This window comes from Nonomuraea sp. B1E8 (assembly GCF_039871515.1).
GTDB lineage: Bacteria > Actinomycetota > Actinomycetes > Streptosporangiales > Streptosporangiaceae > Nonomuraea.
Map to the genome: position 1 here is coordinate 342391 of NZ_JBDPLS010000006.1, position 57671 is coordinate 400061.

Annotated in this window: 51 protein-coding genes; 25 read left to right on the forward strand and 26 right to left on the reverse strand. The window is 69.2% G+C overall.

All coding sequences use genetic code 11. The annotated features are described in order from the left end of the window. The first annotated feature begins 23 nt into the window (after nt 1-23). The 3 genes from ABGA98_RS22235 (at nt 24) to ABGA98_RS22245 (ending at nt 3465) form a co-directional block, all read left to right on the forward strand. The gene (locus tag ABGA98_RS22235; protein ID WP_347620281.1) at nt 24-1280 is read left to right on the forward strand and encodes a glucarate dehydratase family protein; all 1257 of its coding nucleotides are present in this window, start codon (nt 24-26) and stop codon (nt 1278-1280) included. Next, complete coding sequence (locus tag ABGA98_RS22240; protein WP_347620282.1) at nt 1274-2446, forward strand: hypothetical protein; 1173 nt, start codon at nt 1274-1276, stop codon at nt 2444-2446. The genes ABGA98_RS22235 and ABGA98_RS22240 overlap by 7 nt, the downstream gene beginning before the upstream one ends. A 524-nt stretch (nt 2447-2970) precedes the next feature. Continuing rightward, on the forward strand, nt 2971-3465 hold the full coding sequence (locus ABGA98_RS22245; RefSeq protein ID WP_347620283.1) for a DUF402 domain-containing protein: 495 nt from the start codon (nt 2971-2973) through the stop codon (nt 3463-3465). A gap of 369 nt (nt 3466-3834) precedes the next feature. Here the strand turns inward: ABGA98_RS22245 and ABGA98_RS22250 are convergent, their stop codons facing one another. Further along, nucleotides 3835-4158, reverse strand: a complete 324-nt coding sequence (locus ABGA98_RS22250) for a winged helix-turn-helix transcriptional regulator (RefSeq protein WP_347620284.1) — start codon at nt 4156-4158, stop codon at nt 3835-3837. Between the two features lie 173 nt (nt 4159-4331). Here ABGA98_RS22250 and ABGA98_RS22255 point away from each other — a divergent pair, with 173 nt between their 5' ends. Then, complete coding sequence (locus ABGA98_RS22255; RefSeq protein ID WP_347620285.1) at nt 4332-5207, forward strand: NAD(P)-binding domain-containing protein; 876 nt, start codon at nt 4332-4334, stop codon at nt 5205-5207. Nucleotides 5208-5310: 103 nt separating this feature from the next. Here the strand turns inward: ABGA98_RS22255 and ABGA98_RS22260 are convergent, their stop codons facing one another. Beyond that, nucleotides 5311-5952, reverse strand: a complete 642-nt coding sequence (locus tag ABGA98_RS22260; RefSeq protein WP_347620286.1) for a response regulator transcription factor — start codon at nt 5950-5952, stop codon at nt 5311-5313. Beyond that, on the reverse strand, nt 5949-7157 hold the full coding sequence (locus ABGA98_RS22265) for a sensor histidine kinase (RefSeq protein WP_347620287.1): 1209 nt from the start codon (nt 7155-7157) through the stop codon (nt 5949-5951). Before ABGA98_RS22265 ends, ABGA98_RS22260 begins: the two co-directional genes overlap by 4 nt. Before the next feature lie 113 nt (nt 7158-7270). Between ABGA98_RS22265 and ABGA98_RS22270 the strand changes: the two genes are divergently transcribed. After that, nucleotides 7271-7990: an ATP-binding cassette domain-containing protein gene (locus ABGA98_RS22270; protein WP_347620288.1), complete on the forward strand. Its 720-nt coding sequence runs from the start codon at nt 7271-7273 to the stop codon at nt 7988-7990. A 92-nt stretch (nt 7991-8082) separates the two neighbouring features. Further along, nucleotides 8083-8859 (forward strand): ABC transporter permease, encoded by a 777-nt coding sequence (locus ABGA98_RS22275; RefSeq protein ID WP_347620289.1) that lies wholly within the window; start codon nt 8083-8085, stop codon nt 8857-8859. Nucleotides 8860-9097: 238 nt separating this feature from the next. On the opposite strand, the gene ABGA98_RS22280 is transcribed toward ABGA98_RS22275, so the two are convergent. Next, entirely contained in the window at nt 9098-10783 is a 1686-nt protein-coding gene (locus ABGA98_RS22280) for a ribonuclease J (RefSeq protein ID WP_347620290.1), read from the reverse strand. A gap of 54 nt (nt 10784-10837) precedes the next feature. Next, on the reverse strand, nt 10838-11755 hold the full coding sequence (gene dapA, locus ABGA98_RS22285; RefSeq protein WP_347620291.1) for a 4-hydroxy-tetrahydrodipicolinate synthase: 918 nt from the start codon (nt 11753-11755) through the stop codon (nt 10838-10840). A gap of 1094 nt (nt 11756-12849) precedes the next feature. Here dapA and ABGA98_RS22290 point away from each other — a divergent pair. Both ABGA98_RS22290 and radC read left to right on the forward strand, forming a co-directional pair. Further along, the gene (locus tag ABGA98_RS22290; protein WP_347620292.1) at nt 12850-13566 is read left to right on the forward strand and encodes a GntR family transcriptional regulator; all 717 of its coding nucleotides are present in this window, start codon (nt 12850-12852) and stop codon (nt 13564-13566) included. 548 nt (nt 13567-14114) lie between these two features. Next, nucleotides 14115-14771 carry a DNA repair protein RadC gene (radC, locus tag ABGA98_RS22295; protein WP_347620293.1) on the forward strand — a complete coding sequence of 219 codons (657 nt, stop codon included), beginning with the start codon at nt 14115-14117 and terminating at the stop codon, nt 14769-14771. Between the two features lie 601 nt (nt 14772-15372). Here the strand turns inward: radC and ABGA98_RS22300 are convergent. Next, entirely contained in the window at nt 15373-15726 is a 354-nt protein-coding gene (locus tag ABGA98_RS22300; protein WP_347620294.1) for a hypothetical protein, read from the reverse strand. Nucleotides 15727-15936: 210 nt separating this feature from the next. On the opposite strand from ABGA98_RS22300, the gene ABGA98_RS22305 reads away from it, so the two are divergent. After that, the gene (locus ABGA98_RS22305) at nt 15937-16452 is read left to right on the forward strand and encodes a GntR family transcriptional regulator (protein ID WP_347620295.1); all 516 of its coding nucleotides are present in this window, start codon (nt 15937-15939) and stop codon (nt 16450-16452) included. 46 nt (nt 16453-16498) lie between these two features. Here the strand turns inward: ABGA98_RS22305 and ABGA98_RS22310 are convergent, their stop codons facing one another. Genes ABGA98_RS22310 through ABGA98_RS22320 form a run of 3 tightly spaced genes read right to left on the reverse strand, consistent with a single transcriptional unit; the run spans nt 16499 to nt 18904 of the window. Then, nucleotides 16499-16900, reverse strand: a complete 402-nt coding sequence (locus ABGA98_RS22310; RefSeq protein WP_347620296.1) for an ASCH domain-containing protein — start codon at nt 16898-16900, stop codon at nt 16499-16501. Between the two features lie 10 nt (nt 16901-16910). After that, nucleotides 16911-17933 (reverse strand): hypothetical protein, encoded by a 1023-nt coding sequence (locus ABGA98_RS22315; RefSeq protein ID WP_347620297.1) that lies wholly within the window; start codon nt 17931-17933, stop codon nt 16911-16913. A 44-nt stretch (nt 17934-17977) separates the two neighbouring features. Further along, the gene (locus ABGA98_RS22320) at nt 17978-18904 is read right to left on the reverse strand and encodes a DMT family transporter (RefSeq protein WP_347620298.1); all 927 of its coding nucleotides are present in this window, start codon (nt 18902-18904) and stop codon (nt 17978-17980) included. Between ABGA98_RS22320 and ABGA98_RS22325 the strand changes: the two genes are divergently transcribed. The 10 genes from ABGA98_RS22325 (at nt 18903) to ABGA98_RS22370 (ending at nt 31033) form a co-directional block, all read left to right on the forward strand. Then, nucleotides 18903-20312: a PLP-dependent aminotransferase family protein gene (locus ABGA98_RS22325; protein ID WP_347620299.1), complete on the forward strand. Its 1410-nt coding sequence runs from the start codon at nt 18903-18905 to the stop codon at nt 20310-20312. The genes ABGA98_RS22320 and ABGA98_RS22325 overlap by 2 nt on opposite strands. Before the next feature lie 30 nt (nt 20313-20342). Beyond that, nucleotides 20343-20858, forward strand: coding sequence for a CGNR zinc finger domain-containing protein (locus ABGA98_RS22330; RefSeq protein WP_347620300.1), 516 nt, complete (start codon nt 20343-20345; stop codon nt 20856-20858). 44 nt (nt 20859-20902) lie between these two features. Continuing rightward, a complete protein-coding gene (locus tag ABGA98_RS22335) occupies nt 20903-21511 on the forward strand; it encodes a GNAT family N-acetyltransferase (protein WP_165977211.1) in 609 nt (202 codons plus the stop codon). 12 nt (nt 21512-21523) lie between these two features. Then, nucleotides 21524-22399 (forward strand): 1,4-dihydroxy-2-naphthoate polyprenyltransferase, encoded by an 876-nt coding sequence (locus tag ABGA98_RS22340; RefSeq protein ID WP_347620301.1) that lies wholly within the window; start codon nt 21524-21526, stop codon nt 22397-22399. Nucleotides 22400-22428: 29 nt separating this feature from the next. Further along, nucleotides 22429-23433 (forward strand): adenosine deaminase, encoded by a 1005-nt coding sequence (locus ABGA98_RS22345; RefSeq protein WP_347620302.1) that lies wholly within the window; start codon nt 22429-22431, stop codon nt 23431-23433. Between the two features lie 92 nt (nt 23434-23525). Further along, nucleotides 23526-24761, forward strand: a complete 1236-nt coding sequence (locus ABGA98_RS22350) for a P-loop NTPase fold protein (RefSeq protein ID WP_347620464.1) — start codon at nt 23526-23528, stop codon at nt 24759-24761. Between the two features lies 1 nt (nt 24762). Next, nucleotides 24763-25746, forward strand: coding sequence for a hypothetical protein (locus tag ABGA98_RS22355; protein WP_347620303.1), 984 nt, complete (start codon nt 24763-24765; stop codon nt 25744-25746). After that, entirely contained in the window at nt 25739-28423 is a 2685-nt protein-coding gene (locus tag ABGA98_RS22360) for a hypothetical protein (RefSeq protein WP_347620304.1), read from the forward strand. Before ABGA98_RS22355 ends, ABGA98_RS22360 begins: the two co-directional genes overlap by 8 nt. 97 nt (nt 28424-28520) lie before the next feature. Continuing rightward, complete coding sequence (locus ABGA98_RS22365) at nt 28521-29753, forward strand: FxsB family cyclophane-forming radical SAM/SPASM peptide maturase (protein WP_347620305.1); 1233 nt, start codon at nt 28521-28523, stop codon at nt 29751-29753. Continuing rightward, nucleotides 29750-31033 carry an HEXXH motif domain-containing protein gene (locus ABGA98_RS22370; protein WP_347620306.1) on the forward strand — a complete coding sequence of 428 codons (1284 nt, stop codon included), beginning with the start codon at nt 29750-29752 and terminating at the stop codon, nt 31031-31033. Before ABGA98_RS22365 ends, ABGA98_RS22370 begins: the two co-directional genes overlap by 4 nt. Nucleotides 31034-31045: 12 nt before the next feature. On the opposite strand, the gene fxsT is transcribed toward ABGA98_RS22370, so the two are convergent. Beyond that, nucleotides 31046-33562, reverse strand: coding sequence for an FxSxx-COOH system tetratricopeptide repeat protein (gene fxsT / locus ABGA98_RS22375; protein WP_347620307.1), 2517 nt, complete (start codon nt 33560-33562; stop codon nt 31046-31048). A gap of 191 nt (nt 33563-33753) precedes the next feature. Here fxsT and ABGA98_RS22380 point away from each other — a divergent pair, with 191 nt between their 5' ends. Both ABGA98_RS22380 and ABGA98_RS22385 read left to right on the forward strand, forming a co-directional pair. Continuing rightward, entirely contained in the window at nt 33754-33912 is a 159-nt protein-coding gene (locus ABGA98_RS22380) for a hypothetical protein (protein ID WP_347620308.1), read from the forward strand. Nucleotides 33913-34081: 169 nt separating this feature from the next. Beyond that, nucleotides 34082-36097, forward strand: a complete 2016-nt coding sequence (locus ABGA98_RS22385) for a hypothetical protein (protein WP_347620309.1) — start codon at nt 34082-34084, stop codon at nt 36095-36097. A gap of 9 nt (nt 36098-36106) precedes the next feature. Here the strand turns inward: ABGA98_RS22385 and ABGA98_RS22390 are convergent, their stop codons facing one another. After that, nucleotides 36107-37351: an MFS transporter gene (locus ABGA98_RS22390; protein ID WP_347620310.1), complete on the reverse strand. Its 1245-nt coding sequence runs from the start codon at nt 37349-37351 to the stop codon at nt 36107-36109. Nucleotides 37352-37629: 278 nt separating this feature from the next. On the opposite strand from ABGA98_RS22390, the gene ABGA98_RS22395 reads away from it, so the two are divergent. Further along, complete coding sequence (locus ABGA98_RS22395) at nt 37630-38445, forward strand: AAC(3) family N-acetyltransferase (RefSeq protein ID WP_347620311.1); 816 nt, start codon at nt 37630-37632, stop codon at nt 38443-38445. Here the strand turns inward: ABGA98_RS22395 and ABGA98_RS22400 are convergent. The 6 genes from ABGA98_RS22400 to ABGA98_RS22425 form a co-directional block, all read right to left on the reverse strand. Next, nucleotides 38442-38924: a GNAT family N-acetyltransferase gene (locus ABGA98_RS22400; RefSeq protein WP_347620312.1), complete on the reverse strand. Its 483-nt coding sequence runs from the start codon at nt 38922-38924 to the stop codon at nt 38442-38444. The genes ABGA98_RS22395 and ABGA98_RS22400 overlap by 4 nt on opposite strands. Nucleotides 38925-39288: 364 nt before the next feature. Continuing rightward, nucleotides 39289-40026, reverse strand: coding sequence for a 4-hydroxy-tetrahydrodipicolinate reductase (gene dapB, locus ABGA98_RS22405; RefSeq protein WP_347620313.1), 738 nt, complete (start codon nt 40024-40026; stop codon nt 39289-39291). 121 nt (nt 40027-40147) lie between these two features. Beyond that, on the reverse strand, nt 40148-41458 hold the full coding sequence (locus ABGA98_RS22410; protein ID WP_347620314.1) for a pitrilysin family protein: 1311 nt from the start codon (nt 41456-41458) through the stop codon (nt 40148-40150). Between the two features lie 55 nt (nt 41459-41513). Next, the gene (locus tag ABGA98_RS22415; RefSeq protein WP_347620315.1) at nt 41514-43847 is read right to left on the reverse strand and encodes a polyribonucleotide nucleotidyltransferase; all 2334 of its coding nucleotides are present in this window, start codon (nt 43845-43847) and stop codon (nt 41514-41516) included. Nucleotides 43848-44132: 285 nt separating this feature from the next. Further along, nucleotides 44133-44402 (reverse strand): 30S ribosomal protein S15, encoded by a 270-nt coding sequence (gene rpsO, locus ABGA98_RS22420; RefSeq protein ID WP_111180641.1) that lies wholly within the window; start codon nt 44400-44402, stop codon nt 44133-44135. A gap of 193 nt (nt 44403-44595) precedes the next feature. Continuing rightward, nucleotides 44596-45522 (reverse strand): bifunctional riboflavin kinase/FAD synthetase, encoded by a 927-nt coding sequence (locus tag ABGA98_RS22425; RefSeq protein ID WP_347620465.1) that lies wholly within the window; start codon nt 45520-45522, stop codon nt 44596-44598. 129 nt (nt 45523-45651) lie between these two features. Between ABGA98_RS22425 and ABGA98_RS22430 the strand changes: the two genes are divergently transcribed. Then, on the forward strand, nt 45652-46671 hold the full coding sequence (locus ABGA98_RS22430) for an SAM-dependent methyltransferase (RefSeq protein ID WP_347620316.1): 1020 nt from the start codon (nt 45652-45654) through the stop codon (nt 46669-46671). 41 nt (nt 46672-46712) lie between these two features. Here the strand turns inward: ABGA98_RS22430 and truB are convergent, their stop codons facing one another. The 8 genes from truB to rimP form a co-directional block, all read right to left on the reverse strand. Further along, nucleotides 46713-47585: a tRNA pseudouridine(55) synthase TruB gene (truB, locus tag ABGA98_RS22435; protein ID WP_347620317.1), complete on the reverse strand. Its 873-nt coding sequence runs from the start codon at nt 47583-47585 to the stop codon at nt 46713-46715. Next, complete coding sequence (locus ABGA98_RS22440; protein WP_347620318.1) at nt 47585-48622, reverse strand: bifunctional oligoribonuclease/PAP phosphatase NrnA; 1038 nt, start codon at nt 48620-48622, stop codon at nt 47585-47587. Before ABGA98_RS22440 ends, truB begins: the two co-directional genes overlap by 1 nt. After that, the gene (gene rbfA / locus ABGA98_RS22445) at nt 48619-49080 is read right to left on the reverse strand and encodes a 30S ribosome-binding factor RbfA (protein ID WP_347620319.1); all 462 of its coding nucleotides are present in this window, start codon (nt 49078-49080) and stop codon (nt 48619-48621) included. Before rbfA ends, ABGA98_RS22440 begins: the two co-directional genes overlap by 4 nt. 40 nt (nt 49081-49120) lie before the next feature. After that, nucleotides 49121-49417, reverse strand: coding sequence for a DUF503 domain-containing protein (locus ABGA98_RS22450; protein ID WP_347620320.1), 297 nt, complete (start codon nt 49415-49417; stop codon nt 49121-49123). Nucleotides 49418-49537: 120 nt separating this feature from the next. Then, nucleotides 49538-52600, reverse strand: coding sequence for a translation initiation factor IF-2 (gene infB / locus ABGA98_RS22455; protein ID WP_347620321.1), 3063 nt, complete (start codon nt 52598-52600; stop codon nt 49538-49540). Nucleotides 52601-52725: 125 nt separating this feature from the next. Continuing rightward, a complete protein-coding gene (locus ABGA98_RS22460) occupies nt 52726-53025 on the reverse strand; it encodes a YlxR family protein (RefSeq protein ID WP_347620322.1) in 300 nt (99 codons plus the stop codon). Beyond that, nucleotides 53009-54001 carry a transcription termination factor NusA gene (gene nusA, locus ABGA98_RS22465; RefSeq protein ID WP_347620466.1) on the reverse strand — a complete coding sequence of 331 codons (993 nt, stop codon included), beginning with the start codon at nt 53999-54001 and terminating at the stop codon, nt 53009-53011. The genes ABGA98_RS22460 and nusA overlap by 17 nt, the downstream gene beginning before the upstream one ends. Before the next feature lie 25 nt (nt 54002-54026). After that, nucleotides 54027-54512 carry a ribosome maturation factor RimP gene (gene rimP, locus ABGA98_RS22470; RefSeq protein WP_347620323.1) on the reverse strand — a complete coding sequence of 162 codons (486 nt, stop codon included), beginning with the start codon at nt 54510-54512 and terminating at the stop codon, nt 54027-54029. Nucleotides 54513-54822: 310 nt separating this feature from the next. On the opposite strand from rimP, the gene ABGA98_RS22475 reads away from it, so the two are divergent. Then, nucleotides 54823-55314 (forward strand): hypothetical protein, encoded by a 492-nt coding sequence (locus tag ABGA98_RS22475; RefSeq protein WP_347620324.1) that lies wholly within the window; start codon nt 54823-54825, stop codon nt 55312-55314. Next, nucleotides 55311-55781, forward strand: a complete 471-nt coding sequence (locus ABGA98_RS22480) for a ferritin-like domain-containing protein (RefSeq protein ID WP_347620325.1) — start codon at nt 55311-55313, stop codon at nt 55779-55781. The genes ABGA98_RS22475 and ABGA98_RS22480 overlap by 4 nt, the downstream gene beginning before the upstream one ends. Nucleotides 55782-55883: 102 nt before the next feature. Here the strand turns inward: ABGA98_RS22480 and ABGA98_RS22485 are convergent, their stop codons facing one another. Continuing rightward, on the reverse strand, nt 55884-57626 hold the full coding sequence (locus tag ABGA98_RS22485) for a proline--tRNA ligase (protein WP_347620326.1): 1743 nt from the start codon (nt 57624-57626) through the stop codon (nt 55884-55886). Nucleotides 57627-57671 lie beyond the last annotated feature (45 nt).

Consider the following 57671-nt stretch of genomic DNA (forward strand, 5'->3'; position numbering starts at 1 on the left):
CACATACATGGACGGCGGTATCAATGATCATCAGTCAGATCCGCATAACGCCTGTCGCTTTCCGGGATCCGCCCCTTCTGAACGCCGCTGGAGTCCACGAGCCGTGGGCCCTCCGTACCATTGTCGAGGTCGTCACCGACGAAGGTCTGACCGGGTTGGGAGAGACCTATGGGGACTCCGGCCACCTCGGCAAGGTGCGCGAGTGCGCGCAGGCCCTGGTCGGCCTCGACGTGCACGACACCAACACGATGTACGCCCGGATCAGCGCGATCACCGGCGACGTCGTCAGCGACATGCACGGACTGACCGGTGCCGCCACGAAGGAGAAGAGCATCGACCGGGTCTTCTCCCCCTTCGAGGTGGCCTGCCTGGACATCCGCGGCAAGGCCGCCGGCGTGCCGGTCGCGGATCTGCTGGGCGGCAGGGTCAGAGACGCCGTCCCCTACAGCGCGTACCTCTTCTACAAGTGGGCGGGGCACCCGGACGAGGAGCCGGACCGCTTCGGGGCGGCCCTGGACGAAGCGGGTGTCGTCGAGCAGGCCAGGCTGCTCATCAAGGAGTATGGATTCGCGTCCATCAAGCTCAAAGGGGGTGTCTACCCTCCGGACCAGGAGATCGCCGCCGTCCGCGCCCTGCATGAGGCGTTCCCCGGGGTGCCGTTGCGTCTGGACCCCAACGCCGCCTGGACGGTGGAGACCTCGATCCGCGTGGGCCGGGAACTCGAAGGCACCCTCCAGTACCTCGAAGACCCCACTCCCGGCATTCCCGGCATGGCCGAGGTGGCCGCCGCCGTTCCCATGCCGCTCGCCACGAACATGTGCGTGGTGACCCCCGAACACCTCCCGCCCGCCATCGCCTCCCGCGCGATCGGCGTGCTCCTGCTCGACCACCACTACTGGGGCGGCCTGGTCCGTTCCTCGCACATCGCCTCCCTCTGCGACACGTTCGGACTGGAACTGTCCATGCACTCCAACTCCCACCTCGGGATCAGCCTGGCCGCCATGACCCATCTGGCCGCCGCCACCCCGAACCTCACCTTCGCCTGCGACACCCACACCCCCTGGCAGAACGGCCAGGACGTGGTCGCACCAGGCGCCCTGCGCTTCACCGCCGGAGCCGTCCCCGTGCCCGCAGGCCCGGGCCTGGGTGTCGAACTGGACCGCGATGCCCTGGCCCTCATGAGCGAGCAGTACGAGAAATGCGGGATCCGCGCCCGCGACGACACGACATACATGCGGCGCTTCGAGCCCGCCTTCAACGCCAGGAGGCCCCGATGGTGAACGTGGCCTACGTCTACCCGTGGGACGTCGTCGGCGACCCCTCCGCCCCCGAACGCCTCGCCGGCCTGGGCGTGGAGGCGGTCGCGCTGGCGGCCAGCTATCACTCCACCAGGGCCGCCACGCCGTACCACCCCGCACACCGCGTCCTTGACGTGCCCTACCCCGCCTTCTATCTCCCGATCCGCCCGTCATCGTGGTCCCGTCTCGTCCCCGCCTCTCCCACCTGGACTCCCGAGGACGCCTACCTACGGGCCCGGGACACCCTGAAGGCAGCCGGCCTGCAGGTGCACGCCTGGACCGTGCTGACTCACAACTCCCACCTGGGAACCGCCCATCCGGACCTGACCGTCCGTAACGCCTTCGGCGACCCCTACCCGTACGCCCTGTGCCCCGCGCACGAGGACGTCATCGAATACTGCGAGCGCCTGGTCCAGGAGATCCTCACCGTGGGCGAACCCGACGGGCTGATCCTGGAAGCCTGCGGCCCGATGGGCTTCGGCCACCAGAGCGTCCACGAGAAGACGTCCGGCGCCGACTGGACCTCCGCGGACATCGATCTGCTGTCACTCTGCTTCTGCACCGCCTGCGCCGACCGCTATCCCCCGAACACCCGGGACCAGGTCCGCGCCGCCATCGACCGCACCCTTCCCACGGAGACCTCGCCCACGACCATCGACCACGCCCTTCCTGCCGAGACCTCGCACAGGACTATCGACGAGGCTCTCGGCCGGCTTGCCGACGAGGTGCGGGCCGTCCGGGCCGGGCTGTCCACCTCCCTGCGCGAACGCCTCATCACCGTCGCGCGGAGCGCCTCCCCCACCGTCCCCATCACCCTGCACGTCAACCCGGACCCCTGGGCCGCCGGCGCCTTCGCCCCCCTTCCCTCAGGCGAGCCGGGAGCCGACGTGCTGGTGGCCAACTGCTGGGGCGACCCTGCCACGGACGCCGCCCGGCTCACCCGCCTCACGGAGCTGTCCGGCCCAGGCCAGCGAGTGGGCGCCTACGTCCTCGCCCTCCCACCCCGCCCTGCCGACGCGGAAACACTGGCCGACCAGCTCGGGACGTACGCCAAGGCAGGAGCGTCGGAGTTTCACCTCTACCACGCCGGCCTGGCCTCTCCGCAACGCCTGAAAGCCATGAGAGAAGCCTTGCGTCTCCATCGCTAGTCCGCTCGCTCACGGGTGGCGTCCCGCAGAGCGAGATGGCTTCCACCTGCCCGGCCATGCCCCGCGGGTAGGTGACGCCATGCAGCTTTCTCCCCTGCCCAGCTATGTCCGGCAGGTAGGTGACGCACTCCGTGATCGTTGATCCACCACCCGTCAGGGACATCACCAGGTGTCCCTGACCGCCGGACACGGCCTTCCGCAACGCGCGCACACGGCTCCCGCAACCCTCTGCACACGGCCTTCTGCGACGCCCCTCCGTGTCAGGCTCAAGTGGGACACACGGCTCCCGAACCCCGCAACCCTCTGCGCACGGCCTTCGCAGCTCACTGGACATCACGGCCTTTCGCGCGCTGCCCGGCCTGCTCGCCCTCCCCGACCACGCCGCCTGCACCCCGGACGCCACAGCGTTCCGGCGGAGGGTTGGCGCCTGCGCCACAACCCCCTGCCGGGCCGCCACAGCGTACGAGCCAGACCAGGGAGTGTCCAAGCCGACAGCCGCCCCGGCGGCAGATAGGTTTTCCTCTATGACTGATGTTCGAGTCGTGTTTCGGAAGTACGGCGGAGCATTGCACTGGAACCACCCGGGCCGCGTGCTCGGGGAGGACGAGCACGGAGTCTGGGTGGAGGTGCCCGGTGGCACGGTCGCCCGCAAGGGCGAGGGGCCACCCGTCACGTGGGAGTCCACCGCGATCATGCTGTTTCCCCGAAACGCCTGGTGGACGGCCTCGTTCAACACCCCTCCCCACAAGAGCGAAATCTATGTTGACGTCACCACCATCCCGGAGTGGAGGGACGGTGAGGTGACCATGCTGGACCTTGACCTGGACGTGATCCGTCTGCGTGACGGCCGGCTCATCCTCGATGACGAGGACGAGTTCGCCGAGCACCAGGTGCTACTGAACTATCCACCCGAGTTGATCTCGCAAGCGGAGGCAACAGCGCGCTGGCTCCTCGATGCGGTACGCGGGAGAAAGGGCCCGTTCGGCGGCGCACACATGCAATGGCTGACAATAAGCTGATTTCAGCGAAATGAGAAAAGACCGACGTCGGCGAATATCGTCGCTTGACCGTGAATCCCTGTAGTTCTCCGCTGCTCACTTCGCGAACGGGCACGCCCAGTATATGGGGCTCGCCGCCTCTCGACCACTTCCCGACCGACCTGAGATCAGCTTTCACCGAACGACAGCAAGCCATGGTGAAAAGTCAGCCTCGGTGAGAGATTCGTCTCGTGGTCCAAGCGTACCGCAGACTTTGAGGTCCGGCGGCGGCAAGGGCAAGCAGGCGCGACTGCCATGAGCCGCCGGCACATCGTCATGCCCGGGCAGGATGGGGCAGGTCGTGGCGCTGCTGCGACTGCCCGGCCTACGAGCCGGGCCATGCACTTTCTATCACCGCTTTGTCCCGGCATCAGCGACAACGACCTTTTCAGCACCGATCCGCCGCATGCGTTCGGTGCCCCATTCTCCCAATGAGGCCAGAGCCGCATTGAGCGAAACGCCGTGCTCCGTCAGGGAGTACTCGACCTTCGGTGGCACTTCTCGGTAAACCTCACGATGCACGAGCCCGTCTTCTTCCATCTCCCGCAGATGTTGAATCAACATTTTCTCGCTGACGCCCGGCAGACCACGCCGAAGTTCGGCGAACCTGCGGGTCCCGTAGTGGTGCAACTCCCAGAGGATCAACGACTTCCACTTGCCGGCGACGACGTCCATAGCCGCGTCGATGCCGCAGAAGTAGGGACCACGTCGTGCTGATGTTGCCACTCGCCCCCTCCAATACGTACTTACCCGCGAGTGAGTACCTGACTGAATAGTTCGTACTGGTCAAACCTACCGGCAGCCGCGAGGATTCAGCCGAACGATGAACACGAGGGGGAGCACCAGTAATGACAACGAACAGCAGCGTCCAGGTAAGTGTTCTCGGTCTGGGAGCGATGGGCAGCGCTCTCGCGGGCGCCCTGGTGAAGGCCGGATACGCCACAACCGTCTGGAACCGCTCACCGGAGAAGGCGGACGACCTCGTCGCGCAGGGCGCGGAGGCCGCCTCCACGGTCCGCGACGCTGTCCGGGCCAGCCGGTTGGTGATCATATGCCTGCTCGACCACGCGTCGGTCCATGAGGTGCTCGATCCCCTCTCCCAGGACTTGGCCGGACGTACGTTGATCAACGTGACCACGACGTCACCGGCTCAGTCTCGGGAACTGGCCGCCTGGGCAGCCCATGCCGGAGCCACGTATCTGGACGGCGGCATCATGGCCGTACCGCACATGATCGGCCAGCCTGGGTCATCCATCCTCTACAGCGGATCGGCCGATGCCTTCCATCAGTACAGGCCGCTGCTCGACCTGTGGGGAACCAGCACCTACCTCGGCGCGGATGCTGGGCTGGCGTCCCTGTACGACCTCGCCCTACTCGCGGGGATGTATGTCATGTTCGCCGGATTCATGCACGGCGCCGCCATGGTCGCGCCGGCCGGCGTGACGGCGGCCGAGTTCGCTGCTCTGGCCACACCTTGGCTGACCGCCATGACCGGCGCCCTCCAAGGGTTCGCCGCCGTCATCGACGGCGGAGACTACACCGTCGAAGGGCAACAGAGCCTCCAGTTCTCCGACCTCAGTGACCTCCTGGCCGCCAGTTCCGACCAGGGCATCAGCACCGATGTCGTCGCCATGGTCCAGCGGCTCATCCAACGGCAGATCGACGCCGGCCATGGGGAGGAAGGCTTCGCCCGCATCATCGAAAGCATCAAGCAACCGGGCTGAAAGCTCGCGCGGACGGGCGTGGGGTCTCGACACTCGACTGTTCACGTGTCATCGACGGCAGAGCAGGTGGCATCCGTTATGGCATCTTTGATGATGACGTGAATCAGCCCGCCGCGGAAACCAGCCCGCTCTCATATGCGGCGATGACGAGCTGCGCCCGGTCACGCGCCTCCAACTTGGCCAGCAGCCGCGTGATGTGGGTCTTCACCGTGGCCAGACTCACCTGAAGATGCTCCGCGATTTCGCCGTTGGACAGCCCACGGGCAATCAGCGTGAGCACATCCCTCTCCCGCTCGGTAACCCCGTCCAGCCCTCTCACCCGTGGCGTCACCGGCGTGCGGGTGAACTCTTCGATCAACCTTCGCGTCACCGTCGGCGCCAGCAATGCCTCCCCGCTGGCGACCACTCTGATGGCGGCGAGCAGGTCCGCGGGGGGCGTGTCCTTGAGGAGGAACCCACTCGCTCCAGCCCGAAGCGCGTCGTAAACGTATGCGTCAAGATCGAACATCGTCACGACAAGCACCCGGGAAACGTCCTTGATCCTGCGGGTGGCCTCGATGCCGTCCATCTCCGGCATCCGGACGTCCATCAACACCACATCGGGCCGCTGCTCCATGGCCACGGTGACCGCTTCGGCTCCCGTCGCAGCCTCCCCGACCACACCCAGGTCCGGCTCAGAGTCGACCAGCACCCTGAAACTTCCCCTGAGCAACGCCTGATCGTCGGCCACGACCACCCGGATCACGGCGCCTCCTGATAGGGCAGCTGGGCGAACACCCGAAACCCGCTTCCAGGCCTGCTCCCCGCCTCGAACGTGCCGCCATACATCATGACCCGCTCCCGCATCCCGATCAGGCCGTGCCCGGTGCCGGCGGAAAGCGACGTGCGTCTCCCAGGTCCGTCATCCATCACTTCAATCCTTACGTCCTTGCCGTCGGCCACGACGGAGACCCGGCACCGGGCGGGAGCCGCGTGCTTGGCAACGTTGGTCAGCGCCTCCTGCACGATTCGGTAGACCGACAACCCCGCCCCCTCAGGCAGCCGGTCCCGTGGGTCGTGAGCATCAGCACCAGACACCGGCCCAGCACAGCCGTCACCACCGATGCGAACCTGCAAGTCCACGTCAACCCCGGCCAACCGCGCCTGCTCCGCGAGATCCTCGAGCCCATCGATGCCCGGGGCAGGCACGAGGTCAGGCACGTTGGTGGACCTCAGCATGCCGAGCAGGTGCCGCATCTCGACCAGTGCGCTGCGGCTGGCTGTCTCGATCACCCGCAGAGCGTCGTGCGCCTCCTCCGGCCTGGTCGACATCACATGATTGGCCACGCCCGCCTTGACGGCGATCAGCCCCACGCTGTGCGTGACCACGTCATGCAGCTCGCGAGCGATGCGCAGCCGTTCATCGGTCACCGCCTGCGAGGCCAGCCGCTCGGCCTCGCGCGCCGCATAATGCCTGCGCTCGTGCACGGCACGGCCGATCGTCCATGAGCCGCCCAGGGCCGCGATCCCCATGAGCGGCTTGTCGAAGTGGACCAGCCAGTCGGGAGCACTCTCCTTTGGCGCACCCGCCAGGGTCAATCCGAACAACGTGACCAGGCTTAAGCCTCCGATGGCGGACGAAGGGATCAAGGGGCCGACCCTGTCGGACAGCGCGACAATATAGAGGGCGTACGCGGGTGCGAGGTAGGCGAACCCGATGGCATCGGTCATGACGGCGAAGACGGCCAGCGCCAACGTCAGGCAGAACACAGGCAGCGGCCACAGTCTGCGCACCGACAGCAGCAGGCCGAGCCCGAAGGGCAGAGCGAACCTCAGCCATGGTGGCAACGCCGTGGCGTTGACCGCCATCGTGAAGGCCACGGACCCGAAGCACAGCCCCACCGCCAGATCGAGCATGATCAGCTGGATGCGGCTCAAGCGCCGGGCGAAGAAGGGATGCCTGTCGTCCACGCGTTGAACCGTAGCGGCTGAAGCGGGGGGCGCACGTCAGCCCAGGGTTTGACCTTCAGATTCGAACCGTGGTCCGACGCGCCGCCGACCCTCCGCACCGCATTCTTTACGGCGTGATCGAACTCCACCGCCTCACGAAACGCTACGGCGACACACTCGCGGTAGACGACCTGTCCTTCAAGATCGCCCCCGGCCACGTGACCGGATTTCTGGGCCCCAACGGCGCCGGCAAGTCCACCACCCTGCGCCTGATCCTCGGCCTCGATGCGTCCACTTCCGGGCACGCGCTCATCAACGGCCGACCTTACACATCGTTCAGCAGGCCGATGCACGAAGTGGGCGCGCTCTTGGATGCGAGTGCCGTCCACGGCGGACGCAGCGCCTACAACCACCTGCTCTGCCTCGCTCGCACCAACGACATCGGCCCAGCCCGAGTGACGGAGGTGCTGGAGCAGGTTGGCCTGGCGGATGTCAGCCGCAAAAGGGTAGGCGGCTTCTCGCTCGGCATGAAACAGCGGCTCGGCATCGCGGCCGCCCTGCTCGGCGACCCCGACGTGTTGATGTTCGACGAGCCTGTCAACGGCCTCGATCCCGATGGTGTGCGGTGGATCCGCGGCCTCATGCGCTCGCTGGCCGCTGAAGGCAGGACGGTCCTCCTGTCCAGCCATCTCATGAGCGAGATGGCCCTCACCGCCGAACGCATCGTCATCATCGGCCGCGGCAAGCTGGTCGCCGAGGCGACGGTCGCGGAGCTGACGGCGGCCTACCCATCGCTCGAAGACGCCTACATGGCGCTGACCACCTCCAGCGTGCAATTCGGAGCCGCCCGATGATCAGCCAGCGCAGGCCACCAGCCGAGGCCCGTCGAGCGCCGAGCACCCCACGTGTCCGCCACCAGCGCTCCCGCCCAGGAACGCACGCGTTCGTGGGGGTTCTGGCGTCGGAATGGATCAAGCTCCGCTCTGTTCGCTCGACCCATCTCATTCTCGTCCTCGGCATCAGCGCCGTTCTGCTGAGCTACGCGCTGGCCACGATGGCGGCCGGCATGTACGACGACGCCCCACCCCAACAACGCCTGAGCGCTCGCATCGCGGACCTCGAGGAGGTGGTCGTGATCGTGCCCCAGCTCTGCATGGGCATCCTGGGCACGCTGGCCATCACCTCCGAATACGGGACCGGCATGATCAGAACAAGCCTGACCATCGTCCCGCGCCGGTGGCCGATGCTCGCTGCCAAGTCCACGGTCGTGGGAGCGCTGGGCCTGATCACCGGTGCGACAGCGGTCTTCGGCACCTATGCCGTCACCCGATCGGTGCTCGGTGACCGGTTCTCGGGTGCATACACCGGCGCGTTCGCGGACCGGCTTCCGCTCCTGATCGCCATCAGCGTCTCGGTGCCGGTGTTCGCACTACTCGGCCTCGGCCTCGGCGCGCTCCTGCGCTCAAGCGCCGGTGCGATCGCCATCATCGTCGGTCTCGTCTACGTCATCCCCATGATCATCGGCAACATCCCCGAGCCTTGGAGCGAGCGCCTCGGGTCCGTGATGATCGGAGCGCTTCCCCGCGAGATCACCGGCGACACGATCACAACCTCGGTCTACGGCTCGCTTCTGCCTCCCGCGGTGGCCGCCGCCGTGCTGGTCGCCTATGCGGCTCTCCCCCTGCTAGCCGCAGCCTGGCTGATGCGCAGGAGGAACGCCTGAGATGTGGGCGGCAATACTCAGGAAGCACTCTGGCATGTCGACGCCGACCCACACGGAGGCCTCCGCCTTGGCGATGCTGATCCGCATGGAGGCCTCTGCCGTGGTGTCCGCGACCTCCGCGAAAGCCCCTGACATGCGGATCAAGAGACGGCAGCGGGCATGTGGCCGTCCGGCGGTGCGCAAGACCGGAACGCCTGCCGCACTATCAGGCGTTCCGGCTACCATGCCGTCAGCGGGCTCAGACCTCGAGCACCACGGGGATGATCATCGGACGGCGGCGGTAGGTGTCGCTCACCCAGCGGCCCACCGTGCGGCGGACCACCCGGCGAATCTCCTGCATGTCGACCACCCCCTCCGCTGCCTTCTCCTCGAGGGCCCGTTCGATCTGCGGAATGAACTCGTCGAACTGCAGAGGGTCGATGCCCGAGCCTCGGGCGTGAATCTCGGGGCCCGCGGTGAGCTTGCCGGTGTTGGAGTCGACAACGACGACCACGGAGATGAATCCCTCGTCTCCGAGGATCCTGCGGTCCTTCAGCGAGGTGTCGGTGATCTCACCGACCGACGAACCGTCAACGTAGACATACCCGGCGTGCACCGCACCGGCGATCTTGGCGCGGCCGTCGATCAGGTCGACCACGACGCCGTCTTCGGCGATCACGATGTGATCGTCCGGCACGCCCGTGAGGGCGGCCAGCTTGGCGTGGGCGCGCAGGTGCCGCCATTCGCCGTGCACGGGCATGAAGTTCGACGGGCGTGTCAGGTTGAGCACGTAGAGGAGCTCGCCGGCGGCCGCGTGACCGGAGACGTGCACCTTGGCGTTGCCCTTGTGCACGACCCGTGCGCCCCACCGGGTGAGACCGTTGATCACCTTGTTGACCGCGGTCTCGTTACCCGGCACCAGCGAGGAGGCCAGGAGCACGGTGTCGCCCTCGGCGATGCGGATCGGATGGTCACGGTTGGCCATCCTCGACAACGCCGCCATCGGCTCGCCCTGGGAGCCGGTGCAGACCAGCACCACATCCTGTGGCGGCCACTCCTCGATGTCGCGCGAGTCGACGATCAGCTCCGGCGGCACCTTGAGATAGCCCAGGTCTCGGGCCACTCCCATGTTGCGCACCATCGAGCGTCCGACCAGGGCGACCTTGCGGCCGTGCCGGGCGGCGGCGTCCATGACCTGCTGGATGCGGTGAACGTGCGAGGCGAAGCTCGCCACGATGACCCGCTGCTCGGAGGTGCGGATCACCTCGTCGATGACCGGCGCGATCTCCCGCTCGCTGGTGACGAACCCGGGCACCTCGGCGTTGGTCGAGTCGGACATCAGCAGGTCGACGCCCTCGGTGCCAAGCCTGGCGAAGCCTCCGAGATCGGTGAGGCGGCCGTCGCTCGGCAGCTGGTCCATCCGGAAGTCGCCGGTGTGCAGCACGATGCCGGCGGGCGTCCTGATAGCCACGGCCAGCGCGTCGGGGATCGAGTGGTTGACCGCGAGAAACTCACAGTCGAAGGGGCCGAAGACGTGCCGTTCGCCTTCGACGACCTCGCGTTTGGTCGGCTGGATCCGGTGCTCGGTGAGCTTGGCCTCGATCAGGGCAAGCGTGAGCTTGGATCCGATGAGCGGAATATCGCGCCGCTCGCGCAGCAGATAGGGCACAGCTCCGATGTGGTCTTCGTGAGCGTGCGTCAGTACGACGGCTTCGACATCGTCGAGCCGGTCCCTGATGTATTCGAAGTCGGGCAGGATGAGGTCGACACCCGGCTGGTCAGGCTCGGGGAACAACACCCCGCAGTCGACGATCAGCAGACGGCCGTCGTATTCGAAGACGGCCATGTTTCTGCCGATCTCGCCCAGCCCGCCGAGCGCGACGATGCGCAAGCCGCCGTGAGGCAGCGCCGGTGGGGGGCCAAGCTCAGGATGCGGATGGCTCATGCCCGGCCCCCACGGTCAGATCGTGTTCTCAAAACTCCCGGTTCCTCCCCGTTCCTATGCGTCTGTCAACTTCACCCCGCCGGCTACCAGGCAAGCACGCAGCTCGGCGATTTGCTTCTCTGTCGCGTCCACGAGCGGCAGCCGTACCGGCCCTACCGGCACGCCCACCATGCTCAGTGCCGCCTTTGCCATGATCGCGCCGCCCGCACGCAACATGATCCCGTCCACTACGGGAGCCACCTGACTGTGCAGGGCAAGCGCCTGAGCGACCTCGCCGCTCTTGTGCAGGTGGATCATCCGCGCCAACTCGGCGCCGACCACATGTCCGACGACGCTGACGAACCCGGTCGCCCCGAGCGAGAGCCAGGCCAGGTTGAGCAGATCGTCTCCCGAATAGAAGACAAGATCGGTCGTGATCATCACCTGACTGGCCGCGAACAGATCGCCCTTGGCGTCCTTGACTGCCACAATCCGGTCGTGTTGCGCCAGCCTGATCAGGGTCTCAGTTTTGATCGGCACTCCGCTACGTCCCGGGATGTCATAGAGCATCACGGGAAGGTCGGTCGCGTCGGCGACAGCGGTGAAGTGCCGATACAAACCCTCTTGCGGAGGCTTGTTGTAGTAAGGCGTTACCACCAGGAGGCCGTGTGCGCCGGCACGTGCCGCCTGCTTCGCGAGCTCGACACTATGGCGGGTGTCGTTGGAGCCCGCTCCTGCCACCACGACCGCGCGGTCACCGACCGCGTCGAGGACGGCACTGACGATGCGCTGCTTCTCCTCGTCGGAAGTGGTGGGCGACTCACCAGTCGTCCCGTTGACGATCAAGCCGTCATTTCGCTGCTCGTCTACCAGATAGGTAGCAAGACGTCGCACAGCCACATAATCGACCTCACCGTCAGAAGTGAACGGCGTGACCATCGCGGTCAGCATACGGCCGAAGGGCGCATCGGTGGTTCCAGTTGGCGATGCCATAGTGCGAACGCTACCTGGATTCAGAAATCCATTGGACGTCGCCACCCCGCTTTGCCTGCCTGGAGCCGCCTTTTGCCCCCTTTCGACAGCAGTCGTGTGCCGCTCACCCAACGATAGGTCCTTCGGCTGAGTCCTCCAGCCACACCGGCCGTTGTGACCCGCCATTACGCGCGAGGACCACGTCGCAGCTCCGCGGCCCTCGCCCCGGAACACTTTCGCTGCCGCTCAGCCCGGCTCCCGGGTAAGCCGCGCCGGCCGACGACGTTCCTCAAGGGGCCCGCGATCCGGAGGCCCGTCCGGGTGTTCGGCCCATCGCTCACCTCCTCCACCCCGAACCACGCGATCCCTGGCCCTGGTCCGCTCCGGAGTCTCCCCGCCGGATGGCGCTCCCAGCCAGGAACCGAAAAGTCACCGCGACTCAGATCCTCTTCTCGCTACCGCCGTCATCCCCGTCCCCGCAGGCGCCGCCATCCCCATCCCTTCGCCATCCCCATCCCACAGACGCCGCCATCGTCCCCGTCCCCGCAGGCGCCATCGTCCCCGTGCCCGCAGGCGCCACCATCGTCCCCGTGCCCGCACGCCCACACGCATCCCTGTCCCCGTGCACGGCCTCGCTCGGTGGCGGCTTCTGGCCGGCCAGCGTGTTGCTCGATACGCGCGTGCGGCCGATTGCAGCCCTGTGTCGTTCTCTGATCCTGCTGGGGCATGTGGCCGTACAAGCGGTGTGCCGTACTGTCCGAACTGCGCTGATGTAGGGCATGCGTGACGGGCCCGGGCGGTCGAAGCGACGTCCCTGGCCGCAGCGCCGCCCCACCGGAACGCCACGGGCCGGACGCAACCGGCCCGCTCGATCCACAGCGCCGCTGGAGCGACAGGTATGGGCATGGAAGAGGTCGCCGATATGTGCTCGGGGGTACACACATCGACGACCTCTATCGGAGAATCGGCGTCCCTTACATCCGCGTTACAGGGTTTCTCCGATAATTTTCCGCCATCGCAAAGTTGGGGCTCCAGCAGTCGTCGATGACGGTCGGTTACCTGCCGAATACGGCAACATAGGGCAACGCCTCACACGAACCCCCAGGGATGGACTAGTGGCCACCTCAGATCCGGTCTACCTGCGTGTCGTCGAAGACATCCGGCGACAGATCACCGACGGCACCCTTCCCCCCGGTGCGCCCATTCCGTCGCGGGCGCAGCTGACCCGTAAATATCAGGTCGGCGAGACCGCCGCCCGTCACGCCCTCCGCGTACTCGCGGGCGAAGGGCTCATCATCGGCCGCGTGGGATCGGGCCATTACGTCAGGGAACGCCCCGACCTCACCGCGTTGCATCGATGGCGGTTCCTGGACCACCCCGCCCCGTTCGCGGCAGACCTGCAGTCTCAGGGCAGGCGCGTGACGTGGGACTGGCACAGCGAACCAGCCGAAGCGGGCCCTGACATCGCCAGGCGGCTGCGCCTCAGCGAGTCGACCACGCTGAGCAAGACGCGTTACGTCTATCGCGGCGACGGCAAGCCGCTGCAGCTCGCCACCTCCTACGAGCCGATGGAGTTCGCCGCCCATTCGGAGGAGGAACGGCGCGGCCTGGTGGCGAGGATGTACGCCCACGGCATCAAGATCACCGAGGTCGTCGAGAGCGTGCACACCCGCGTTCCCCGCCCCGCGGAGAGCGATGCGCTCGACCTGGCGGCGGGCGTTCATGTACTGCACATCGAGCGCACTCACTGGGCCGGCGATCGTCCCGTTGAGACCAGCGACATCGTCATCCCGGGAGACCGCTTCCGGATCACGTACAGCATGCCCGTTTAGCAGGCCCTGGCTCCGGGCGAGCGCCTCCTCGCCCGGAGCCCACCCTTCCGCCACGATCACGCTTCGCAGGACGGGACTCCGCGCATCTCCTGGACGCTCTCAGCGGACGATGCGTGTCGACAGGCGGCGCCGGGACGCGCACTGTGGATCCCGGGGCGGGCAGGTGCGCGGACAGCGGACAAGCGCCATGAGTTGAGAGCAGGCGTCCTCGGCACCGATCTGGGCCGCCCTAACGACCTCGTCCCGCCGAGCCTCCGGCTGGTTCGACGGTGTGCACGCCGTCAGCCCACAAGCGCGACGCCTTCCCCCCACCACCAGAGGCACAACGTTGCCAGACGGCAGGGCGTTCTGCGGCTGCTCAAGGACCGCTGAGGAGGCCGCCGACGTCGGCGGTCCGGACGAAGCCGGTGGCAATCCTGTCACCACGCCCCGGCTGCGCACCGTGCTGTCTCGATATTTCACTTATGGGGCGACGGCTGGGATTCGCGACAAACGCGCAGGTCAGAGATTGTCGGTACGCGTTGATAGAACGGTCGCGGAGGTTGCCGATGCGAGTCAAGGATCTGCCGAAAAGCGACCGGCCCCGCGAACGGCTCATGGCCAGCGGTGCCGCTGCGCTGGCCGACCGGGAGCTGCTGGCCGTGCTGCTCGGCTCGGGGTTTCGCGGGTCGAGCGCTCTCGATCTGGCCAGCGAGGTGATCCAGCACTGCGGGGATCTGGAGGCGCTCAGCCGATCCGAGCCGCACCGGCTGCTCACCGTGCCCGGCATCGGCCCGGCCAAGGCCGCGCGGGTGAGCGCGGCCTTCCATCTCGTACGGCGGGCGGACGCCTGGCCGGAACGGGAGCGGATCAACAGCACGTCCGACCTGGCACACGCGTGCGCCCCTCTGCTGCGAGATCGTGCCCAGGAGCGGCTGGTCCTGGTCGTATGCGACATCCGTGGCCGGGTGCTCAGGCGCGTTGTGCTCTCCGAGGGCGGGGCCGACCATACGGCGGTGCCGATCCGGGAGGTGATCACCGAAGTGCTCACCGCGGGCGGCGCGATGTTCGGCCTGGCGCACAACCATCCGGGCGGGTCCCTGGAGCCGAGTGTGGCCGATCTGGAAGCCACCACCCAGCTCCTCGCGGCCGCCGAGACCGTCGGAGTGCGACTCCTCGACCACGTGATCATCGTCGATGAGGCCTGGCGACGTATCCCGACATAAGTCCAATCCGCCGCAGAGTCTGGCCCAGCCAACATCAAAGGCCATGATCTCCTGCATAGCGACGAACTGCAGTTTTCCAAAGGACGACCATGAGAACCTAATGCCGCGGGAGGCCGATATGGACGTCAGTCGGCCACCACCCGCCATGGCGTGGCTCTGTGCCTCCGGAGGGCACGTCGCCACGTCCGTGGTTTCGCGCCGGTCCCGGGCGAAGTCCGATCGTCCACGTCGTGCGATTGGGCAGGCGCGTCGCCAGGGACCGGCGCGGAACACCTTCCGCGCAAGCCCGTGCGATGTGGGCGCCTCAAGCATTCACGCTGGTGGAGGCGTAGGCGACCAAGGAGCGGGGGATGGGTGCTGCTCTGTGGCATGGTCGCGGGGCCGGCTCCGGCAAGCATCGCGTGCACGGGTTGAACGTGCAGATCATCAGCCGGAGAGGACGATCCTGTAACCCCAGGAGCGCTGCGCGGGGGACTCGTTCTGAGCGCTGGCCGCATCCGGGCATCCTGCAACTGCTGCAGGAGGGGTTCAACACCCTGGCGGACCAGGCCTATCAAGGAACGTCGTCTCGCCCTACAAGGGCAAGGACGAGCTTGGGGTCCTAGAAGCAGGCCGATCGGTCGCATGCCAAGCTCCGCGGGCCCGTCGAACACGCGACCGCCCGGCTCAAGGGCCGCAGGATTTTCCGGACACTACGCTGCAGCCCCAGTAGGCCGGTCATTTCTGCGAGGCCATCGTCGTCACCGGTCGGGCGCTGCTCCGCACCGGGTTGCGGTCCTGGGTTGTCGACGCGAACCAGCTTTTTCGGCAGATCGAACAGGGAGTTCCACAGGTCATGCACCCGGGAGTTCGGTCTGGTGGTGAACTCCTCGACCTTGACGTTCACTCCCACTCTCGTGATTTTCCGGATGAAGGACAGGCCGCCCGCCATGCACAATTCGTAAACCACCGGCATGCATTCACACGTGCAATCCCTGACCCGTACCCGCGATCGCGAGACCTCTGGGTCCCATTTGATGGCTCCGCGTACGTCGGCGCCCGGCCTAACGTGCCGGCCGTACAGGTCTCCTTCTTCCCATCGCATGCCGCTCACTATAACGGCGGAGGTATTTATAGGTCTAGTACACGTATCCATAGACCTGCAAGCCGTCCGATTGGAGCACCCATGTACGGTTTCGTCTATAATCCGGACGTGCTAGATCGCGAAGGGCCCGTGCCCATCTACAGGCAGGTCGCCGACCTGGTCCGCGATCAGATCGAACGCGGCGAGCTCCAAGCAGGCGATCCAGTGCCGAGCGAGGCCGCGCTCGAAAAGGAATATGACATCGCACGGACGACCGCCCGGCGGGTGGCCCGCGAATTGCGCGAGCAAGGGCTGGCGTACACCGTGCAAGGCGAGGGCACGTTCGTCGGCCAGCCGGGTGCGCCACGATCGCCCAAGACGATGCCGCTCTATCAGAAAATCGCCGGAGAAGTCGCACAAAAGATCCAGAATGGCGATATCCAGCCGAACAGAGCCATCCCCGGCGAAAAAGTGATGATGCGACAGTACGGCGTAGCCAAAGTCACCGTACGCCAGGCGGTCGCCTATCTCAGAGAGCAGGGATGGGTCTTCACCGTCCCTTATCGGGGCACATATGTGAACAGCCCAGAGAAGTGGCCCATAAATCGGGATTCTTAGTCCGCCCCCGTCCGTGAGCGGCCCGCCAGACCACGTCTCGCGGCGACTACGAACGCCGGCCGAGACGGAACCACACGCAGACGATCGTCGTGGCGTCGTCCACCTCATGACCCACGCCCGCCCAGTAGCGGCGGTGCGTCTCGCGCCAGTCGTCGATCGACTGGAACCCCTCACCCTCGGCCACCGCGAACTCCCAGGTGACCGAGGCGAACGGCGTCAGCTCCACCCGCGTGATCTCGACCTCCCCGGCCCTGCCGCCGGTGTCGTCGACCAGGACCAGGCGCTCTCCGACCCGTTCGACTTCCTCGCCCTCGGCTTCGTAGTCGAGGGCGAGCACGCCCGCCGTGGCGGTCTTCTCTCCCGACAGGACGAGGTCGGTGAGCAGAGTGCGCACCCTGCCAGGGGTCCCCAGTTCCAGCACCCGGAGTCCGTCCATACGCGGCCACATGGCCGCCATGTTAGAAGACCGGGATGATCTCCTCGGGATCGATGAAGTCCACCGGCACCCCTTCGAGGTCGAGCTCGGGAATGGCGGGAAAGGCGATCCCCCAGCGCTCCACGATCGCCCGGACCCTGGCCATGGCCACGCGCCAGTTCTCCGCCTGCTCCTCGTACGACAGGACGCCGAGCCCGGCCTCCCTGGCGTGGTCCATGAGGACGCGGTGGTTGGCCAGGAAGTACGGAGGAAGCTCCCAGAAGCCCTCAGGAGGCTCCCAGAGGATCATGCTGAGGAAGACGAACCCCGCCCTGAGCTGGCGCGTGATCAGCGACTTGGTCTCCTCGGTGAGCCCGGGCCACTCGTTCTCCAAGATGGTCATGCAAATCTGGAGATGTCGGGATTCGTCCCTGCCGATGCGCTGGAACATCTCGCCGAAGACCGGATGCTGCGTCCCCGAGGCCATGCCCCTGAAGAGCGTGGAGGCGGCCATCTCGCCCATCATGAAGCTGGTGAACAACACCGGGAGCGAATATTTGCCCACGGCCGAGTTGTAGCCGTTCCAGTAGCGGCCGCCGTTGTGGTAGAGCCAGCCGATGTTGTTGTGGGCGGCTGATTCGAGGTCGTCGGAGGGCGTCCAGTCGAGCGGTCCGCCCGGCCAGAGTCTGGCGATGGCGCGCTGGCAGCACTCCTCGTGGTTCATCTCGTCACGGGTGATCGAGAAGAAACACTTCCTGACCGGGTCCTCCTCGTGTTTCTCGAACGCCTGGATCGTGGCGCGGGCGAACACCGCGGGCCCCGAGGCGTCGAAGTTCGCCAGGACCGCGAACCAGTACATGATGCCCAGGCGCTGCTCCCGGGTGAAGTCGTCCGGCCGGAGACCGTCCCAGGGCAGGTCGGCGGGGTTCCAGACCATGCGCTTGGACTTCTCGTAGATGGCGGCGAGTTTCTCGGTCTCGACGCGCCATTCCATGGGATAGATGTTGGGCTGCGGGATCTGCGGTGCGGGCCAGAAACCGCCCTCTGGGATCGTGAGGTCCGCCATGTGTGACACCTCCTCCCCCATCCTGCGTGTCGGCGTCACGTCTTTCAAGTACGGGCGCGCTGGGTGACGGCCACGCAGACCAGGACGGCCAGCGCCGCGACCACGGTGACCGGGCCGAACCGTTCGCCCATCAGGAACCACGCCCAGATCAGGGTCAGGAGGGGCTGGGTGAGCTGGGTCTGGCCCGCCCTGGCGATGCCGCCCCTGGCCAGGCCCGCGTACCAGGGGAAGAAACCCAGGAACATCGAGACCAGCGCCACGTAGGCGAAACCGGCCACCGACTGCGGGGCCGGGGTCATGGGCGTGGTCAGGGCCAGTGCCGCCGTGATGGGGGCCGTCAGGGGCAGGGACAGGACGAGCGCGTGGGAGATGACCTGCCAGCCAGGGGTCTCCCTGGACAGCCGGCCGCCCTCCGTGTAGCCGACCGCGGCGGACAGCAGCGCGCCGACCAGGAGCAGGTCGGGCCAGGTCGGCCTGCCCTGGTGCTGGGTGAGGGTGAAGGCGGTGATGGCGGCGGCGCCGGCCGTACAGGAGGCCCAGAAGAGCGGGCGGGGGCGCTCGCCGGCCGACACGACGGCGCAGGCGGCGGTGGCGGCGGGGAGGAGGCCGGTGACCACCGCGGCGTGAGCCGTGCTCGCGCCCAGGTCCAGGGCCAGGCCGCTGAAGGCGGGGAAGCCGAAGACCACGCCCAGGGAGATCAGGGCGTAGGCGCGCCACTGGTCGCGCGGCGGGAGCAGCGGGCGGCCTGCGGCCTTCAGGCAGACCAGGGCCACCACGCCTGCCACGGCGGCCCGACCCAGGGCGATCAGCCAGGGGTCGAAGCCCCGCAGCGCGAAGACGGTGGCGGGAAAGGAGCCGGAGAACGCCAGGACGCCGAGGAACGCCAGGGCGGTGCCGCGGCGTCGCCGGCCTCGGTCGGAGGCCGGGACCGCTACTCCACCGCTGACAGTAGCGCTATTCTCGGTTCTCATGGACAACGATAGCAGTATCGCCAAGATCGCCGCGATACTGCGTGACGAGGCCGCCAGGCTCGGCCCCGGCGCGCGGCTGCCGTCCAGCCGGGAGATCATGCGCAGGCACAACGTCAGCCCCGTCACGGTGTCGCGGGCCATCGGGCAGCTGGCCGCCGAGGGACGGGTGGTGACGAGACCCGGCAGCGGGGCGTTCGTGGCGCACCAGGCGCCCAGGGGCGAGGACCCGGCGGACCTCTCGTGGCAGACCGTCGCCCTGGGCGACCGGGTGGTCGACGAAGGGCCCGTCGCGGAGCTGCTGGGCGTGGCCGCCGAGGGCGTCGTACCGCTCACCGGCGGCTACCTGCGTCCGGGGCTGCGGCCCGACAGGCACCTGGCGGCCGCGGCGGCGCGGGCCGTGCGGCGGCCCGGCGCCTGGGCCATGCCGCCGCTGCCCGGCCTGCCCGAACTGCGCAGGTGGTTCGCGGCGCAGGCCGGAGGCGACGTGACCGAGGCCGACGCGCTCATCGTGAGCGGCGGGCAGGCGGCGCTCACGCACGCGTTCCGCGCGCTCGCCGCACCCGGCACGCCGGTGCTGGTCGAGACGCCCACCTATCCGGGCGCGCTGGTGGCGGCCAGGGCCGCGGGGCTGCGGCCCACGGCGGTGCCCATGGACCGCGACGGCGTACGGCCCGACCTGCTGGCCGAGGCGTTCGCCGTCACCGGCGCGCGCGTCTTCCTCTGCCAGCCCACCCTGCACAACCCGACGGGCGCGACCCTGCCGGCCGGGCGCCGGGCGCAGGTGCTGGACGTGGCCAGGGCGGCGGGCGCGTTCGTCGTCGAGGACGACTTCGCCCGCTACCTGACCGGCCAGGCGCCCCCGTCGCTGGCGTCCATGGACCGGCACGGCACCGTCGTCCACGTGGGCTCGCTGACGAAGATCCTGTCGCCGAGCATGCGGGTCGCGGCCGTCATCGCCAGAGGGCCGGCCGCGCACCGGCTGCGGGCCAGCCAGCTCGTCGAATCGTTCTTCGTGGCACGGCCGCTGCAGGAGACGGCGCTGGAGTTCGTGGAGTCACCGGCGTGGCGGCGGCACCTGGCCGCCGTACACGCGGAGATCGGGATCCGGCGCGACGCGCTGGCCGCCGCGCTCGCCGCGCGGATGCCACGGGCCGAGCCGCACCTGCTGCCCGCCGGCGGGATGCACCTGTGGGTGCGGCTGCCGGCCGAGGTCGACGAGAACGCGCTGGTGGAGGCCGCCAGGCGGAACGGCGTCCTGGTGAGCCCCGGCCGGATCTACTACCCGTCCGAGCCGCCGGGGCCGCGGATCCGGGTGACCCACATGGCCGCCGCGCATCTGGCCGAGCTGCACGAAGGGATACGCCGGCTCGCCCAGGCGCTGGACACGGTCTCCGGAGGGCGCGCATGAACGTGATCCACGCCCGTTAGAGTGGCCGGCATGCCGTGCCCTGCGGAGCTCGTACGCGACTTCGTGAACACCTACGACGTCGAGGCGCAGGCGGACGAGCTGTCCTCCCCCGCCGAGCTGGCCCTGTGGCTGCGCGAGCGTGGCCTGGCCGGGCCGCGCGACCGGGCCACCGACGACGACCTCCACACCGCGACCGCCCTGCGCGAAGGCCTCAGGGCGGCGCTCAGACGCGAGGCCGCCGAGCTGCCCGCGTTGCCGTTCACGATCAGGGCGAGGCAGGGCGGGCGTCCCGAGCCTGCCGCTGCCTGCGGCGGCGTGCGGGGCGCGCTGGCGACGATCGCCGTGGCGGCCGTGACAGTGTCCTGGGACCGGCTCAAGGTCTGCGCGGAGGACACCTGCCAGTGGGCGTTCATCGACGCGTCGAAGAACCGATCGCGCTCGTGGTGTTCCATGAAGGTATGCGGTAACCGCACCAAGACCCGGGCTTACCGGGCGAGGAAGAAGGGTTCGCGTCATCTCCAAGGGTCAAACACCGATACGGTGTAAGTCGTGCCTTGTGGCATGAACGGCAGTCGAAGGAGCGGGCCGAGATGGCAGACGTAGGCGTCCGGGCGGCCCGGCGCGAGGATGTGCTCCAGGTTGCGAATACGCAGATCCGCGCCTGGCGCTACGGCTATCGGGATTTCCTCCCCGAGGGCCCACTCGAGCAGATGACCGGCGCGGCTGCGGAGAAGATGTGGTTGCGCCAGTGGGACGAGGCGATCGTCGCCCCGCCCACGCCCATGCATCGGGTGCTGGTGGCCGTGGAGACCATCCTCGACACCGAGGGCTTCCCCGCGCTCGGCAAGGGAGGCAGCGCCGCGCTGACCACTCCCCGCGGCGGCGAGCGCGTGGTGGGGCTGGCCTCCCATGCCCCCGCCGAGGACCCCGACCTCGACCCCAGCGTGGTGGCCGAGATGCTGACGCTGCTGGTCGATCCCGACTTCGTCCGGCGGGGCCACGGCAGCCGCCTGCTCAACGCCACCGTCGACCACCTGCGCGAAGACGGCTTCCGGCAGATCGTCACCTGGGCTTTCGCCGACAACTACGCGGTGCTCGGCTTCCTCGAGTCGGCCGGCTGGGGCGAGGACACCGCCGAACGCGTTCTCGACATGGGCCGTCCGATCAGGATGGTCCGGCTCACCACCGACATCAGCTAGAGGGTCGACGACATGGCAACCTCCGGTCAGTGGATCGCGGGCGCGCGCCCGCGCACGCTTCCCAACGCCGTCGTGCCGGTCATGGTGGGCACCGGCGTGGCCATCGGCGAGGGCGGCTTCGTGTGGTGGCGGGCGGTCCTGGCACTGCTCGTGGCGCTCTCGCTGCAGATCGGCGTCAACTACGCCAACGACTACAGCGACGGCGTCCGCGGCACCGACGACCAGCGGGTCGGCCCGATGCGGCTGGTGGGCTCGCGGGCGGCCGCGCCGCGGCAGGTGCTGACCGCCGCGCTGGGCAGCTTCGCCGTGGCGGCGGTGCTGGGGCTCGTCCTGGTCATCGTCACGCAGGCGTGGTGGATCCTGCTGGTGGGCGCGGCGTGCATCGCGGCGGGCTGGTTCTACACCGGGGGCAAGCGCCCGTACGGCTACCGCGGCCTGGGCGAGGTCGCCGTGTTCGTGTTCTTCGGGGTGGTGCCCGTGGTCGGCACGGCCTTCGTGCAGACCGGGTCGCTCAGCTGGGCGGCGCTCGTCGCGTCGATTCCGGTGGGGCTGCTGTCGTGCTCGATGCTCGTGGTCAACAACCTGCGCGACGTCGGCACGGACGGCCAGGCGGGCAAGCGCACGCTCGCCGTGCTGCTGGGCGCCGAGCGCACCCGCGCACTCTACGTCGCCTGCCAGGTGGTGCCGTTCCTGGTGGCGCTGGCCATGATCCCGATCACGCCGTGGGCCGCGCTCGCCCTGCTCGCCGCGCCGCTGGCGGTCTCGCCGATCAGGGCGGTGCTGGGCAAGGCGGTCGGCCCTGCGCTGATCGCGGTGCTGCAGCAGACGGGGAAACTGCAGATGGCGTACGGTCTGCTCTTCGCGGTGGGGCTGGCGTCCGTCTTCTAGGGTGGCCGGGCATCTTCTAGGGTGGACGGGTGAAGGACTTCATCGCCGGTCTGCCCAAATGCGAGCTCCATCTGCACATCGAGGGCACCCTCGAGCCCGAGCTCAAGTTCGAGCTGGCCAGGCGCAACGGCCTGCGGCTGCCCTACGCGAGCGTCGAGCAGATGCGGGCCGCCTACACCTTCGACAATCTGCCGTCCTTCCTGCGGATCTACTACGAGGGCATGCGGGTGCTGCGCACCGAGCCCGACTTCTACGACCTGGCCATGGCCTACCTCCGCAAGGCCGCCGAGCAGAACGTCCGCTACGCCGAGATCTTCTTCGACCCGCAGGCCCACACCTCGCGCGGGGTGCCGTTCGACGTGGTGATCCGAGGGCTGCGGCGGGCGCTGATGGACGCGGAGGCACGGCTCGGGGTGCGGGCGCAGCTCATCATGTGCTTCCTGCGCGACTTCCAGGCCGAATACGCGATGGCCACGCTGCTGGAGTCGTTGCCGTACAAAGAGTGGATCGCCGGCGTCGGGCTCGACTCCGACGAGAAGGGCAACCCGCCGGTCAAGTTCGCGGCGGTCTATGAGCGGGCCAGGCAGGAGGGCTATCTCCTGACGATGCACTGCGACGTCGACCAGGACGACGCGGTCGAGCACATCCGCCAAGCGGTCGAGGACATCGGCGTCAACCGGCTCGACCACGGCGTCAACGTCCTGGAGGACCAGCGGCTGGTGGAGGTGGTCCTGGAGCGCGGCATGGGGCTGACCTGCTGCCCGATCTCGAACGGCTACGTCACCGACTCGATGAAGGCCGAGGGCATCCGCAAGCTGATGGACCTGGGGGTGCGGGTGACGATCAACTCCGACGACCCTGCCTATTTCGGGGCCTACGTGGGGGAGAATCTGGCCGCCCTGCAGGACGCGCTCCAGCTCACCAGGGACGAGCTGGCCCGGCTTGAGCGCGACGCGTTCGAGATCGCCTGGCTGCCGCGGCACGTCAAGGACGCCTATCTCGCCGAGGTGGACGCCTACCTCGCGCGGGGGTGACGTGTCCAGCGTTATCACAGTTGAATAACCGCGGGCATTCGGCGGCATAAAAGAGGCATGCTCTTGCTGGAGGGATGATGCCCGATTTCGCGATGCTCTCGGACGCACCGGTGGATTGGCGGGGAGATCTGCTCCAGTTTCGGCGCTACGTTAATCCGCTCGTTTCGGTCATTACCCATCCCCGCACGCAGACGCCTCTGACCATCGGCGTTTTCGGCGCGTGGGGAAGCGGGAAATCCACCCTGCTCCACATGGTCGACGAGCGGCTGCTCGATCAGCACGGCGACGCTTTCGTCCGGGTGCATTTCAACCCGTGGGTGCACCGCCGGGAGCCCGAGATGTTACGTCCGCTGCTGAACGCCCTGCACGACACGCTCAACGCCGACCCCGGCCGCCGTTTCGCCGACACTGTACGGCGGCTCGGCACGATCATGCTGAACCTCGCCGCCGACGAGGTGCTGAAGAGGGTCAACCTGGGTTCCGCGAGCGTGGAGAAGATCGGCAGGCTCGCCCAGCAGTACGCCGAGCTCCGCGGCCAGGTCGACAGCCAGACCGGCCGGCTGCGCGGGCTGCTGCAGCAGGAGGCCGACCGTCTGGCCGCAACAGGCAAGAAGATCATCTTTTTCGTGGACGACCTCGACAGGTGCGAGCCCGACCAGATCATCGACGTGCTCGAATCGATCAAGTTGTTCCTGGACCTCAGGAACGTCTTCGTGGTGATCGCGCTCGCCAAGGACGTGGTCGACCGCGGGGTGTCGGTGAAATATCAGCCATTCGGCTTCTCCGACCACGCCACCATCGCCGACGACTACCTCGACAAGATGATCCAGCTCCCGCTGCACCTCTACCCGCTCGGCCCGGCGGAGGTGGGCGCCTTCATCCGCGATTCGCTCCCCGGCGAGATGGCCGCCAGGCACGTGGAGACGCTGGAACGGATCGTCGCGCCGAACCCGCGCAAGATCAAGCGGGTGCTCAACCTGCTGCGCGTGACCGAGGCCGTCATCGACAACACCCCCGGCCTCGCCGGCCTGCACACCGACCTGGTGGTGCGGCTGGTGGTGCTGCGGGTGCAGAGCCCGGAGCTGTTCGCGGACGTGGTGCGGCAGCCGGCCCTGCTGGTCGCGCTCGAACTCGCCTACCAGGACAAACTGGTCACCGACGTGCTCCAGGGCTTCCAGGAGCGCTTCGGCGCCCAGGCCGACGAGCTGCAGCGTCTGACCCGGGCCCACCACGACGGGAACGCCCTCCTGGCGCCGTTGTTCGCCGGCTCGGCGTTCGAGGCGTCCTCCGGCGAGCTGCCCGCCTACCTGACCATGATCGGCGGATGAGATGCCGCCCGCCACCGCCCGCTACGAGCTCTACGGCCTGCAGTCCGGCAACCCGTACACCTGCCGGCCGCTCAACGCCGTCGCCGACGACGCCGACCGCGCACGCCTGCTGGAGCTGGCCGGCTTCGTGCGGCTCGCGACGATCAAGGAGGCCGTCGAGACGGGCGTCAGCGGGAATCGCCCGGTGTTCTTCCTCATCAACGGCGTGAGCAAGAGCGGCAGGACGTCCCTGGCCAACCACGTGATGAGCCTCTACAGGGACGCCGCCGGGCTCGGCGAGAGCTTCGCCACCCACTGCGCGGAGCCCGAGGAGATGACCCAGGACCCCTATCCGGTGATGTGCTCGACGCTGCTCTCCCTGCGCAACAAGATGAACGAGCAGGCGATCGCCATCCCCGAGGTGCTGCGCGAGCGCTTCACCGAGCTGGGCAGGCGGGCGCACATCGACCAGATGAACGCGTACGACCTGCAGGAGATCGCCGGGCTCACGGGCTCGACCTTCGCCGCGGCCAAGGGAGGCTTCGGCATCAGGTACGAGAGCGTCCCGACGAAGAAGCTGATCACCCTGGCCACCCAGGTGTTCGCGCACACCCGTACCGTCGTCGTGTTCACGGTCGACGACTACGACCACGCCAACACCTTTCGGCTGACCAGGGCGGAACGCGAGCGGCTGGCGCCCCACGTGTGCGTCGTGGACCTGGCCGCCCTGACCGGGGAGCAGGTGGCCCACCTGGCGCGCGACCGCTGGACGGGCCGGCCGCCCTCCCCCTTCCACGAGGAAGGTGTGAAGAGCGCCTTCAGCGGGCGCCCGTACACCATCGGCCGGGCCATGCAACATCTGGAGCTGCTGCTGGAGTTCCGGCTGCGCGAGTACGACAAGGACGACCCCTGGCCCACGGACGACCTGCACATGCCCGAGAGCTGGCTGGTGAACCGGATGTACCAGCGCGAGAGATGGAACGGGCTTGGAGGCATCGATGGCTGACTACCCCGCGCGCAACCCCTTCCCCGCCCGTGGCACTTCCAGCGCCGAGGAGACGTCCCTGCCGGGCTTCCTGAGCGACTGGGCGCGCACCACGCCCACCGCGCTCCTGCCGGGCGTGCGCGACGTCGTGCGCCAGGCCCGGGCCTACCTGACGGCGTTCGACGGCGACGGCGGCCTGTCCTGCCTGTACGGCGCCCATGGGATCGGCAAGACGCACGCCGCGCGGTCCATGATGGCGGCCGTCAACGAGGAGGCTCCCGACGCCGTTCAGCTCTACCTGAGATTCCAGGACGACGACTTCGTGGCCGCGTACCGGCGCATGGTCTCCCAGCTTCCGCTGAGCCTGCTGGCGGAGCTGAGCCTGAGCTACCTCGACACGCTCGCGGACGACCTGTCCGGCCGCGCGGTGGAGCCGGCCGCCGGGGAGTCGCGGCAGTCCGGCCCGTTCGTTCCCGATCCGGTGGAGACCGGGGAGGTGCTGGAGGAGCAGGCTAAGGAGATCGCCGCGGTGGCCGGCGACTGGCCGCAGTTCCAGCGGGCGCTGTCGTACCTGACGCGGCCCGGGTTCGCCGACGACGCCTACGACTGGTTGTGCGGGCGGCCGATCAGCCCGGAGTCCTCCAGAGCGCTCGGGGTCAGCGCCCAGATCGACGATCCCCTCACCTGCCGTTACGGCCTGCAACTGCTGACCAGGCTGGTGACCAGGGGCGGACGGCCGTTCGTGATGGTGCTCGACCAGTGCGAGAAGTTCCTGCTCGACGACGGCGACCCGGTGCCGGGGAACATCGGGATCCTGCACGGTCTGGTCGAGGCCGTCCCGCGGGCCCGCGGGATGCTCGTCCTTGTGGCGAGCGAGGCGGGCTGGGAGTGCCTGCCGCAGGATCTCCGCCAGCGGCTGGGCGCCGGCGCCTGCCACATGCTGCCGCTAACCCCTGGCGAGGCGACGCTGGTGCTGGCCACGTACATCAACGCCGCCCGGCAGTCGGACGGCGACGACATCTGGCCGTTCACCGAGGCGGGCGTGCTGGAGCTGCTGCGGCACAGCGGCGGCAACATCCGCCTGCTCCTCCAGCTGGCCTGGGCCGGCTTCGACGCCGCGGCTCCCGGGGGACTCATCGACGCCGGGCTGGTCGCGGCCGCCGCCGCCCGGCACGCGCGCGCGCCCGGTTTCGCCGCCCTGGTGACCCTTGTCGAGGGAGAGCTGCGCGCCTGCGGGATCGCCGCCGAGCGGGTCGAGGAGAACGGCACTGTCACGTCGTTCGAGCTGCCCGGTGGTTCCGTGCCGAGAGCCGTGATCAGGTTGTCCGAGGCCGTCTTCTTCGACGACGAGGCAGCCATCGCCGACGAGCTGGTCACCAGGCGCACCGGCGCTCCGGCGACGTTCACCGCGCTCCTGGTCTCGGGATACGTCAGCCCCACCGTGCTCACCGTGCTGCGCGAGGCCATGCACGTGGTCCTGGTCGCCGACGGCTCCCCCGGCTTCGTGCGCGCGCTCGACGAGCTCGTCAAGCGGCTGGCCGCCATCCCGGCCGGCTCCGGCGAGCAGCTCCCGCAGGACGAGACCCTGCGGGAGCTGCGGACGCGGATGGACGAGCTGGTCGCGGCGCGCCAGGGCGAGGTGCTGGCGCTGCAGCGCAGGCTCGACGAGGTGGCCGAGCGGCTGGAGCGCGAGCGGCAGCGGCGCCCCGACTGGCCGGCCCGCCGGGCGGAGCTGGTGGAACGCATCACCGAGGCCAGGAACGCGCGGGCCGCGGCCGACTGGCTGGAGTTCAGCAGGGCCGCCACGGTCGCCGTGCGCAGGCGGGCGAGGCTGCTCTCCCTGCTGGCTCTGGCCGTCGTCGCCGCGGCCGCTCTGTTCGCCGCGGCGACGACGGTCGGCGTGCTCCCCTTGCGGTGGGCGCTGATCGCCGGCGGCGTCGCCGCGCTCGGAGCCGCGGTCCTGCTCTGGAGGTCGCCGGCGGCATCGAACGTCCGTCACGCCGTGGCGGGCCCCGAGTCCAGGCGCGACCTCGACCGCCTGGCCCGCGAGGCGGGCACGCGCGCCGGCCCGCACGCCACAGATCCGGTCGGACGTTACGCCTACGCGCTCCGCGAGGACCCCGACGACGGTTACCAGCGGCTTGTGGAGGCCATGCTGGCCGAGCCGCTCGCGATCGTCAGGCAGGCCCTCGGGCGCCGGCTGGCCGTGTCTGAGCGCTCGCCCACCCAGTGCGTGCCGGACGTGCTGCGTGGGCTGCGCGAAGGGTGTCCGGAGATGCTGCTCCTGCTGGCACGCAGGCAGCGGCACGCCGAGTCGGAGCTGCTGCCGCGCGTGCTCCGCGATCTGCCTCCCGAACTGCGCGTCCTCGTGGCTCTGGCCAATACGGGCACACCGAAGCCGGCCGACAGCGCGATGCCCTGGCAGCCGGCCGAGCTCGCGCTGGAGGCGCTCGGCGTACGCGGGCTGCTGCACCCGATCGCCCTGGCCTTCCGCGACGGCGACGGCCGGATCATGCCGATCGAGATCCCGCCGGGTGCCCTCAGGGCCACCGCCCACCTGCTGTCGCCGCTGGAGCCCGGCGGACTCGGCACGTACGACTGGCTGCCGCTCATCGCGGAAATCGATGAGCTCTTCCTGTTTTTTGAGGAGTTGCTCTATTATCAAGAAGAAAAGCGCCTAAATCGCCATAAATCTTGACGTGCCGTTCGAGTCATGAGACATAAGGACCGGGGTCCAACGCAGCACTCCGCCATGAACCACGGCCAGTTGGGGCGCGAGAGCGAAGAGGTATCCGTTGTCAGGAAACCCTGCATCGAGACCACTGCTCACCCTGGGGTTCCCGGAATTCCTCGACGTCGAGGCACTGCTGGCGACCGGATGGAAACCGCTCGCCTTTCAGCAGTTCATCGTGAAAATCCACAGCCGCTGCGACCTGTCCTGCCGCCACTGCTACGTGTACGAGATGGCCGACCAGGGCTGGCGCGACCAGCCGCGCAGGATGTCCGACGCCATCGCCGACCGTACGATCGAACGGATCGCCGAACACGCCACCCACCACGACCTGCCGGAGATCGACGTCATCCTGCACGGCGGCGAACCGCTGCTCGCCGGCCCCGCGCTCATCACCCGGCTGGTCGAAGGCGTGCGCGGCGCGGTCGACACGGGCACCAGGGTCAACGTCAACGTCCAGACCAACGGGGTGCGGCTCGACGAGCCGTACCTGCGGCTGTTCGAGTCGCTGGAGGTGCGTGTCGGGGTGAGCCTGGACGGCGACGCCGAAGGACAGGACCGCCACCGCCGCTTCGCCGACGGCCGCGGCAGCCATGCCCAGGTCAGCGAGTCGTTGTGGCGACTGACCGCCGGGCCCTACCACCACCTGTTCAGCGGCATCCTGTGCACGATCGACGTCCGCAACGATCCGTTGCGGACGTACGAGGCGCTGCTGGAGTACGACCCGCCGGCCGTCGACTTCCTGCTGCCGCACGGCAACTGGGCCGCGCCGCCGCCCTTCCGCCAGCCCGGCTCGCCGGCCACGCCGTACGCCGACTGGCTGATCCCCATCTTCGACCGCTGGTACGAGAGCCCGGTCCTGCACACCGAGGTCCGGCTCTTCCGGGAGATCATGCGCCTGGTCATGGGCGGCTCCTCCCGGGCGGAACGCGTCGGGCTGTCGCCCGTCCGCATGGTCGTGATCGAGACCAACGGCGGCATCGAGCAGTCCGACATCCTGAAGAGCGCTTATCACGGCGCGACCGGAACCCGGCTCCACGTGCTCAGCGACTCCCTCGACAGGGCGTTACGGCACCCCGCGATCGTCGCCAGGCAGATCGGCGAGCAGGCGCTCTCCGCCGCGTGCCACCGCTGTGATCTCATGTCCGTCTGCGGGGGCGGCCACTACGCCCACCGCTACCATCCGGTCACCGGCTTCGCAGAGCCGTCCGTCTACTGTCCCGACCTGTACCGGCTGATCACCCACATCGCGACGCGCTGCGAGCGTGATGTGGCACGGCTGCGGGGAGCCGGATGAGCGCCGTCCACCACGTGTCCGGCGCGGCGTTCGCCGCGCTGGCCGCGGGTGAGGGAGGGGCGCAGGCCGTGGGAGAGTTGTGCGCCGCCCAGGCGAGCAAACACCGGCTCCTCGTACGCCTGCTCGTGGCAGAGGCACGCCAGGCGGGACACCCGCACGCCGCCCTCGTGTCCCGCGCCTACGAGACCCTGTCCGAGGTGGAGACCGCCTTCCCTGCGGAGGTGGGCCGCTGCCTGCGCCATCCGGCGGTGGGCGCCTGGGCGCTGCGCACCTGCCGGGAGTTGCCCGCCGGCGGCGGCGAGCCGGGGCGGCTCGCAGCGGTCGCGCTGGCCGCGGCGATCCGCACCCGCAGCGCCTGCCACCTGGAGGTGCCGGTGCGCGGCGGCGAGCTCATGCTGCCCTCGCTCGGGCTGCTGGCGCTGTCCGGCGACCTGCCCGAGGTGGTCCAGGCGACCATCGAACCCACGCAGGACGGGGCGGAGCTGCACGCCGGCGGTCGCGCGCACCGGGTGAGCCTCTCGGACGACGGGCCAGGCTGGCAGCTCCTGCATCACGTCCGCGTCTCACCGGACGTGCGCATGACCATCGACGACCTCGACCCCTACCGCTGGCCGGGCGACGACGTCGGCGACCGCCTGACCGGCGAGCGGCGGCAACGATGGGCGGCCTCCCTGCGCGAGGCCTGGCAGGTGCTGCTGACCCGCCACCCAGCGGTGGCCGGTGAGCTCGCGACGGCGATCTCGGTGCTCACGCCCGTGGTCACCACGTCGCTCGAACAGCACAGCGCCTCCGCGCGGGACACGTTCGGCACGATCGCGCTGTCCGACCCGATCGACGGGATGGGCATGGCCCTCACCCTGACGCACGAGCTCCAGCACGCCAAGCTGAACGCCCTGAGCGAGGTGGTGGAGCTGGTCGCCCCCGACGACGGCCGCCGCTTCTACGCGCCGTGGCGTCCCGACCCTCGCCCGGTCTTCGGGCTGCTGCACGGCGCGTACGCGCACGCGGGCGTCGCGGGATTCTGGCGGCGGCACACCGGCGACCCGGAGCACGCCCAGCGGGCGCAGGTGGAGTTCGCCCGCTGGCGCGAGGCCGCGTACCAGGTCACCGGCACCCTGCTCGGCAGCGGCGCGCTGACGGAGGCCGGCACCCACCTGGTCACCACGCTGCGCGACACGCTCGCCCGCTGGCTGGCCGAGCCGGTCACGCCGGCCGCGGCCGTAAAGGCCCGGCTGCGGTCCGACGAGCACAGAGCGGCCTGGGCCGACACCCCCACGTGACGCGGGCCGGCATCAGATGGGCGGCGGGTCGAAGTCGCTGTTGAGCCGCTCACCCGCGAGAACGGCGAGGGTCTCCGGGTGGTCACGCCCCATGACCGCGCCCAGCCGCTGCATGGTCTCCGTCAGCAGCCGCTCCGACTCTCTCTTCATCCCCGTCGCCTGCAGGTCCTGGGCCAGGTTGGCGGCGCAGACGAGACTGAGGTAGTGGTCCGGGTTGAAGCGGGTCTGGATCAGCCGGTGGTTCTCCTCGCCCAGCAGGCGGGCCTGCTCGTGCAGGCCCAGCGCGGCCAGGTCGTTCTGCAGGTTGATGGCGCACGTCACGGAATAGTCGTGATCCCGGCCGATCCGCTCGGAGAGAGCGGCCAAGGACCGCTCATCGAGCTCCCGCGCCGCGGCGGCCTCGCCGTCCAGGCGCATGAGCAGCGCCAGATTGACCTGGGCCGCATGGGTGAACGGGTGATCGTCGCCGAACACCCCGGGGTAGTGCGGAAGCGCGCGCTGCGCCGTCTCCCTCGCCTCTCCGAGCTCACCGGCCGCCCGCAGCGCGTTGGACAGGGCGATGGCCGCCGCCATCGTGTCGGCGTTGCCGTCTCCGTACAGCCGGACCAGGCGCGTGTGGGTGTCGCGCATCAGTTCCAGGGCCTCGGTCAGCCGCCCGCTCCTGCGCAGCGAGATGGCGAAGTCCTTCGCCGCCCGCAGGGTGATGGGATGGTCGTCTCCCAGATGTGACACCCCGTACGTGTACGCTTCCTCGGCCATGTCGGTCGCGATCTGGAACTTGCCGCTGAGCCGCACGGACCGGCTCAGATTGGTCCACGTCAGGAGCAGAACGCGCCGGCCGACTCCCTCCGTGACGCTTCTGTGCAGGTAGACCTCCTGGAAGATCTGCTGCGCCTCGGTGTAGTCGCTGGTGAGGGCGAAGTCGAGAGCGAGGTTGTTGCGCGCTCGGAAGGTGTTGTTGTCGGTCTCGCCGTGCAGCCTCCTGTAGCCCTCGTAGACCTCCCCGTCGAGCTCCCGGGCACGAAGGAAGTTGCCGCGGCCACGCAGCGCCCCGGCGTAGCTGTTCTTGCCCCACAACGTCTCCGGGTGCTCGGGACCGAGAGCGTCGATCATCTGGTCGACGGTCTCCTCCATGAGCCGGTCAGCGCTGCCGTACATGGTCAGGGCCAGCTGAACGAGACCCAGGTGAATGCGGGCCACCAGCACGTCGGCATGCCGTTCGCCGCTCGCCTCCGCCCATCGCTGGATGTACTGGTTCAGCAGCGCCTGCGCCTGCCGGTAGCTGCCGCGCACGTACAGGTACCGTACGAGGTTCAGGGCGAACCTGCGCGAGACCGGCGCCTTGCAGTCGATCAGGCCCGACGGCTCCAGGTGGGCGGCGAGCTCGTCGAACTGGGACCACTTGGTCGTGTCGTCAGGGTCGCTGGGCGCGCTGCCCGCCAGGAGAAGGTGCACTTCGTGGCGGAGCTCCGTGCGGTCCTTCTCACTGGTCTCATCGCGTAGCAGCGCCTGGTTGAGCCGGTGCACCTGGAGCGTGCGCGCGGACGGCTCGACCTTGACCAGCGCCAGGCGTTCCAGGTTGCTCAGGGCGTTGGTCAGTTCGATCGGGTCGGACAGGATGGGCATGAGACGGGGGCCGACCGCTCGGTTGCCGCGACGGAAGACGTCCCTCGGGATGGGCTCGGGGCCGAAGAACGCGCAACAGCGCAGCACCTCGACCGCGGCGGGGACCCGATCTTCCAGTTGGGCGACGGAAAGTTGCCACGCGGCGGTCATGGACTGCGGATAGGTCGGAGCCTTCTCGAGGCTGAGCAGGCGGCTCGTCTGCTCGTCCAGCAGCGAGACGTATTCCTCGACCGACATCAAGGTCCTGGCCAGCAGGGCGCTGGCCTGCTCCAGCGCGAGCGGCAGGTCCCCGAGCTTGTCGGCCAGGAGGTCCGCCTCCGGCTGAGCGATCGCATCGCCCAGCCGCTTCGCGAGGAAGGCGATGCTCTCCTCACGCCTGAAGACGTCGACCTCGATGGTGGGCTCATGGTCACTCCACCGTGAGTTCCGCGACGTGATGAGGACGTGCCCGGGGCCTCGGGGAATGAAGTCCTTGATGTATTCCGGCTCTTCGGCGTTGTCGAAGATCAGGAGCCAGCGCCTGTAAGGCGCCCCGCTCTCGAGCGTGCGCAACACGGACTGCGTGGCCTGCTCCACCCCGGTGCTGGTCGCCGACGGCAATCCCAGGGCCTGAGCCATTCCCGCCAGCACCGACGGAACGAGCAACGGCTGATCGGCGGAGACCCACCAGACCAGGTCGTAGTGATCGCGATATTGCCACGCGTATTCGATCGCCAGCTGGGTCTTACCGACGCCTCCGAGACCCTGCAGCGCCTGGGGCTGGGCCACGACCGCGGTCACGGTGTTGATGCTCTTCCTGAGGGCCGTCAGCAGGTCCGCGCGGCCGGTGAAGTTGGGATTGCGCTTCGGCACCCTTTCCCAGATCTTCTGTGCAGGCGCCATGGGCTGCGAATGCTCCGCCATGTCGATCCTCCGCTTCACGCCCGAAGAGCCGGTAACCGTAGGCTCATCCTAGAGGTTGATAAGTCGAGCCGCTTATCACAGAATCATAATAAGGAACTTGTCTGAACGTGCTGCGAGACCGGCCGGGCGGGCGACTGATAAGTGCTCGCAAGTTGTTTGATATTCGGGTGGCCAAAATGGACGGAGTACGTATGCGTGACGGACAGTACACATCCCGCAGCCTGATCGACGTGTCCGACATCCCGCTGAGCAGCCTGGGCGAGATGGAGAGCGCCGCGCTCCGGGCAGCGGTGATTTCCTGCCTGAACGACGACAAGGAGCAACTGGCGAGGTTCGACAGTTCCATCTGAAACATTTCTTCGCTCCTGCCGCAGTCGAACACGAGGGCCCGCGCTTCTCGCGGGGAGGACGGGTCAGTCATTGCGGACAGGTGCGCGCGGCCACCGCGTGCGCGAAGATGTGTGCCATCTTTCGCCACGGAGGAATGTGCGGTGAAACGCGGCTGCGGATGGGATCGACATGGTTATTGCCGGCACAGACTCACAGCTGACGCCCTATAAGGGCTTACGTGCCTTCCGCGCCGAGGATCATCACCGGTTCTTCGGGCGTGACGCGGAATCCCATCAGATGTGCGAGCTCTGGCGGACACAGCGGCTGAGCGTCCTTTACGGCCCGTCGGGGATCGGGAAAACCTCGCTGATTCTGGCGGGAGTGATGCCTCTCCTCAGCCCGAACAGGATCGACGTCCTCCCCCTCGGGCGGGTGTCCTACGGGTCCTCTTTCCCGCGGGCCGCGTTGCCTCCCCATAATCCGTACGTCCTCGCCCTGTTGTTGTCCTGGTCCCCTCTGGCTCCCCCCACCCGGCTCGCCGGCATGACGATTTCGGCGTTCCTGCGCAACCGGCCCGTCAAGCGGGACGCGTATGGAGATCCGACGCTGACCCTGATGGCCATCGACCAGGTCGAGGAGCTCTTCTCCGGCGGCCGGCGACATCAGCGCGACCGTGACTGGTTCTTCGGCCAGCTCGCGGAGGCTCTGCGCCAGGATCCGCGCCTCCACCTGCTGCTGTCGATCCGCGCCGATCGGCTGGCGGAACTGCGGAAGTACGAGCCGGAGCTGACCCGCGCCGCCCCTGCCGCGGACGGCTCCGCCCCGGAACGTCTCGCTCTCGAGGCGTTGAGCTTCGACTCCGCGCTGGAGGCGGCGCGCCGGCCGGTCCAGGGCACGGGACGCGCGTTCTCGGAAGGCGCGGCCGAACGGCTGGTACGCGACCTCGTCACGGTCAGGACCCGCTCCAGCAGCCGCCCGCAGTCAGAGGGCGCCGACCCGGCCCAGCTCCAGGTGGTCTGCGAGGCGCTGTGGAACACGCTGCCCGCGGAGATCACCGAGATCTCGAAGGGCGACGTGCTCGGACACGTTGAGAGGACCCTGTCGCGGCACTACGCCGGAGAGCTCCGGCAGATCGCCTCCGACCGGTTCAGCGGCGATGACCCTCGGCTGAGGACGTGGTTGCGGCTGACCTTCCTCGATCCGGCAGGAGGCAGCAGAACGGTCAGGCAGGGCGCGATCAGGACAGCGGGGATCGGCAGGACCGTGATCGCCCTGCTGGTGAAGCGGCGCATCCTCCAGGCGGACCAGGCCAAGGGCGAACGGCTGTACCAGCTCGCGTACGACCGTATGCTCCAGCCCGTCGAGCGGGACGACCTGACACCGCACCTCTACGCGGCGCAGCCGGGACCCGCGGAGCTCCTCTGCGAGGCGGAGAGCGCGGTGCGCGAGGGCGATCTCCTGCTGGCGGCCGGACTCTGCGAGGATGCGCTGGCCGGGTCCGTCGACGGCGACCTCCGGCTGCGGGCCCGGGCCGAGTCGCTGCTCGGCAATATCGCGTACGAGCGGGGGGATCTCGAGGGCGCGATCCTCCACTACAGCGATGCCGCCAAAAGCTTCGAGACCGCCGGAGCGGTGACCGCTGTCGGGCCGTTTCTCACCGCCATCGGGCGGCTCCGGCTGGCGCAGGGGTCACCCGAGATCGCTGTACGCGAGTTGCACGCGGCGGTGGTCCGGGTGCCCGGGGATCTCACGATCCAGACGGAGCTGGCGTGGGCGCTGTGGCATGGCGGCCATCCGGGCGCGGCCGTAAGCGTACTCGACAGCGTTCTCGACAGGGAGGGCAACAACATCGACGCGCTGCTCAGCCGCGGGCAGATCCTGGCCGGCATGGGACGCCCCCATGCCGCGCTGCAGGACCTCGAACGGGCGAGGCCGCTGCGATGGCCGTTCGCCAAGGTCGCGCACGCGCTCGCGCTCGCGCAGACCGACAGCATCAAGGAGGCCCAGCAGGAGATGGTCGAAGCTCTGGCGGAAGAGGACATGGAGCACGGTCCGCTGCTGTTGTACGCCGCGAGGGTCGAACAACTCGCGGGCGAGAGCTCCTCGGCGGTCGACCTGGCCCAACGGGCGATCTCCGCGAAGGCCCCCGCTCTTCCGCAGCACATGGCCCAGGACGCCAGGCGGCTGGTCGATGCCGCTCCCTGATCCGAGCGGTCAGACGTGCTGCTGCGCGGAAGGCGGTATGAGGCTTCTCCGGAAACCCCTCATGGCCGTGCCGGCCACGGCCACACATGTCATCGCGACGAGCAGGACGACCGAGCCGCCCGACACATCGCACCATGTCACCAGGAGACCTCCCAGAGGCGCGGAAAGACAGACGGCGCCGTGGGACGACAACCGAGCAGCCCCGACCACACGGGCCAGCATGTCAGGGGCCACGCACTCCACCTCCATGGTCTTGATCGACACGTTGCTCAATGCGCCGACGAAGCCGGTGATGAACAGGGCCATGGCGAAGAAGGCCGGCCGGGCATGGAGCAGAAACGCTCCTACGGCGGCGGTGGACAGTGCCATGACCCAGACCCACATGTGAATGAGGAGCATGAACCGTCTCGGCTTGATGTAGGCGGCCGAAAGCCCTCCGAGGGTTCCCCCCACCCCGGCCAGCCCGAGCACGATCCCGACCGTCAGCGGCGTCAGGTCACCCGAGCCGGCGACGAAGAGCATGATCAGGGCGTTGACCATGAGGTTGGTGATGGTGATCAACACGACCGACGCGCGAAGGAACGGCTGGCTCGCCAGAATGCGAAACCCCTCCAGCAGGCTGCGTCGCAGCGGCAGGGGCGCGGGGCCTTTGCGGGGTTGGGCGCGCACTCCGAGCGACAGGACATAGGCAAGGGTGAAAAGCACAGCATTCACTATGAAAGGGACAAAAAACCCCAATCCAAACAGCAAGCCCCCAAGCGGCCTGCCCGCGAGCGACGCCAGATGGTTGGTGCTCTCGGTCTTGGCCACCGCACCACGCAGTTTGTCCGGTCGTACGAGCGACGGCATCAGCGAGGTGCCCGCCAGCGAATGGAGGACCCACATCCCGCCTTCCAGGAGGGCGGCCAGCACGATGTGCCCCAGGGACGGGCCGCCGACGGAGAGTGCCACACCTACGCTGACCACGGTGAGCGCTCGCACGGATTCCGCGAAAAGGAGAACTCTACGGGGTGGTATTCGGTCGACCAGAACCCCGCCCGGAACGTAGAGAACCAAGATCGGTATCGTCAGGACGAACCCCGTCAGCCCGACTGCGGCCGGCGAGCCCGTCATCGCCAGGGCCAGGAGCGGGTAGACCACGCCGAGCATGCGCGTGCCGATCGCGGAGATGACCGAAGCCGCCCAGACGAGCGCGAAATCCGTCGCCCTCGTCCGGCACGGAAAGTCGCGCCTCACGGTGAACTTCTCTTTCACGCCCCGCCCCAGCCGTTTCCCTCAGGCGCATGTGTCTTCTGCCATCAATACAGGGAGGCCATGGCGACAAGCCGCTTCCGACAAATGGACGGGAAGATTTTGGAGAAGATTGGCACCTGCAAACCGCAGGAGTATAGCCGACATGATCTTCACTGCGGACGCAACGATCTCCATTTCAGTCAGTCCGAAATCCGCACCCTTTCGGGGGACTTGCCCTATTTGTCGCATGAACTACAGATATTGGCACCACGGGTCATCACTGTTGGATAATGTGGCCCATGGTGGAGTCACGTGGTGATCAGCGCCTTATGGTGACCAATGACCGGTTGATCGCCGACCTTGCGGCGCTCGGAGTGGAGTACGGGCAGGTCCTGCTGGTGCACTCGTCTCTGCGGTCGATCGGCCAGGTCGAGGGCGGGGCGGGCGCGGTCGTCTCAGCGTTGCGCGGTGCGCTCGGGCCCGACGGGACCCTGGTGGTGCCCACCGGCACGTCCGCCAACTCCGACACCTCTGCCCACCATCGCGCCGCGATCGCCGGGATGGCGCCCGACGAAGTCGCCGCGTACCGCGCCCGCATGCCGCCCTACGACCCGGCGACGACCCCAACCGACGCCATGGGCCGCATCCCCGAGCACGTCCGCACGCTGCGGGAGGCACTGCGCAGCGCCCACCCCCAGACCTCCTTCGCCGCCGTCGGCCCGCAAGCCGCCAAGATCATTGACGGACACGCCCGCGACTGTCTCCTGGGCGAGCGCTCCCCGCTGGCCAGGCTGTACGAAACCGGCGCGACGGTGCTGCTGCTCGGCGTCGGCTACGACAAGTGCACGGCCTTCCACCTGGCCGAATACCGCTACACCCGGCGCCCGCCGCGCCGCACCTACCGGGCCGTGGTGGACGACGGCGGTGGCCGGACGTGGTACGCGTTCGAGGACGTGGCGCTGGACGACAGCGACTTCGCCGTCGTCGGCTCCGCCTTCGAGCGGACGGGCGTCGTGCGCATCGGCCGGGTCGGGCAGGCCCGTGCCCGGCTCTTCTCCCTGCCCGACGCCGTCGGCTACGCCACCCGCTGGTTCGCCGCGCACCGCCTGCCCTAAAGCGGCCGGCGGCGCATCACCACCCGGGGGGCGATCTCGAGGCCGAGCTCCCGTTCGTGCTCCACCAGCGCGCGCAACTCAGGCCCCCACTCCGGCTCGGGCAGCACCGCGAAGCCGTGCCGGGTGTACCACGGCGCGTTCCACGGCACGTCGCGGTAGGTCGTCAGCGTCACCGCCGGCGCGCCGGAGGCCCGCGCGTGGTCGATCACCGCGTCCGTCAACCGCCCGCCGATGCCCTTGCGCATGCTGCGCGGGTGTACGGCCAGCTGGTCGAGATGCACGTTGCCGTCGGCCCGGCCCAGCAGGGCGAACCCCTCGGGCGGCTCCCCCTCGACCAGGACCCTTCCGGGGTCGTCAACCTCTTCGATCATGGTCGTCCCTGGCGGGAAGACGATCCCCACCTGGGCGAAGAGCCCGTCGGCCGCCAGCTCGACGTCGGCCAGCCCGGCCAACTCCCCCGCGTCCGCCCATCGCACCATCAGTGCCTCCTGAGGGGACCGCCGCCTACAGGCGACGGCGAGTCGGAAGCGGGAGGGCCGCCACGGCCTGCGCGCAGTGGCAGAACCTCAGGCATTGCCGCCACCTCCGGATGGCCTTGAGCTTGTGCCTTGCGGCATCGGTCAGGGCGTGGTCGCCGTCTCCCCGCGCAGGCGGGGCGAGCAGCCGCTTTCTCCGGGGCGCGGAGGAGTCACGACGACACGATCTCATGTCTCGGGCGGACCTCGCCTCGGGTATTAATCTTGGTGATCGTAGGCCCGGCTGTGCGGAGCCGGGACCCTCTCCTCACGACGTGCCCACGACCGCCCGGTGGTGGGCACGTCGTGTGCGCGGCCAGGGGCGAGGTCAGAGGTCGAGCAGCGGCTCGAGCCCCACGGTGAGGCCGGGCAGCTCGCGGACCCTGCGCACCCCGAGCAGCACGCCAGGCGTGAACGCCGACCTGCTCATCGTGTCGTGCCGGATGGTCAGGATCTCGCCGTCGCCGCCGAGCAGCACCTCCTGGTGCGCGATCAGCCCCGACAGGCGCACCGCGTGCACGTGGACGCCCTCCACCTCGGCCCCACGGGCGCCGTCGAGCGCGGTGGTCGTGGCGTCGGGCATCCGGGCCGACCCCGCCTCGGCGCGCGCCTCAGCGACCATCTCAGCCGTACGCCGGGCGGTGCCGGACGGCGCGTCGGCCTTGTTGGGATGGTGCAGCTCGACGATCTCGACGGACTCGAAATAGCGGGCCGCCCGCTGGGCGAAGTGCATCATGAGCACGGCCGCGATGCCGAAGTTGGGGGCGATCAGGCAGTTGGCGCCCGGCGATGCCGCCAGCCATCCGCGTACGGTCTCCAGCCGCCCCTCGTCGAACCCGGTCGTGCCCACCACCGGGTGGACGCCGTGGCCGATGGCCCACTCGAGGTTGCCCATGACCACGTCGGGATGGGTGAAGTCGACGACCACCTCGGCGCCCGTGAGCCCCTCGATGGCGTCGTCCTGGTCGAGCGCGGCCACCAGCTCCATGTCGGTGGCGGCCTCGACCGCTCTGCACACCTCGACGCCCACGCGACCGCGGGCGCCGAGCACTCCTACCTTGATCACACCGACAACCTTATCGTCCTGCCCAGGCGCGCTCCCGACGTCCCCGCCCGCGCCGCCCGAGCAGGTCATCGCGCGAAAGCCCCGGTCTTGAGGACCGGGGCTTCCGCGGAGTAGCGGCAGGTCAGCTGATGGCGTCGGTGAAATCCTTGTCGCCGTACGGGCCGATCACGGCGAGCGTGAGCGGCCGGTTGAGCACGTCGGCGGCCACCTCGGAGATCTCGTCGGGCGTGACGCCCTCGATGCGCGCCAGCACCTCGTCCACGGACATCAGCTCGTCGTAGACCAGCTCGTTCTTGCCGATGCGCGACATGCGCGAGCCGGTGTCCTCCAGGCCGAGCACGAGACCGCCGCGCATCTGGCCCTTGCCGCGCATGATCTCGTCGGCGGTCAGGCCCTCGGCCACCACCCTGGACACCTCGTCGCGGCAGATCTTGAGCACGTCGTCGATCTTCGAGGGCAGGCAGCCCACGTAGATGCCGAACTGGCCGGTGTCGGCGTAGGCCGAGGTGTAGCTGTAGGCGGAGTAGGCCAGGCCGCGCTTCTCCCTGATCTCCTGGAAGAGCCGGGACGACATGCCGCCGCCCAGGGCGGCGTTGAGCACGCCGAGCGCGAACCTGCGGTCGTCGGTGCGGGCCATGCCGGTCGTGCCGAGCACCAGGTTGGCCTGCTCGGTCGGCCGGTCGAGCACCGTGACACCCGAGCGGGTCTCGGCACCGGGTCCGCTGGTGCGCGGCGGGGCGAACTCGGCCGGGCCGTCGAGCATGCCCGCCCGCTCGTAGGCCCTGGTGACCAGCTCGACGACCTCTTCGTGGCGTACGTTGCCCGCGACGGACACGACCGTGCGGCGGGGCCGGTAGTAGAGGCGGTAGTACTCGGCGATCCGGTCGCGTCCCAGGGTGTTGATCGACTCGACCGTGCCCAGGATGGGCCGCCCGATCGGCGAGTCACCGTAGAGTGCGGCGGCGAACTGCTCGTGCACCACGTCGGACGGGTCGTCGTCGTGCATGGCGATCTCTTCGAGGATCACCCCGCGTTCCGACTCGACGTCCTGCTCGGCCACCAGCGAACTGGTCACCACGTCGGCGAGCACCTCGACCGCGATCGGCAGATCCTCGTCGAGGACGCGCGCGTAGTAGCAGGTGTACTCCTTGGCGGTGAAGGCGTTGATCTCACCGCCGATGCCCTCGATGGAGGCGGAGATCTCCATGGCGTCACGCGTGGGGGTGCCCTTGAACAGCAGGTGTTCGAGGAAATGGGTGGCCCCCATGTGTTCGAGGGCCTCGTCACGCGAGCCGATGCCGACCCACATGCCGACCGCGACGCTGCGCACGGTCGGCATGGTCTCGGTCACCACGCGCAGCCCACCCGGCAGGACGGTGCGCCTCACCACCCCGGCACCGTCTGTGCCGGGGTGCAACGTGGTCGTGCTCACGGAGACTCCCTCGTGAGCACGCCGCCGCTGATGATGGTTGCCTGGCTGAGCTCGCTCACGAGTTGCGGTCGTCCCCCTCGTTACGGCTGCTGCGCACGCGGGTGCGGGTGCGGCGGGGCCGCTCGGGCCGGTCGTCGGCGGCCGACGCGGGCTGCTCGGGAGCGGCGTCGCCGCCCTCGGCGGACCCGGAAGCGGCCTTCGCCTCCTTCTCGGCGGCCTCCCGCTCGATGACCTCGACCGGCACCAGGGAGAGCTTGCCCCGGCCGTCGATCTCGGCGATCTCCACCTGGATCTTCTCGCCGACGCTCATCACGTCTTCGACGTTCTCGATGCGCTTGCCGCCGTGCAGCTTGCGGATCTGGGAGACGTGCAGCAGGCCGTCCTTGCCGGGCATCAGCGAGATGAACGCGCCGAAAGCCGCGATCTTGACGACCGTGCCCAGGTAACGCTCGCCGACCTCCGGCATGTGCGGGTTGGCGATGGCGTTGATCGCCGAACGGGCCGCCTCGGCGGACGGGCCGTCGGTGGCGCCGATGTAGATGGTGCCGTCGTCCTCGATGGTGATCTCGGCGCCCGTGTCGTCCTGGATCTGGTTGATCATCTTGCCCTTCGGGCCGATGACCTCGCCGATCTTGTCGACCGGGACCTTGATGGTGATGATGCGCGGCGCGGTCGGGTTCATCTCCGCCGGAGAGTCGATCGCCTCCTGCATCACGTCGAGGATCGCCAGGCGGGCGCCCTTGGCCTGCTTGAGCGCGCCGGCCAGCACCGAGGCGGGGATGCCGTCGAGCTTGGTGTCGAGCTGGAGCGCGGTGATGACGTCCTTGGTGCCGGCGACCTTGAAGTCCATGTCGCCCATGGCGTCTTCCGCGCCGAGGATGTCGGTCAGCGTGACGTAGGTGTCACCCTCGCCGATCAGGCCCATCGCGATGCCCGCGACCATCTCCTTGAGCGGCACGCCGGCGTCGAGCAGCGCCATCGTGGAGGCGCAGACCGAGCCCATCGAGGTGGAGCCGTTGGAGCCGAGCGCCTCGGAGACCTGGCGGATGGCGTACGGGAACTCCTCGCGCGTGGGCAGCACGGGGATCAGCGCCCGCTCGGCGAGCGCGCCGTGACCGATCTCGCGGCGCTTGGGCGAGCCCACCCGGCCGGTCTCGCCGGTGGAGTAGGGGGGGAAGTTGTAGTTGTGCATGTAGCGCTTGGTCCGCTCGGGGTTGAGCGTGTCGATGACCTGCTCCATGCGCAGCATGTTGAGCGTGGTGATGCCCAGGATCTGCGTCTCGCCGCGCTCGAACAGCGCCGAGCCGTGCACCCGGGGCACCACGTGCACCTCGGCCGACAGGGCGCGGATGTCCTTGGTGCCGCGGCCGTCGATGCGGACGCCTTCCTTGATGACCCGCTCGCGCATGAGCTTCTTCATCGCCGAACGGAACGCGGCGGAGACCTCCTTCTCGCGCCCCTCGAACTCGGGCAGGAGCTTCTCGGCGGCCAGCGCCTTGACCTTGTCGAGCTCGTTCTCGCGCTCCTGCTTGCCGGCGATGGTCAGCGCGGCGGCCAGCTCGGTCTTCACCGCGGCCTCGACCGCGTCGTAGACGTCGTCCTGGTAGTCGAGGAAGACCGGGTATTCGGCCGTCTCCTTGGCCGCGACCCGCGCGATGCGCGCCTGCGCCTCGCACAGCACCTTGATGAAGGGCTTGGCGGCGTCGAGGCCCTGGGCGACGGTCTCCTCGGTCGGCGCGACGGCACCGTCGGCGACCAGCTTGAGCGTGTCCTTCGTGGACTCCGCCTCGACCATCATGATCGCGACGTCGCCGTCGGCGAGCACCCGGCCGGCCACGACCATGTCGAACGTGGCCCGCTCCAGCTCGTGGTGGGTCGGGAACGCCACCCACTGGCCGTCGATCAGCGCGACGCGCACGCCGCCGATCGGGCCGGAGAACGGCAGGCCGGCGAGCTGGGTGGACAGCGACGCGGCGTTGATCGCCACCACGTCGTAGAGGTGGTCGGGGTTGAGCGCCATCACGGTGGCGACGACCTGGATCTCGTTGCGCAGCCCCTTGACGAAGGACGGGCGCAGCGGCCGGTCGATCAGGCGGCAGGTGAGGATGGCGTCCTCGGAAGGACGGCCCTCACGGCGGAAGAACGAGCCGGGGATGCGGCCCGCGGCGTACATGCGCTCTTCGACGTCGACCGTGAGCGGGAAGAAGTCGAGGTTCTCCTTGGGCGACTTGGACGCGGTGGTGGCCGAGAGCACCATCGTGTCGTTGTCGAGGTAGGCGACGGCGGAACCCGCCGCCTGGCGTGCGATGCGACCGGTCTCGAACCGGATCGTGCGCGTGCCGAACGAACCGTTGTCTATGACGGCTTCAGCTGTGTGGACACCCTCCACGGGGGACCTCCTTGTGGTCGGTCTCCCGCGCCCTTTTCTCACCGGCACCCTCGTTAGGTGCAGCGCCGGTCTTCGATCGAAGCGCCCGGTCTTTCCTACCGGAAGCCACTACCGAGGACCGGCCCGCAGGCGTCGCGGGTCGCATGGTGCTAAGCGGACGCGGGGGCTGTGTGTCTCGGATCTTCAGTTGTACGCCGGGCGCGGGAGGCGTGTGACGCCACGCGCCCGGACATATGGCTGCGGCCATATGCGAAGGGAGCGGCGCGGACGCCGCTCCCTTTCATGCTATCGGCGCAGGCCGAGCCGCTCGATGAGCGAACGGTAGCGCTGGATGTCGACCTTCTGCAGGTATTTCAGCAGGCGGCGCCGGCGGCCGACGAGCAGCAGCAGGCCACGACGGCTGTGGTGGTCGTGCTTGTGCGTCTTCAGGTGCTCGGTGAGCTCGCTGATGCGCTTGCTCAGCAGGGCGATCTGAACCTCGGGCGACCCGGTGTCGCCTTCGACCGTCGCATATTCACTGATGATGGACTTCTTGGCAGCGGTGTCGAGGGACACGGCTCTCCTTTGAGCTACGGGCACGCACGATTGATGTGAATGTGCGAACGACCGTGCGTGCCTACAGTCGCCGCGTGAAGGCCTTCATGGGCAGCGCGCAGCACCGCCGCTACAGAGCCGACATGCAAGGCTACCACCTTGGGCAGGGTCGCCGGGACACGCGGCGCAGGACACGCGGAGGCCGGGGCGGAGGTCAGCCGGTGATCCTCCGGGTGGCCTCGACGTCGGCGTGGATCTGAGCGATCAGCGTTTCGATCGACTCGAAGCGGGTGTTGCCACGCAGCCGCGCCGCGAACTCGACCGCGACGTGCGCGCCGTACAACTCCAGGTCGTCGCGGTCGAGCGCGTACGCCTCGACGGTGCGCGGCACGCCCTCGAACGTCGGATTGGTGCCGACCGAGATCGCCGCCGGCCACCGCTCGCCCGCGTAGAGGGCGGGCAGGTTGGCGACGGGCACGCACCCCAGCCAGCCGGCGTAGACCCCGTCGGCCGGGATCGCGGTGTGCGGGGGCGTCTCCACGTTGGCGGTCGGGAACCCGAGTTGCCGACCCCGCTGGTAGCCGCGCACGACCACGCCCTCCACGCGGTGCGGCCGCCCGAGCCGCTCTCTCGCGCCCTCGACGTCGCCGGCCACGAGCAGGTCGCGGATGGCGGTCGAGGAGACGCCGTCGAGCATGGGCACGGCCTCCACCTCGAAATCGTATTTGTCGCCCAACGTCCGCAATGTCTGAACATCTCCGCTCGCTTCGTGCCCGAACACGAAGTCCTCCCCCACGACCACGACCGCGGCCCGCAGCCGCTCGGCCGCCACGCTCTGGACGAAGTCTTCGGGGCTGGTCCGCTGCAGCTCAAGGGTGAACTCGACCACGTCGACCTCGTCGATCCCCAGCCCGGCCAGCAACTCACCCCTGCGCTGCGGGCTGGTGAGCCGGGGCGGGTGCGAGCCCGGTCGCACGACCTCCTCGGGATGCGGCTCGAAGGTGACGGCGACGCTCCGCAGCCCTCGCTCGCGGGCGATGGCCACCGCGCGCTCGATCACCCGCCGGTGCCCGCGGTGCACCCCGTCGAACACGCCGATGGTGACGACAAGCCTTCCCGAACCCTGCACGCCAGGCCCCATTCGCTCGTCACGGATCAACCGCACCCAAGCCTGCCATGCGCGCCGCGGTCTCCCGCAACCCAGGGGGGTTGGTAACCGCGCCGGCTCGTCCCGGCGCCCTTCCTCCGCCAGCGGATAGTATCGGGCCTCGTGCCTCGTTACGCGCTTCTGATCCTGCCTGCCTTTAACCGGGTCTACGCCGAGAGCTCCGTCCGGCTGACCCGCAACGAGCTGGCCGTCTTCAGCGCGTGCGGCCTCGGCGGGCACGTGTCGGCCGGCGAGGAGACCGTCATCGGCGGTGTCCCCTACGTGACGTTCGAGACGGCGGAGCCGCTGGCGGAGCCGCACCTCTCGCTGCTGTCGAACCTCTCCTCCGGCTACGCCCTGTTCGGCGTGGAGGGCGAGCTGCTCAGGCCGCTGACCGTGCGCCCGCTCGACCGGCTCAGCAGCGACCTGATCACCATCCAGAAATACGCCGGCAAGACCAACGAACACTTCACCAAACTGCTGCTCAACGTCACCGCGCTGGCCACGGGCAAAGGGCTGGGCGAGCGGCTGGCGGTGTTCGACCCGATGTGCGGCCGCGGCACGACCCTCAACCAGGCCCTCATGTACGGCTACGACGCCTACGGCCTCGACGTCGACGGCAAGGACTTCGAGGCCTACGCCGGTTTCATCAAGACCTGGCTGCGCAACAAGCGGCTCAAGCACACCGCGGAGACCGTGCCGGTGCGCCGCGAGCGGGCGCTGGCCGGACGGCGGCTCGCCATCACGTTCGGCCTGTCGAAAGAGGCGTTCAAGGCCGGCGACGTGCAGCGCCTGACCGTGGTCAACGCCGACACGCTCAAGAGCCGCGAGTTCTTCAAGCCGCGCTCGTTCGACGTCGTGGCGACCGACGCCCCCTACGGCGTCCAGCACGGCAGCAAGGGCGGCGGCGGGTTGTCGCGCAGCCCCATGGAGCTGCTGAGCAGGGCCGTGCCCGGCTGGGCCGAGCTGCTGCGCCCCGGCGGCGCGATGGGCATCGCCTGGAACACCTACGGTGGCAAGCGCGCCGAGCTGGCCAAGGTCCTAGCCGGCGCCGGGCTGGACGTGATGGACTATCCCGACTTCGAGCACTGGGTCGACCAGGCGATCGTGCGTGACATCATCGTCGCCCGCAAACCCGGCTGACCCCGCTCACCCCCCGAGGACGGCAAGCCGGTCGCCCGCGCTCATCCCGCGAAGACGGCGATCGGCTTGGCGAGCGCGCCCCGCTCCTCCACGAGCGCGAGCAGCGCGCCGTCCGGCCCGAACACGCCGATCGGGCCCGCACCGAGCCCCGCGGCAGGCAGCCGGCCGCCGTGCCCGATCACGCGTGCCTCCTCCTCGGTGACGTCTCTGCGCGGGAAGGCCGCCGCGACCGCCGCGCCGATCGGCAGGATCTCGCACTCCTCGGCGAGCTGCTCGACCGTCCTGGCCAGCGACAGGTCGTAGGGGCCCACCCGGGTGCGCCGCAGCCGCGTCAGGTGGCCTCCGACGCCGAGCTCCGCCCCGAGGTCGCGGGCCAGCGCGCGGATGTAGGTGCCGCTGGAGCAGGTCACGACCGCGTCGACGTCCACGACCTCGTCGCCGGCCCTGATGTCCAGCACCTCGAACGCGCTCACCGTCACCGGCCTGGCCTGCAGCTCGACCGTCTCGCCCGCGCGCGCCTTCTTGTAGGCCCGCTGCCCGTCGACCTTGATCGCACTGACCTGCGGCGGGATCTGCATGATCGCGCCCGTCAGCGCCGTGACGCCCTTGTGGATCTCGGCCGCGGTGACGCCAGAGGCCGGGACCGCGGCGGTGAACTCGCCCTCGGCGTCGTCGGTGTTGGTGCTCACGCCGAGCCTGATCGTGGCTTCGTAGACCTTCTCCGTCAGCGCCAGATGACCGAGCAGCCTGGTCGCCTTCTCCACGCCGACCACCAGCACGCCCGTCGCCATCGGGTCGAGCGTGCCCGCGTGCCCCACGCGGCGGGTGCCCGCGACGCGCCGCATCTTGGCCACCACGTCGTGGGAGGTCCAGCCGCCCGCCTTGTCGACGATGATCAGACCGCTCTGGGCCATCAGGCCTTCCTCAGCTCTCGCCGGAACTTCACCATCGTGTCCTCCACGCTGTCCTGGGAGGTGTAGCCGGCCGCGTTGTGGTGACCGCCGCCGCCCAGCGCCGCGCACACGGCGGCCACGTCGACGTTGCCCTTGGAGCGGGTGGACACCTGCCAGTAGCCCTGGTCGTCCTCCTTGAGCACCACCGCGACCTCGGCCTCGTCGGTGCGCCGCAGGATGTCGATGACGCCTTCGAGCTCGGAGTAGGGCAGCGCGTACGCGGCCCGGTCGACCTGCGACACGTACGTCCACACGAGCCCGTCCTCCAGCGACACGCGCTCCAGCGCCCCTGCCAGCACCTTGAGATAGCCGAAGGGGGAACGGTCCCACAGCTCACGGGCGATCTCGTCGGTGCGCAGCCCGGTGGCGACCAGCCTGGCCGCCATGTGGTGCACGGCGGGGGTGGTCGTGGAGTGGCGGAACGATCCGGTGTCGGTCACGAGACCCGCGTACAAGCAGGTGGCGATGTCGCGGTCGAGCTGCCCGCCGAGCCGGTAGATCAGCTCCTCGGCCAGCATGGCCGTGGCCGCGGCCGTGGAGTCGATGAGGCTGAGCGTGCCGAACTCGCCCTCGTTGGAGGGGTGGTGGTCGACCACGATCACCTCACGGGCCCTGGCGGTGCTGGCGCCCAGGAGCCCCAGCCGCTGGAACGTCGACGAGTCGAACGTGATCATCAGATCGGGGGATTCGGGGAACTCCTCCGGCGGCACCAGCATCTCCTGCCCCGGCAGGAAGCGCAGCAGCCGCGGCACCACGAAATGGTGGTCGCCGAACGACGTCACCACCCGCTTGCCCATCGAACGCAGCGTGAACGCCACGGCCAGCATCGAGCCGAGCGCGTCGCCGTCGGGGGTCACGTGGCAGGCCATCGCCACCTCGTCGGCCTGCCGGATCAGGTGCAGCGCCCGGCTCCACGCAGCCTCGGGGACCGCGCACTCGTCCGGCGGCCGCCCGTTGAGCCGGGGTGGCTCCGCCCTGTCGCGTACGTCGGGCGTCACGCCAGGTCGTCCCTGCCAACAGCACCCCCGTCTTGGCCCTCTTCAGGCTTGCGGTAGGGGTCGGCCTCTCCCGCGTAGGTGGCGCTCTGGGCCTGCCGCGCCACCTCGGCGTCGCGCGCCCTGGCGGCGTTGATCAGATCGTCGAGCTGGCGCGCGCTGTCAGGCAGCGGGTCGTGCTTGAACGTCAGCGTGGGGGTGAAGCGAACGCCGGTCTGGCGTCCCACCTCGGAGCGGATGATGCCCTTGGCGCTCTCGAGGGCCGCGGCGCTGTCGGCCCGCTCGGCCTCCGAGCCGAACACCGTGTAGAACACCGTCGCCTCACGCAGGTCAGCGGTGATGCGCGTGTCGGTCACGGTGACGAAGCCCAGACGCGGATCCTTGATCCGGCGCTCCAGCATCTCGGCGACGATCTGCTGGATGCGGTCGGCGAGCTTGCGCGCTCGTGCGGCATCCACCATGGTTCGCTCCCCCTCACGCACGACCTGGCCGTGCAGTCGTTCAATCTTCGTCGGTGTAGAGCCGGTGCCGTGCCGACAGCAGCTCGATCTCAGGGCGGAAGGCCACCAACCGCTCGCAGGCGTCCAGCACTTCGTTGCAGTTTCCCGCTGAGGCGGAGACCACCGCGATGCCGATTTCCGCCCTGCGGTGCAGGTCGAGATGGCCGGTCTCAGCCACCGCCACGCCGGGATAACGGCGCTGGACCTCGGCGATCAACGGGCGTACGGCGGAGCGCTTCTGCTTCAGCGATCGCACGTCGCCGAGCAGGATGTCCAGGGTCAAGGCACCCACATACATCGTTGGCAACCACCGCTTGTCCTGGTGGGGTGGACGCACGCCCGGCCTGCTGCGGTGGGGACCAGGCCAGGGCGTGCGAGAGGCGCCCGGCGGATGTCCCGCCGGGCGCCCGGCCGCGCGTCACGCGCGAGGCTTCTCCCGCATCTCGAACGTCTCGATCACGTCGTCGACCCGCAGATCGTTGTAGCCGATCCCGATGCCGCACTCGAAGCCCTCACGGACCTCGGTCGCGTCATCCTTGAAGCGACGCAGGGACGAGACGGTCAGGTTGTCGGCGATGACGACGCCATCGCGGATCACCCTGGCCTTGCTGTTGCGGACGATCACGCCGGAGCGGACCAGCGAACCGGCGATGTTGCCGATCTTCGGCACCTTGAAGACCTCGCGGACCTCGGCGGTGCCCAGCTGGGCCTCTTCGAACTCGGGCTTGAGCATGCCCTTGAGCGCCGCTTCGATCTCCTCGATCGCCTGGTAGATGACCGAGTAGTAGCGGATGTCGACGCCCTCGCGCTCGGCCAGGTCGCGCGCCCGGGGCTCGGGGCGGACGTTGAAGCCGATGATGACCGCGTTGTCGTCGGCGACGGCCAGGTTGACGTCGTACTCGGTGATCGCGCCGACCGCGCGGTGCAGGACACGGAGCCTGACCTCGTCGCCAACGTCGATCTTGAGCAGGGCGTCTTCCAGGGCCTCCACCGAACCGGACACGTCGCCCTTGATGATGAGCTTGAGCTCGTCGACGCTGCCCTTCTCGAGGTCCTTGAAGATGTCCTCGAGGCTGCGGCGACGGCTCGACTTCGCCATGTCGGCGCTGCGCTTGCGCGCCGCGCGCTGCTGGGCGATCTGCCGGGCCATCCGGTCGTCGGTGACGACGATGAGGTTGTCACCGGCGCTCGGCACGGCCGTCAGACCCATCACCAGGACCGGACGGGACGGCGTGGCCTCCTCGACCGGCTCACCGGTGTCGTCGAGCAGGGCGCGGACGCGGCCGAAGGCCTCGCCGCACACGATCGAGTCGCCCACCCGCAGCGTGCCGCGCTGGACCAGAACGGTCGCGACGGGGCCACGGCCACGGTCGAGGTGCGCCTCGATCGCGATGCCCTGAGCGTCCATCGACGGGTTGGCCCGCAGGTCGAGCTCGGCGTCCGCGGTCAGCAGGATGGCCTCGAGGAGCTGCTCGATGCCCGTGCCGTTCTTCGCCGAGATGTCGACGAAGAGCGTCGAGCCGCCGTATTCCTCCGCCACCAGGCCGTATTCGGTGAGCTGGGCGCGCACCTTGTTGGGGTCGGCGCCCTCCTTGTCGACCTTGTTGACCGCGACCACGACCGGCACCTCGGCCGCCTGGGCGTGGTTGAGCGCCTCGATCGTCTGCGGCTTCACACCGTCGTCGGCCGCGACCACCAGCACCGCGATGTCGGTGGACTTGGCGCCTCGGGCACGCATGGCGGTGAACGCCTCGTGACCCGGGGTGTCGATGAAGGTGATCTTGCGGTCTTCGCCCTCGTGCTCGGCGGAGACCTGGTAAGCGCCGATGTGCTGGGTGATGCCACCCGCCTCGCGCGCCACCACGTTGGTCTTGCGGATGGCGTCGAGCAGCTTCGTCTTACCGTGGTCGACGTGACCCATGACGGTCACGACCGGCGGGCGCGCGGCCAGGTCGGCCTCGTCGCCCTCGTCCTCGCCGAACTCGATGTCGAAGGCCTCGAGAAGCTCGCGGTCCTCCTCCTCCGGGCTGACGACCTGGATGTTGTAGTCGAGCTCGGCGCCGAGCAGCTGCAGCGTCTCCTCGTTGACCGACTGCGTCGCCGTCACCATCTCGCCGAGGTGCAGCATGATCTGCACGAGCGCGGCGGGGTTGGCGCCGATGCGGTCGGCGAAGTCGGACAGCGACGCGCCCCGCGGAAGGCGGATCGTCGCGCCGTTGCCGCGAGCGACCTGCACGCCGCCGATCGCGGGCGCCGACATGTTGTCGAACTCCTGGCGCCTCTGCCGCTTGGACTTGCGGCCACGCGCCGGACGGCCACCGGGACGCCCGAAGGCTCCGGCGGTGCCGCCGCCACGACCGCGACCGCCGCCACCAGGCCGGCCGCCGAAGCCGCCGGGACCGCCGGTGCCGGTGCCGGTGCGCGGACCGGCGCCGCCGCCACCGGGACGACCGGCGTAGCCGCCGCCACCGCCACCGGGACGACCGCCGCCACCACCGGGGCGACCACCACCGCCGGGACGGCCGCCACCGCCGCCGCCACCACCGGGACGGCCACCGCCGCCACCACCGGGGCCGGCAGGACGGCCCTGCGGCATCATCATCGGGTTGGGACGCGGACCACCAGGACGGGGACCGCCCGCACCGGGACCGGGACGCGGTCCGCCCGCGGGCGGACCGGGACGCGGCCCAGCGGTGCCCGGCCTGCCCTCGCCACCGCCACGGCCCTGCGGCGGGCGCGGGATCGCGCCGTCGCGCGGCGGGCCGTCACGGCGCTCACGCTGGCCGGGACCGCCGCCGTCGCGGTTGCCCCCCGGACGCGGCGGACGGGACTGGCCCATGCCGCTGGCGTTGGAAGAGAACGGGTTGTTGCCGGGACGCGGACCACGCGGACCGGGCTTGGGACCCGGACCGGGACGCGGGCCGCCGCCGGACTGACCGCCTGGACGCGGCGCCTGCGGGGAGCCGCCGCCTCCGGGCCCGGGACGGGGCGCGGGACCGGGCTTGGGACCCGGGCGGGCCGCCGGACCCGGCCGCGGGCCGGGACGGGCGGGCGCGCCGCTCTCGAACCGTGCCTGCGGCGCGCTGGACTCGCCGCGCGCAGCCTCGGGCTGCTGCTGCGGCTGGTGCGGCATGGGCACCGGCGGACGCGGCTGCGCGCCGCCCGCGGGGCCTGGACGCGGACCGGGCTTGGGACCCGGACGCGGTGAGGGGGCCGGCGCCTGCGCGCCGTTACCGGCCCGGCCTTCCGCCGGCCGGGGGGCAGCCCTCGGGGGCTGCGGTTTGCTGGACGGCTGACCGCCGCCTCTGGAGGGCCCACCCTTGGATGCGCCCAGAGCTTCGGTGAGCCTGCGGACCACCGGCGCTTCGATGGTCGAGGACGCCGAACGGACGAACTCTCCCATCTCTTGGAGCTTGGCCATGACGACCTTGCTCTCTACGCCGAACTCCTTAGCGAGCTCGTATACCCGGACCTTCGCCACTGCACTCCCTTACTCGGCCCGGGAGGCTGGCTGTGCCGTCCGGACCGTCGCTACCTTGACGTCTTCATCGCCGCGTGCTCATCAGGCGCTCATAGCAATCTGACTCCGCCCATCAACTCGGCGTCCTACATGACATTTCGTGGTTCTCCTTCCAGGTGCGCCCGCACGCGCGAGACGTCAAGCGGCCCCGGCACGCGGAACGCGCGCGGGAACGCTCGGCGACGCTCGGCAAGCTCCAGACAACTCGCGGACGGATGCAGCGATGCACCACGCCCAGGGAGCCGTCCTCGCAGGTCGGGAACCACGTGGTCCTCGACCAGCACCAGGCGGAGCAGCTCGGACTTAGCCGTGCGAACCCTGCAGCCCACACAGGTGCGCTGTGGGGCGGCCAGGCCACCATATTCCAGCTTACCGTGTCGACGCATCTACGGAACCGGCGGCATCCTCGGCTTGGGTATCGGGACGGATGTCGATCCGCCATCCTGTCAGTCGGGCGGCGAGCCGGGCGTTCTGCCCCTCTTTGCCGATGGCCAGCGAGAGCTGGTAGTCGGGAACGGTCACACGCGCCACACGCCCGTCGAGATCGAGAACTTCAACGTGGGAAACGCGTGCGGGAGACAGGGCATTCCCCACAAATTCGCCCGGATCTTCCGACCAGTCGATGATGTCGATCTTCTCGCCGTGGAGCTCGGTCATCACGTTACGAACCCGTGACCCCATCGGGCCGATGCACGCGCCCTTGGCGTTGACGCCGGGCTTGCGCGACCTGACCGCGATCTTCGTACGGTGGCCCGCCTCGCGCGCCACCGCGGCGATCTCCACGGTGCCGTCGGCGATCTCCGGCACCTCGAGCGCGAACAGCTTCTTCACCAGCCCGGGATGCGTGCGCGACAGGGTGACCGACGGGCCCTTGTGGCCCTTCTTCACCTGCACCACGTAGGCGCGGACGCGCTCGCCGTGCACGTATTCCTCGCCGGGGACCTGCTCGGCGTGGGGCAGCACGGCCTCGATCTTGCCGAGGTCGACCAGCACCACGCGCGGATCCTTGCCCTGCTGGATGACGCCGGAGACCAGCTCGCCCTCGCGGCTGGCGAACTCGCCGAAGTTGATCTCGTCTTCTGCGTCGCGCAGCTGCTGCAGGATGACCTGCTTGGCGGTGGTGGCGGCGATCCTGCTGAAATTGCTGGGCGTGTCGTCATATTCCCTGACGATCTCGCCTTCCTCGTCGACCTCGCCGGCCCAGATCGTGACGTGACCGCTCTGCCTGTCGAGCTCGGCACGCGCCTTGGAGGCGGCGCCGTCGGTGCGGAAGTAGGCGATCAGCAGCGCGTCCTCGATCGCCTTGACGACCAGGTCGAAGGAGATGTCCTTCTCCCGTTCGAGGCTGCGCAGGACGCTCATGTCGATGTCCACGACGGCTCCCCCCTTAGCCTTCGTCGCCGTCGACGTCGTCGATCCGGCGGAACTCCACTTGTACCCGTCCCCGGGCCAGGTCTTCGTAATCAAGCCGGCGCGCGGCGCCCGCGACGTCGAGGTCGACGCCGCCGGTGTCAGCCGCCAGGATGCGGCCCTCCACCACGGAGCCGTCTCTCATCTCGGCCTTCACCAGCCGTTTGGCGGCACGCCGCCAGTGACGCGGCTCGGTGAGCGGGCGGTCGACGCCGGGCGAGGAGACCTCGAGCGTGTAGGCGGCCTGGCCCATCGCGTCGGTGTCGTCCAGAGCCGCGGAGACCGCCTGGCTCACGTCGGCGACGTCGTCGAGGCTCACCCCGCCGTCGCGGTCGACGATCACGCGCAGCAGCCGTCTCCTGCCGGCCTGCGTGATCGTGATGTCCTCCAGATCGAGGCCCTCCGCGCTGACCACGGGCTCAAGGAGCTTCATCAGGTGGTCGCGGGATGATGCGCTGCCCATGTCGACCTCCCCTATTGTCATGTCTCAGCCGGGCGGACCTCGCCTCTGGCTCCCCGCCGCCTGGCCGCTCGGCCAGCGACGACAGTTGACACCCTATCCGTACGGGGGCACGAAGAGAGCGCCACTCGTCGTGCTCGAATGGCGGAGCGTCGCCTGACAACGATCCCGGGTGCCAGCCCGTACGATGCTACCGACGAGAAAGCCGCCAGGCGGGCTGCCGCCACGGCATCAGCGCGGCACGGCGGTTGAGCGGCGGGCCGATGAGCAGGTTTCTCGTCCGTCCGCTCCATGAACAGTGGGAGGTCAACTCGTGCGCCCGCGTCAGCTCTCCAGGCGTGCCCTGCTGGCGGGCGGAGCGGCCGCTCTCACCGCGTGCAGTGCCTCCGGCCCTTCGCAACCGCCCGCGCCGCCGTCCGACTCGCCGGAGACGGTGCTGGTGAAGGGGCTGATCGCGGAGAAGGAGGGCACGATCGCGCTCTATTCGTCGCTGATCGCCGACGGTGCGCGGAAGCTCGTGCCGTTCCGCGACCGGCATCAGGCGCACCTCGACACGCTGCGCAGGCACGTGTCCCCCGGCTCCGCGGCCCCAAGCGGGTCACCGTCCCCGTCACCGACCGGGTCGCCGTCCGCACGTGCCAGGCCGGAGAAACCCTCGTTGTCCCGGTTGCGCTCGCTGGAGCGGAAGGCGGCGGCGCGGCGCGCCCGCCAGCTCGCCGGCCTGTCACCGGGGATGGCCCAGCTGATCGCCAGCATCGGCGCCTGCGAGGCCGCCCACGCCGCCGCCCTGCCGAGGTCGTTGTGAGCGCGGACGACATCGAGAAGTTGCGCAGGGCGCTGGCGGCCGAGCACGCCGCGCTGTTCGCGTACGGGCTGCTCGGCGCGCGCACGTCGGGGTCGTTGCGCGACAGCATGACCGCCGCCTTCGACGCCCACCGGGCGCGCCGCGACCAGCTGCGCGGCTACATCACCTCCCGGGGCGGCAAGCCCGCCGAGCCCGACGCCTCCTACGCGCTGCCGTTCGTCCCCTCTGACGCCGCGCAGGCCGCCAAGCTGGCGGTGCACCTGGAGAGCGGCGTCACGGCCGCCTACCTCGAGCTGGCCGCGGCGCAGGACGACGCGCTGCGCCGCTACGCCGCGCTGGCCATGCAGGAGGCCGTGACGCGCTCCTACGCTTTCCGCGCCACCCAGCCCCCGGCGTTCCCTGGCATGCCGGCGCCGTCGCCGGCGACGCCCTCACCCTCGCCCTCACCGGTACAGGACGGAGAGTAGGTCGGGTCCGAGACGTCGCCCGTCCTGGTGGCAGCGCCAGGATGCCGTGCGCCGGCAGGTCGCGGCGCCCGCCCTCAAGCGGATGGGCGCCGCGGCGGAACCTCAGGAGGCGGCGGCGACGATGCGGTCGGCGGCCCCGGCGAGCGGAATCTCCGACTTCTCGCCGGAGACGCGGTCGCGCAGCTCGACCACGCCCTGCGCCAGGCCGCGCCCGACCACCACGATCGTCGGCAGCCCCAGCAGCTCGGCGTCCTTGAACTTCACTCCCGGCGAGACCTGCGCCCGGTCGTCGACCAGCACCCGCAGGCCGCGCGACTCCAGCTCGGCGGCCAGTTCGAGCGCGGCCTCGACCTGGTTCTCCTTGCCGGTGCCGACGATGTGCACGTCGGCGGGCGCGACCTCGCGCGGCCACACCAGCCCGAGCGAGTCGTGCAGCTGCTCCGCGATGACCGCCACGGCACGCGAGACGCCGATGCCGTAGGAGCCCATCGTGACGCGGACGGGCTTGCCGTCGGGGCCGAGCGCGTCGAGCCCGGCCACGTCGGCGTATTTGCGGCCGAGCTGGAAGATGTGGCCGATCTCGATGCCGCGGTCGATGGACAGCTCGGAGCCGCAGCGGGGGCAGGCGTCGCCGGCGCGCACCTCGGCGGCCTCGATCGTGCCGTCGGGGACGAAGTCGCGCCCCGCGACCACGTTGGCGGCGTGCTTGCCGGGCTCGTTGGCGCCCGTCACCCAGGATGTGCCGGTGGCGACACGCGGGTCGACGAGGTAGCGGATGCCGAGCTCGCGCAGGGCCTGCGGGCCGATGTAGCCGCGTACGAGGCCCGGGTGCCGGGCGAAGTCGGCGGCGTCGAAGATGGCGGGCTCGCCGGGCGCCAGGGCGGCCTCAAGGCGCTTGAAGTCGACCTCGCGGTCGCCGGGCACGCCGATGACCAGCGTCTCGGCCTTGTCGGAACCGGGCGTGGTCACCTTGACGACGACGTTCTTGAGCGTGTCGGCGGCGGTGACGGACAGGCCGTGGTGCTCGTTGACGTAGGAGACCAGCGTCTCGATGGTCGGGGTGCCGGGGGTGTCCATGACCCGCAGCGCGGGCGCGTCGTCGAAGGTGCGGGCGGCGGGCGGGGGCGTGACGACGGCCTCGGCGTTGGCCGCGTAGCCGCAGGCGCGGCAGGCCACGAACGTGTCCTCGCCGGTGGGCGTGGGCGCCAGGAACTCCTCCGAGGCCGAGCCGCCCATCGCGCCCGACTGCGCGAAGACGATCTTGTAGTTGATGCCGAGGCGGTCGAACGTGCGGATGTAGGTCTCGCGGTGCTGCTCGTAGGAGCGCTTGAGCCCGTCGTCGTCGAGGTCGAAGGAGTAGGAGTCCTTCATGAGGAACTCGCGGCCGCGCAGGATGCCCGCCCTGGGCCGGGCCTCGTCGCGATATTTGGTCTGGATCTGGTAGAGGATGACCGGGTAGTCCTTGTAGGAGGAGTATTCGCCCTTGACCATGTCGGCGAAGAGCTCCTCGTGCGTGGGGCCGAGCAGATAGTCGGCGCCCTTGCGGTCCCGCAGGCGGAAGAGCGTGTCACCGTATTCGGTCCAGCGGCCGGTCGCCTCGTAGTAGTCGCGGGGCAGCAGGGCGGGGAAGAGCACCTCCTGGCCGCCCATCCGGTTCATCTCCTCGCGGACGATCCTGGTGATGTTGTCGAGCACCAGCTTGCCGAGGGGGAGCCAGGAGTAGATGCCGGGCGCCACGCGGCGGACGTAGCCGGCGCGGACGAGGAGCTTGTGGCTCGGCACTTCCGCGTCTGCCGGGTCGTCCCGCAGGGTGCGAAGAAACAACGACGACATGCGCAGCAACACGGCCACTCCTTGCTCGAACCCGGCTCTGAAGGACTACAGGCTATC

Bases quoted from the DNA above. Each gene is read 5' to 3' on its own strand.
- ABGA98_RS22235 (WP_347620281.1), top strand. From the start codon at position 24: ATGATCATCAGTCAGATCCGCATAACGCCTGTCGCTTTCCGGGATCCG.
- ABGA98_RS22240 (WP_347620282.1), top strand. From the start codon at position 1,274: ATGGTGAACGTGGCCTACGTCTACCCGTGGGACGTCGTCGGCGACCCC.
- ABGA98_RS22245 (WP_347620283.1), top strand. From the start codon at position 2,971: ATGACTGATGTTCGAGTCGTGTTTCGGAAGTACGGCGGAGCATTGCAC.
- ABGA98_RS22250 (WP_347620284.1), bottom strand. From the start codon at position 4,158: ATGGACGTCGTCGCCGGCAAGTGGAAGTCGTTGATCCTCTGGGAGTTG.
- ABGA98_RS22255 (WP_347620285.1), top strand. From the start codon at position 4,332: ATGACAACGAACAGCAGCGTCCAGGTAAGTGTTCTCGGTCTGGGAGCG.
- ABGA98_RS22280 (WP_347620290.1), bottom strand. From the start codon at position 10,783: ATGAGCCATCCGCATCCTGAGCTTGGCCCCCCACCGGCGCTGCCTCAC.
- dapA (WP_347620291.1), bottom strand. From the start codon at position 11,755: ATGGCATCGCCAACTGGAACCACCGATGCGCCCTTCGGCCGTATGCTG.
- radC (WP_347620293.1), top strand. From the start codon at position 14,115: ATGCGAGTCAAGGATCTGCCGAAAAGCGACCGGCCCCGCGAACGGCTC.
- ABGA98_RS22300 (WP_347620294.1), bottom strand. From the start codon at position 15,726: ATGCCGGTGGTTTACGAATTGTGCATGGCGGGCGGCCTGTCCTTCATC.
- ABGA98_RS22305 (WP_347620295.1), top strand. From the start codon at position 15,937: ATGTACGGTTTCGTCTATAATCCGGACGTGCTAGATCGCGAAGGGCCC.
- ABGA98_RS22310 (WP_347620296.1), bottom strand. From the start codon at position 16,900: ATGTGGCCGCGTATGGACGGACTCCGGGTGCTGGAACTGGGGACCCCT.
- ABGA98_RS22315 (WP_347620297.1), bottom strand. From the start codon at position 17,933: ATGGCGGACCTCACGATCCCAGAGGGCGGTTTCTGGCCCGCACCGCAG.
- ABGA98_RS22325 (WP_347620299.1), top strand. From the start codon at position 18,903: ATGGACAACGATAGCAGTATCGCCAAGATCGCCGCGATACTGCGTGAC.
- ABGA98_RS22320 (WP_347620298.1), bottom strand. From the start codon at position 18,904: ATGAGAACCGAGAATAGCGCTACTGTCAGCGGTGGAGTAGCGGTCCCG.
- ABGA98_RS22330 (WP_347620300.1), top strand. From the start codon at position 20,343: ATGCCGTGCCCTGCGGAGCTCGTACGCGACTTCGTGAACACCTACGAC.
- ABGA98_RS22335 (WP_165977211.1), top strand. From the start codon at position 20,903: ATGGCAGACGTAGGCGTCCGGGCGGCCCGGCGCGAGGATGTGCTCCAG.
- ABGA98_RS22340 (WP_347620301.1), top strand. From the start codon at position 21,524: ATGGCAACCTCCGGTCAGTGGATCGCGGGCGCGCGCCCGCGCACGCTT.
- ABGA98_RS22350 (WP_347620464.1), top strand. From the start codon at position 23,526: ATGCTCTCGGACGCACCGGTGGATTGGCGGGGAGATCTGCTCCAGTTT.
- ABGA98_RS22355 (WP_347620303.1), top strand. From the start codon at position 24,763: ATGCCGCCCGCCACCGCCCGCTACGAGCTCTACGGCCTGCAGTCCGGC.
- ABGA98_RS22360 (WP_347620304.1), top strand. From the start codon at position 25,739: ATGGCTGACTACCCCGCGCGCAACCCCTTCCCCGCCCGTGGCACTTCC.
- ABGA98_RS22370 (WP_347620306.1), top strand. From the start codon at position 29,750: ATGAGCGCCGTCCACCACGTGTCCGGCGCGGCGTTCGCCGCGCTGGCC.
- fxsT (WP_347620307.1), bottom strand. From the start codon at position 33,562: ATGGCGGAGCATTCGCAGCCCATGGCGCCTGCACAGAAGATCTGGGAA.
- ABGA98_RS22380 (WP_347620308.1), top strand. From the start codon at position 33,754: ATGCGTGACGGACAGTACACATCCCGCAGCCTGATCGACGTGTCCGAC.
- ABGA98_RS22385 (WP_347620309.1), top strand. From the start codon at position 34,082: ATGGTTATTGCCGGCACAGACTCACAGCTGACGCCCTATAAGGGCTTA.
- ABGA98_RS22395 (WP_347620311.1), top strand. From the start codon at position 37,630: ATGGTGGAGTCACGTGGTGATCAGCGCCTTATGGTGACCAATGACCGG.
- ABGA98_RS22400 (WP_347620312.1), bottom strand. From the start codon at position 38,924: ATGGTGCGATGGGCGGACGCGGGGGAGTTGGCCGGGCTGGCCGACGTC.
- ABGA98_RS22425 (WP_347620465.1), bottom strand. From the start codon at position 45,522: ATGGGGCCTGGCGTGCAGGGTTCGGGAAGGCTTGTCGTCACCATCGGC.
- truB (WP_347620317.1), bottom strand. From the start codon at position 47,585: ATGGCCCAGAGCGGTCTGATCATCGTCGACAAGGCGGGCGGCTGGACC.
- rbfA (WP_347620319.1), bottom strand. From the start codon at position 49,080: ATGGTGGATGCCGCACGAGCGCGCAAGCTCGCCGACCGCATCCAGCAG.
- ABGA98_RS22450 (WP_347620320.1), bottom strand. From the start codon at position 49,417: ATGTATGTGGGTGCCTTGACCCTGGACATCCTGCTCGGCGACGTGCGA.
- ABGA98_RS22460 (WP_347620322.1), bottom strand. From the start codon at position 53,025: ATGCGTCGACACGGTAAGCTGGAATATGGTGGCCTGGCCGCCCCACAG.
- nusA (WP_347620466.1), bottom strand. From the start codon at position 54,001: ATGAGCGTCCTGCGCAGCCTCGAACGGGAGAAGGACATCTCCTTCGAC.
- rimP (WP_347620323.1), bottom strand. From the start codon at position 54,512: ATGGGCAGCGCATCATCCCGCGACCACCTGATGAAGCTCCTTGAGCCC.